Source organism: Pseudomonas sp. T1.Ur (assembly GCF_023516725.1).
GTDB classification, from domain to species: Bacteria; Pseudomonadota; Gammaproteobacteria; order Pseudomonadales; family Pseudomonadaceae; genus Aquipseudomonas; species Aquipseudomonas alvandae.
In genome coordinates this window covers 2,738,233-2,795,903 of record NZ_JAMGSN010000001.1, presented here as the reverse complement: position 1 = coordinate 2,795,903, position 57,671 = coordinate 2,738,233, and the positions used below count along the sequence as shown (strand labels likewise).

39 protein-coding genes (2 of these 39 only partly in view) are annotated in these 57,671 nt (G+C 61.3%); 29 read left to right on the top strand and 10 right to left on the bottom strand.

Going from position 1 to position 57,671, the window contains the following annotated elements; all coding sequences use genetic code 11:
* From M8Q45_RS12415 to M8Q45_RS12390, 6 genes are all read right to left on the bottom strand, one after another.
* Positions 1–1,361: the 5' portion of an ATPase domain-containing protein gene (locus tag M8Q45_RS12415; RefSeq protein ID WP_030138660.1), read on the bottom strand. It extends 142 nt beyond the left edge of the window; 1,361 of the gene's 1,503 nt are visible here — the first part of the coding sequence; its start codon is at positions 1,359–1,361; its stop codon lies off the left edge, out of view.
* A 153-nt stretch (positions 1,362–1,514) separates the two neighbouring features.
* The gene (locus M8Q45_RS12410; protein ID WP_249874996.1) at positions 1,515–2,570 is read right to left on the bottom strand and encodes a tetratricopeptide repeat protein; all 1,056 of its coding nucleotides are present in this window, start codon (positions 2,568–2,570) and stop codon (positions 1,515–1,517) included.
* 794 nt (positions 2,571–3,364) lie between these two features.
* Positions 3,365–4,789, bottom strand: coding sequence for an efflux transporter outer membrane subunit (locus tag M8Q45_RS12405; RefSeq protein WP_249874995.1), 1,425 nt, complete (start codon positions 4,787–4,789; stop codon positions 3,365–3,367).
* Entirely contained in the window at positions 4,786–7,965 is a 3,180-nt protein-coding gene (locus tag M8Q45_RS12400) for an efflux RND transporter permease subunit (RefSeq protein WP_030138663.1), read from the bottom strand. Before M8Q45_RS12400 ends, M8Q45_RS12405 begins: the two co-directional genes overlap by 4 nt.
* Before the next feature lie 15 nt (positions 7,966–7,980).
* Complete coding sequence (mexE, locus tag M8Q45_RS12395; protein ID WP_249874994.1) at positions 7,981–9,234, bottom strand: multidrug efflux RND transporter periplasmic adaptor subunit MexE; 1,254 nt, start codon at positions 9,232–9,234, stop codon at positions 7,981–7,983.
* A 189-nt stretch (positions 9,235–9,423) separates the two neighbouring features.
* On the bottom strand, positions 9,424–10,185 hold the full coding sequence (locus M8Q45_RS12390) for a substrate-binding periplasmic protein (RefSeq protein ID WP_249874993.1): 762 nt from the start codon (positions 10,183–10,185) through the stop codon (positions 9,424–9,426).
* Between the two features lie 529 nt (positions 10,186–10,714).
* Here M8Q45_RS12390 and tssB point away from each other — a divergent pair.
* The 26 genes from tssB to M8Q45_RS12260 all read left to right on the top strand — a co-directional run bounded on the left by tssB (position 10,715) and on the right by M8Q45_RS12260 (position 49,310).
* The gene (gene tssB, locus M8Q45_RS12385) at positions 10,715–11,218 is read left to right on the top strand and encodes a type VI secretion system contractile sheath small subunit (RefSeq protein WP_249874992.1); all 504 of its coding nucleotides are present in this window, start codon (positions 10,715–10,717) and stop codon (positions 11,216–11,218) included.
* A 35-nt stretch (positions 11,219–11,253) separates the two neighbouring features.
* Positions 11,254–12,789, top strand: a complete 1,536-nt coding sequence (gene tssC, locus M8Q45_RS12380; RefSeq protein WP_030138667.1) for a type VI secretion system contractile sheath large subunit — start codon at positions 11,254–11,256, stop codon at positions 12,787–12,789.
* A 23-nt stretch (positions 12,790–12,812) separates the two neighbouring features.
* Positions 12,813–14,165, top strand: a complete 1,353-nt coding sequence (gene tssK, locus M8Q45_RS12375; RefSeq protein ID WP_249874991.1) for a type VI secretion system baseplate subunit TssK — start codon at positions 12,813–12,815, stop codon at positions 14,163–14,165.
* Positions 14,162–14,830 (top strand): type VI secretion system protein TssL, short form, encoded by a 669-nt coding sequence (gene tssL / locus M8Q45_RS12370; protein WP_249874990.1) that lies wholly within the window; start codon positions 14,162–14,164, stop codon positions 14,828–14,830. Before tssK ends, tssL begins: the two co-directional genes overlap by 4 nt.
* 74 nt (positions 14,831–14,904) lie before the next feature.
* The gene (locus M8Q45_RS12365; RefSeq protein ID WP_349654622.1) at positions 14,905–16,563 is read left to right on the top strand and encodes an OmpA family protein; all 1,659 of its coding nucleotides are present in this window, start codon (positions 14,905–14,907) and stop codon (positions 16,561–16,563) included.
* Between the two features lie 13 nt (positions 16,564–16,576).
* On the top strand, positions 16,577–17,068 hold the full coding sequence (locus M8Q45_RS12360; protein WP_217861888.1) for an Hcp family type VI secretion system effector: 492 nt from the start codon (positions 16,577–16,579) through the stop codon (positions 17,066–17,068).
* A 144-nt stretch (positions 17,069–17,212) separates the two neighbouring features.
* Positions 17,213–19,873: a type VI secretion system ATPase TssH gene (tssH, locus tag M8Q45_RS12355; RefSeq protein WP_249874988.1), complete on the top strand. Its 2,661-nt coding sequence runs from the start codon at positions 17,213–17,215 to the stop codon at positions 19,871–19,873.
* On the top strand, positions 19,870–23,220 hold the full coding sequence (locus M8Q45_RS12350) for a type VI secretion system Vgr family protein (RefSeq protein ID WP_249874987.1): 3,351 nt from the start codon (positions 19,870–19,872) through the stop codon (positions 23,218–23,220). The genes tssH and M8Q45_RS12350 overlap by 4 nt, the downstream gene beginning before the upstream one ends.
* Before the next feature lie 5 nt (positions 23,221–23,225).
* Positions 23,226–23,744, top strand: coding sequence for a hypothetical protein (locus M8Q45_RS12345; RefSeq protein WP_249874986.1), 519 nt, complete (start codon positions 23,226–23,228; stop codon positions 23,742–23,744).
* Between the two features lie 240 nt (positions 23,745–23,984).
* The gene (locus tag M8Q45_RS12340) at positions 23,985–26,030 is read left to right on the top strand and encodes a lipase family protein (protein ID WP_249874985.1); all 2,046 of its coding nucleotides are present in this window, start codon (positions 23,985–23,987) and stop codon (positions 26,028–26,030) included.
* Between the two features lie 28 nt (positions 26,031–26,058).
* Positions 26,059–26,832, top strand: coding sequence for a hypothetical protein (locus tag M8Q45_RS12335; RefSeq protein ID WP_249874984.1), 774 nt, complete (start codon positions 26,059–26,061; stop codon positions 26,830–26,832).
* Positions 26,829–27,602 (top strand): hypothetical protein, encoded by a 774-nt coding sequence (locus M8Q45_RS12330; protein WP_249874983.1) that lies wholly within the window; start codon positions 26,829–26,831, stop codon positions 27,600–27,602. The genes M8Q45_RS12335 and M8Q45_RS12330 overlap by 4 nt, the downstream gene beginning before the upstream one ends.
* Before the next feature lie 73 nt (positions 27,603–27,675).
* Positions 27,676–27,942 (top strand): PAAR domain-containing protein, encoded by a 267-nt coding sequence (locus tag M8Q45_RS12325; protein WP_249874982.1) that lies wholly within the window; start codon positions 27,676–27,678, stop codon positions 27,940–27,942.
* A gap of 3 nt (positions 27,943–27,945) precedes the next feature.
* Positions 27,946–29,106 carry a KPHS_23130 family T6SS system protein gene (locus M8Q45_RS12320; protein ID WP_249874981.1) on the top strand — a complete coding sequence of 387 codons (1,161 nt, stop codon included), beginning with the start codon at positions 27,946–27,948 and terminating at the stop codon, positions 29,104–29,106.
* Complete coding sequence (locus M8Q45_RS12315; protein WP_249874980.1) at positions 29,103–32,447, top strand: ImcF-related family protein; 3,345 nt, start codon at positions 29,103–29,105, stop codon at positions 32,445–32,447. The genes M8Q45_RS12320 and M8Q45_RS12315 overlap by 4 nt, the downstream gene beginning before the upstream one ends.
* Positions 32,448–32,570: 123 nt before the next feature.
* Positions 32,571–33,716 carry a sterol desaturase family protein gene (locus tag M8Q45_RS12310; RefSeq protein ID WP_249874979.1) on the top strand — a complete coding sequence of 382 codons (1,146 nt, stop codon included), beginning with the start codon at positions 32,571–32,573 and terminating at the stop codon, positions 33,714–33,716.
* A complete protein-coding gene (gene tssA, locus M8Q45_RS12305; protein ID WP_249874978.1) occupies positions 33,713–35,299 on the top strand; it encodes a type VI secretion system protein TssA in 1,587 nt (528 codons plus the stop codon). Before M8Q45_RS12310 ends, tssA begins: the two co-directional genes overlap by 4 nt.
* Before the next feature lie 22 nt (positions 35,300–35,321).
* A complete protein-coding gene (gene tssF / locus M8Q45_RS12300) occupies positions 35,322–37,094 on the top strand; it encodes a type VI secretion system baseplate subunit TssF (RefSeq protein WP_249874977.1) in 1,773 nt (590 codons plus the stop codon).
* A complete protein-coding gene (gene tssG, locus M8Q45_RS12295; RefSeq protein ID WP_249874976.1) occupies positions 37,058–38,155 on the top strand; it encodes a type VI secretion system baseplate subunit TssG in 1,098 nt (365 codons plus the stop codon). Before tssF ends, tssG begins: the two co-directional genes overlap by 37 nt.
* A complete protein-coding gene (tssJ, locus tag M8Q45_RS12290) occupies positions 38,136–38,672 on the top strand; it encodes a type VI secretion system lipoprotein TssJ (protein ID WP_249874975.1) in 537 nt (178 codons plus the stop codon). Before tssG ends, tssJ begins: the two co-directional genes overlap by 20 nt.
* 3 nt (positions 38,673–38,675) lie before the next feature.
* Entirely contained in the window at positions 38,676–39,143 is a 468-nt protein-coding gene (tssE, locus tag M8Q45_RS12285; RefSeq protein ID WP_249874974.1) for a type VI secretion system baseplate subunit TssE, read from the top strand.
* Positions 39,140–40,258 (top strand): OmpA family protein, encoded by a 1,119-nt coding sequence (locus M8Q45_RS12280; protein WP_249874973.1) that lies wholly within the window; start codon positions 39,140–39,142, stop codon positions 40,256–40,258. The genes tssE and M8Q45_RS12280 overlap by 4 nt, the downstream gene beginning before the upstream one ends.
* A 163-nt stretch (positions 40,259–40,421) precedes the next feature.
* A complete protein-coding gene (locus M8Q45_RS12275) occupies positions 40,422–42,137 on the top strand; it encodes a type I secretion system permease/ATPase (protein ID WP_249874972.1) in 1,716 nt (571 codons plus the stop codon).
* A gap of 19 nt (positions 42,138–42,156) precedes the next feature.
* Entirely contained in the window at positions 42,157–43,476 is a 1,320-nt protein-coding gene (locus M8Q45_RS12270; RefSeq protein ID WP_249874971.1) for an HlyD family type I secretion periplasmic adaptor subunit, read from the top strand.
* 1 nt (position 43,477) lies between these two features.
* Positions 43,478–44,815: a TolC family protein gene (locus M8Q45_RS12265; protein ID WP_249874970.1), complete on the top strand. Its 1,338-nt coding sequence runs from the start codon at positions 43,478–43,480 to the stop codon at positions 44,813–44,815.
* 244 nt (positions 44,816–45,059) lie between these two features.
* Positions 45,060–49,310 (top strand): M10 family metallopeptidase C-terminal domain-containing protein, encoded by a 4,251-nt coding sequence (locus tag M8Q45_RS12260; RefSeq protein WP_283939036.1) that lies wholly within the window; start codon positions 45,060–45,062, stop codon positions 49,308–49,310.
* A gap of 61 nt (positions 49,311–49,371) precedes the next feature.
* Here the strand turns inward: M8Q45_RS12260 and M8Q45_RS12255 are convergent, their stop codons facing one another.
* On the bottom strand, positions 49,372–50,991 hold the full coding sequence (locus M8Q45_RS12255; RefSeq protein ID WP_249874969.1) for an inorganic phosphate transporter: 1,620 nt from the start codon (positions 50,989–50,991) through the stop codon (positions 49,372–49,374).
* Positions 50,992–51,299: 308 nt separating this feature from the next.
* On the opposite strand from M8Q45_RS12255, the gene M8Q45_RS12250 reads away from it, so the two are divergent.
* A complete protein-coding gene (locus tag M8Q45_RS12250; protein WP_249874968.1) occupies positions 51,300–52,112 on the top strand; it encodes an oxidoreductase in 813 nt (270 codons plus the stop codon).
* Between the two features lie 55 nt (positions 52,113–52,167).
* Positions 52,168–53,154, top strand: coding sequence for an acrylyl-CoA reductase (NADPH) (gene acuI / locus M8Q45_RS12245; RefSeq protein ID WP_249874967.1), 987 nt, complete (start codon positions 52,168–52,170; stop codon positions 53,152–53,154).
* Between the two features lie 47 nt (positions 53,155–53,201).
* On the opposite strand, the gene M8Q45_RS12240 is transcribed toward acuI, so the two are convergent.
* The 3 genes from M8Q45_RS12240 to M8Q45_RS12230 all read right to left on the bottom strand — a co-directional run bounded on the left by M8Q45_RS12240 (position 53,202) and on the right by M8Q45_RS12230 (position 56,724).
* Entirely contained in the window at positions 53,202–53,765 is a 564-nt protein-coding gene (locus M8Q45_RS12240; RefSeq protein WP_249874966.1) for a cytochrome b, read from the bottom strand.
* A 98-nt stretch (positions 53,766–53,863) separates the two neighbouring features.
* A complete protein-coding gene (locus tag M8Q45_RS12235; protein ID WP_249874965.1) occupies positions 53,864–55,318 on the bottom strand; it encodes an aldehyde dehydrogenase family protein in 1,455 nt (484 codons plus the stop codon).
* A 32-nt stretch (positions 55,319–55,350) separates the two neighbouring features.
* Entirely contained in the window at positions 55,351–56,724 is a 1,374-nt protein-coding gene (locus tag M8Q45_RS12230; RefSeq protein WP_249874964.1) for an aspartate aminotransferase family protein, read from the bottom strand.
* A gap of 451 nt (positions 56,725–57,175) precedes the next feature.
* On the opposite strand from M8Q45_RS12230, the gene M8Q45_RS12225 reads away from it, so the two are divergent.
* Positions 57,176–57,671, top strand: the 5' portion of a protein-coding gene (locus tag M8Q45_RS12225; protein WP_249874963.1) for a helix-turn-helix domain-containing protein. It continues 482 nt past the right edge of the window; 496 of the gene's 978 nt are visible here — the first part of the coding sequence; it begins with the start codon at positions 57,176–57,178; its stop codon lies off the right edge, out of view.

Below are 57,671 nucleotides of genomic sequence, written 5' to 3'. Positions count from 1 at the left end.
TGGCTGCCGGTCCGTTTCTTGATGATGGAAACCGCCCGGCGAACCTTGCCCAGCGCCTCGAAGTAGCGCAACAGGATGACGGTGTCGGCCAGGTAGGTGATGTCCACCGGTGCCTGCATGTCACCCACCAACCCGTGCTGCGCAACCGTCATGAACGTCGCCGCGCCCTTGCGGTTCAGGTAAAGCAGCAGCTCATGCATGTGCAGGACCAGGGCGTTTTCTTCCGGCATGGCGGCCTGGTAGCCGTTGATGCTGTCGATGACGACGGTCTTGATGTTCGCGTCATTGACGCAACGCCGTACCCGATGGGAGAACTCACCGGGAGACAGCTCGGCGGCGTCGACTTGCTCGATCAGAAGGTTGCCGGTCTTTTGCAGCTCCAGCAGGTCGATGCCGATATTCTTCATCCGCTCGAACAGCAAACCCAGCTCTTCATCGAAAATGAACAGCGCGGCTTTTTCGCCGCGATGGACAGCCGCCGCCGCGAAGATAAGGGAAATCAACGACTTGCCGGTACCGGCCGGGCCCAGGATCAGCGTGCTTGAGCCGGTCTCGATGCCGCCACCCAACAGCGCGTCCATTTCCGCGATGCCGCTGGAGAGTTGCTGGCGAACGTATTGGCCGCGATGTTCGGCGGCCACCAGGCGAGGGAAGACATGCACGCCGTCGCCCATGATCGTGAAGTCATGGTAGCCACCCCGGTATTTCTGCCCGCGGTATTTCACCACCCGGAGTCGGCGTCGTTCGGCACCGTAGTTCGGGGTCAGTTCTTCGAGGCGGATGACACCGTGAGCCACGCTGTGCACGGTCTTGTCGAGGGACTCGGTGGTCAGGTCATCGAGCAGGAGCACGGTGGCGTCGTAGCGCACGAAGTAATGCTTGATCGCGAGGATCTGTCGGCGATAGCGCAGGGAGCTTTGCGCCAGGAGACGGATCTCCGAGAGGCTGTCCAGCACGACTCGAGTCGGCTTGAATCGCTCGACCACTTCGAAGATCTGCCGGGTCGCTTCTCCCAGCTCCAGGTCCGAGGAGTACAGCAGGCTTTGCTGGTGCTCGGCGTTGAGCAGGCTCTCGGGTGGGGTCAGCTCGAAAATGTGGATGTTTTCATCCAGCGTCCAACCGTGGGAGGCTGCGCCCTGGCGCAATTCACGCTCGGTTTCCGACAGCGTGATGTACAACGAGCGCTCGCCGGCTTCGGCGCCGGCCAGCAGGAAGTGCAACGCGACCGTGGTTTTGCCAGTGCCCGGTTCTCCCTCCAGGAGGAACACGTGGCCTCGGGACAAACCACCGGAAAGAACATCGTCCAGTCCTTCGATACCGGTGGCGGCTTTTGCGCTGATCAACTCGTTAGATGTAGTCAAAAATAGCCCTCTCATGACTAGGGGAGTGGGCAGCAGGCGGGGGAGCGCCTGAAATGAAACTGCCTGAACACTTGACCTTTGACAGTGATGGCGGTTCCGCTTTCTTTGACAGAACGTGTACTGCTGCACAACTTTCCGAGTGCGCTTCCTTGGCTACAAACCCTGCTGTATCGCCGGGTCGTCGGGGTTCAATTGTTCCAATTGGGCCAACAGGACCTGGACGTGCTGCAACTGACCGGTTTCCTTCCAATAATTGATCAGCAACACCCGCGCGTTGCGGTCGGCGGGGTTGCGCTGGACGATTTCCTGCAGTTGTTTCTGTGCGGCTTCCACCTCCTGCTCGGCATGCAGGGTGGTCGCCAGGTCGTAGCGGTATTGCCTGTTGTCAGGCTCCAGCTCCACGGCTTTCGCCAAGCCTAGCACTGCATATTCACTCTGGCCGTGCTGCAACAACCACATGCCCAGTGCATGTTGCAGGTAAGCCGATGCGGGTTGGGTTTGCAACTCCCGGGCGAGCAATTGGCGGGCGGCTTCTCCCTGGCCTTGTTTGTCCAGCACGTCGACCTGCATGACCAGCGCCGGCAGGTTGCCGGGTTGTAACTTCAACACCTGTTCCAGCGCCTGTTGGGCTTTTTTCAGCTCGGCGTTATGCGCGTACAGCCGGGCGAGCTGATAGAGGGATTCAGGAGTGGGTGGACCGTCGTTCAATACCTGCTTCCAAGTATCGACGGCGATCTGCATCGCCCCGAAATACAGGCCCAGTTCGTCGGGCGACAGGCCCAGCAATGCATTCACCGCGGCGAATCGGACGTCCGGCTCGTTGTCATCCAGGAGCGGACCGAGCAACAGGCTGCGCTGGGCGTTCGGCACCAGCCCGACGATGCTGCCGATGGCCGCGCGACGCACGTCCGGCGATTCGCTTTGCAGATCCGCCTGGGCCAGCTTCAAGGCTTGGGGGCTTGGATAGTTGGGCAGTTCCCCGTGCAGCCGGACACGGCGCTTGGGCGACAAGTCCGGCCGTCCCAATTGCTGATACAACATCCGCGCCGCGCCGGGCTGGCCATTGCGTGCGTGTTCCAGGGCTTCGCTGTAGCCACGCTTGATGGCCTCGGGGATCTGCGGTGTGGTGCTGCGCAGCCATATCGCGACGAGACCGATCGCCAATACAACGGCAAGACTGAAAAGCACATAGCGGCGAGACGAAGACATGCAGGTAATCCATAACCAGGAGCGCGAAATGTCGCAAGCTTCGGTCAGGTCCGCGTTTGAGTCAAACCCTGTGAGCTATGGATTGAACCCTGTGTGGGCGGGCTTGCTCGCGAAAGCGTCTATCGTTTCGAAATCTATCCAGAATGACCCACCGCCTTCGCGAGCAAGCTCGCTCCCACAGGGCTTCGTGGTGTATGCGCATCTTGTGACCGCCGCAAATCCATGTGGGAGCGAGCTTGCTCGCGAAAGCGGTGTCACAGTCGATGGAGATGCTGAAGGTACCGGCCTCTTCGCGAGCAAGCTCGCTCCCACAGGGCTTCGTGGTGTATGCGCATCTTGTGACCGCCGCAAATCCATGTGGGAGCGAGCTTGCTCGCGAAAGCGGTGTCACAGTCGATGGAGATGCTGAAAGTACCGGCCTCTTCGCGAGCAGGCTCGCTCCCACAGGGTTTTGCGGCGTATGTGCATTTTGTGACCGCCGCAAATCCATGTGGGAGCGAGCTTGCTCGCGATAGCGGTGTGTCATTCACCAAACATGTTGAATGTATGGGCCTCATCGCGAGCAAGCTCGCTCCCACAGGGTTTTGCGGTGTATGCGCATCTTGTGACCGCCGAAAATCCATGTGGGAGCGAGCCTGCTCCCACAATAGGACAGCGACGGATATCCAACTCGATATCCTCCCAAGTGCCGCGGCTGGCGACAGGCGAAAAAAAGCCCCGCGTCCGAATGAGACGCGGGGCAAACAATTGGTTGGTTGCGGCCAACCAAAGGAGCTCGGTTGGGAAGGGGGTTATCAGTTGCTGGCGACGGTTTCCGGTTGCCAGCCACCGCCCAGGGCCTTGTAGATCGCGACGATGCCGCGATACAGGTCCACCTCGGCCTGGGCCTGGCTGTCTTCGGCGGCCAGGCGTTCACGTTGGGCGTCGAGCAGCACGAGGAAGTCCTCGGTGCCTTCGCGGTAGCGAATCTCGGCCAGGTCGGCGGCGGCGCGGCTCGATTCGCTCTGGCGGATCAGCGAGATCAGGCGCTGTTGGCGTTTGCCGTAGTCGCTGAAGGCGTTTTCCGATTCTTCCAGGGCCAGCAACACTTGCTGTTCGTAGTTCGCCAGGGCGCCATCCGCCTCGGCGTTGGCTCCACGCAAGCGAGCACGCACGCTGCCCAGGTCAAAAGCGGCCCAGGTAATGCTCGGGCCCAGCGCCCAGGCGTTGGCCGCCGAGGAGCCGATCTGCGAGCCGCGTCCGGCGGTAAAGCCGAGGAAACCACTCAGGCTGACCCGCGGGAACAGGTCGGCCTTGGCCACGCCGATGCGCGCTGTCGCCGCGGCCAGTTGACGCTCGGCGCTGAGGATGTCGGGACGGCGTTGCAGCAATTGCCCTGGATCGCCTATCGGCAAGGCCTTGGCAATGGCCGGCAGCTGTCTAGGGCTCAAATCCACCGTCAACTTGTCCGGACGCTCGCCCAGCAAGGTCGCGATGCGGTTGCGTTGGCGGGCCTGTTCGGCCTGCAATTGCGGCACGCTGGCTTCCACCGCGGCCAGGCGGGCATCGGCGCGCACCACATCGAGTTGATCGCCGACGCCGGCTTCGCGCAGGCTTTCGGTGATCTTGCGCGATTCCTGCTGGTTCTGCAGGTTCGCCAGGGCGATCTTCTCCCGCAGTTGCGCGCCACGCAGTTGGCCGTAGGCATCCACCAGCTCGGCGATCATGGTCACCTGCAACTGATAGAGGTCGGCCTCGGCGGCTTGCTGGTCGGCATCGGTCGCTTCCAGGTTACGCCGGATGCGTCCGAACAAGTCCAGTTCCCAGGCCATGTCCAGGCCCAGGTCGTAACGCTCGGAGTTGACCCGCTCGTCGGTTTGCCCCATCGGATTCTGGCCTTTGCCCAGTTCGCTGCTGGCGCGACTGGTAATGGTCGGCATGACGTCATTGCTGGCGTCGTCGCGAATCGCCCGGGCGGCCCGCAAACGGGCGAAGGCCACGCGCAACTCACGGTTGCCTTCCAGCGAACGGGTCACCAGCGCATTGAGGGTCGGGTCGTCGAATTGCTGCCACCAGACGCCTTCGAAGCGGGCGCGGTCGAAGTTCTTCTGGCCGGCAGCGCCGTCGGTGGCGGTGGTGACGTTCGCCGCCTCCGTTTGTGGCGCCTTGTAGTCCGGGCCCACGGCACAGGCGCTCAACGCCAACACCAGCAAGCTCGGCAGGAACGCTTTGACACTCATTGTTGCGCCTCCAGTTTCAAGGCACGGGCCGCCTTGCGGGCCTCGCTGCGCTCGACGAAGTTACGGATCAATACGTAGAACACTGGGGTGAGCAGCAGGCCGAAGAAGGTTACGCCGAGCATCCCCGAGAACACCGCGACACCCATGGCGTGGCGCATTTCGGCACCGGCGCCGCTGGAGAACACCAGGGGCACCACGCCCATGATGAAGGCGAACGACGTCATCAGGATCGGCCGCAGACGCAGGCGGCAAGCTTCCAATACGGCTGCCAGCGGGTTCAGGCCTTCGAGCTGCTTGTCCTTGGCGAACTCGACGATCAGGATCGCGTTCTTACAGGCAAGTCCCACCAGTACGATCAAGCCAATCTGGGTAAAGATGTTGTTGTCGCCACCGGAGAGAATCACCCCGGTAATCGCCGACAGCAGGGTCATCGGTACGATCAGGATCACCGCCAACGGCAGGCTCCAGCTTTCGTATTGCGCCGCGAGCACCAGGAACGCCAGCAATACGCAAAGTGGGAACACGAACAGCGCGGTATTGCCCGAGAGAATCTGCTGGTAGGTCAGGTCGGTCCACTCGTAGGTCATGCCGTTGGGCAGTTCGTCCTTGAGCAGTTTCTCGATGGCTTTCTCGGCCTGGCCGGAGCTGTAGCCCGGGGCGGCGGCGCCGTTGATTTCAGCGGTGATGAAACCGTTGTAGTGCATCACGCGGTCCGGGCCCGAGGTGTCGCTGACCTTGATGAAGGTCGCCAGCGGGATCATCTCGCCACGGTTGTTGCGTACCTTGAGCTGGCCGATCTGGTCCGATTCGAGGCGGAACTGTTGCTCGGCCTGGACGTTCACCTGATAGGTGCGGCCAAAGCGGTTGAAGTCGTTGGCATACAGCGAACCCAGGTAGATCTGCAGGGTGTCGAAGATGTCGCTGACGGCCACGCCGTGGGTCTTGGCTTTTTCACGGTCGATGGCGGCATCGACCTGCGGCACGTTCACGGTGTAGCTGGTGAACAACCCGGCCAGTTCCGGCACGCTGCGGCTCTTGGTGATGATGTTCATGGTTTCTTTGTACAGCTCGTCGTAGCCCAGGTTGCCCCGGTCTTCGATTTGCAGGCGGAAACCACCGATCGTGCCCAGCCCCTGTACCGGCGGCGGCGGGAAGATCGCCATGTAGGCTTCCTGGATTTCCGAGTATTTGCCGTTCAATGCACCGGCGATGGCGCCGGCCGACATGCTCGGGTCCTTGCGCTCGTCAAAGGGCTTGAGGGTGACGAACACGATGCCGGCGTTCGGGCTGTTGGTGAAACCGTTGATCGACAGGCCCGGGAAGGCCACCGCGCTTTCAACACCCGGTTGCTTGAGGGCCAGGTCCGACATGCGCTTGATCACGTCTTCGGTGCGGTCCAGGCTCGCGGCGTCCGGCAGTTGGGCGAAGGCCACCAGGTACTGCTTGTCCTGGCCAGGCACGAAGCCGGTCGGCGTGGTGGAGAAACCGAAGAAGGTCAGCACCATCAAGCCTGCATAGAGCACCAGGGCGATGCCGCTGCTGCGGATCACCCGAGCGACGGTGCCCACGTAGCCATGGCTGGCACGTTCGAAGAACCGGTTGAACGGACGGAACAGCCAGCCGCCGAAGATCTTGTCCAGGAACTTGGAGAAACGGTCCTTGGGCGCGTCATGGCCTTTGAGCAACACCGCGGCCAGGGCCGGCGACAGGGTCAGGGAGTTGACTGCCGAGATCACCGTGGAGATGGCGATGGTCAGGGCGAACTGCTTATAGAACTGCCCCGTCAGGCCACTGATGAACGCCGCCGGAACGAAGACCGCGCACAGCACCAGGGCGGTGGCGATGATCGGGCCGGTCACTTCGCCCATGGCGCGCTTGGTTGCCTCCACGGGGGTGAGTCCCAATTCGATGTTTCGCTCGACGTTCTCCACCACCACGATGGCGTCGTCCACCACGATACCGATCGCCAGTACCAGGCCGAACAGCGACAAGGCGTTCAATGAGAAGCCGAACAAGTGCATGACCGCGAATGTACCGATCAGCGACACCGGTACGGCGACCAGCGGGATGATCGAGGCGCGCCAGGTCTGCAGGAACAGGATGACCACCAGCACCACGAGGATCAGTGCTTCGAACAGGGTGTGGACCACCGCTTCGATGGAGCCACGAACGAAGATCGTCGGGTCATAGACGATGCTGTAGTCCATGCCGGCCGGGAAGCCCTTCTTCAGCTCGTCCATTTTCGCGCGCACATCGTTGGAAATCTGGATGGCGTTGGAGCCTGGACGCTGGAAGATCGGGATTGCCACTGCCGGTTGATTATCGAGCAGCGAGCGCAGGGCGTACTGGCTGGAACCCAGCTCTACCCGTGCGATGTCCTTCAGGCGGGTGATTTCACCGTTGGCGCCGGAACGAATGATGATGTTCTCGAACTCTTCTTCGTTTACCAGGCGACCCTGGGTGTTGACCGACAGCTGGAACGCCGTGGCGTTGGGCGCTGGCGGCGCACCCAGGGCACCGGCGGCAACCTGGCGGTTCTGCTCACGGATCGCCGTGACCACGTCGGTGGCGGTCAGGTTGCGCGAAGCGGTCTTGTTCGGATCCAGCCAGACCCGCAAGGAGTAATCGCCCATGCCGAACAGTTGCACGTCACCCACGCCACCCAGGCGCGCCAGCTCATCCTTGATATTGAGCAAGGCGTAGTTGGAGAGGTAGAGCATGTCGTAGCGTTTGTCCGGCGAGGTCAAGTGCACGACCATGGTCAGGTCGGGCGATGCCTTGTCCACCGTGATACCGATGCGGGTCACTTCTTCCGGCAACTTGGGCTCGGTGCGGGTGACACGGTTCTGCACCTGCACCTGGGCGTTGTCCAAGTCGGTGCCGAGGGCGAAGGTGATGGTCAGGGTGATCTTGCCGTCGGCAGTGGACTGCGAGGACATGTACAGCATGTTCTCGACACCGGTGATGGCTTGTTCCAGGGGCGCGGCCACGGTTTCGCCGATGACCTTGGGGTTGGCGCCCGGGAAGTTGGCGCGCACGACCACGGTCGGCGGCACGACTTCCGGGTATTCGCTAATCGGCAACTGGAACAGCGAGATGGCGCCGGCGATCAGGATCAGCAGCGAGAGCACCGCTGCGAAGATCGGCCGCGAAATGAAGAACTGGGAAAATTTCATCTTGGATTCAGTCCCTTAACCGCGTGGGGACGCAGAGGCCAGTTTGCCTGCCGAGCTGGACGCTGCCTTGGACGGCGCGACTTGTGGCAGGTTGCTGGCTTCGAGCGCTTTACGTTGTTGTGCCAGGGCGGCGAGGGTTTGCTCGCTGGCCATCGGCACGGTTTCAGGCGTAACCGGCGAACCCGGACGGGCCCGTTGCAGCCCCTTGACGATGATGGTGTCGTCCTTGTTCAAGCCGTTGCGAACGATGCGCAGGCCTTCGATCTTCGGACCCAGCTCGACGGCGCGGTACGCCGGCTTGTTCTGCGCGTCCATCACCAGGACGAATTTCTTGCCCAGGTCGGTGCCCACGGCTTCGTCGTTGATCAGCACGGCGGAATAGGTGCCGCTGCCCACCAGTTTCAACCGAGCGTAGAGGCCGGGGGTGTACGCGCCGTCCTTGTTGTCGAACACCGCGCGACCGCGGATGGTGCCGGTTTGCGGGTTGACCTGGTTGTCGACGAAGTTCATCTGGCCCAGGTGCGGGTTGCCCTCTTCGTTGGACAGGCCCATGTAGACCGGCGTGGCCTGGCCGCGCTGGCCCTGGCGGGCGAGTTGGGTGTACTTGAGGAAGACACGTTCGTCGGCGTCGAAATAGGCGTAGACCTTGTCGGTGGACACCACGCTGGTCAGCGGCGTGACATCGGCGGTCACCAGGTTGCCAGCGGTGATTTCCGCCCGGCTGACACGACCGTTGATGGGCGAGGTGACCCGGGTAAAGCTCAGGTTCAGCTTGGCCAGGTCCAACTGCGCCTGGATGCCCGCCACGGCGGCGCGGGCTTCCTGGGCGGCGGTGGTGCGCGAATCGGCCAATTCAGCGGAAATCGCATTGCTCAAACGCAGGCGTTCGCCACGCTGGGCCTCGTTCTCGCTGCGGGTCGCGGTGGCGCGGGCCTGGGCCAGTTGGGCTTCGAGACGACGCACTTCAGCCTGGAAGGGGCGAGGGTCGATCTGGAACAGCAGGTCGCCTTTCTTGACCAGCGCGCCTTCGGTGAAGGCGACTTCATCGATCTGCCCCGAGACACGTGGGCGAATCTCGACGGTTTCCGGTGCTTCGAGGCGCCCGGTGAACTCATCCCATTCGTTGACGGGCTGCTCCAGTACCTTGGCCACACTGACTTTGGCCGCCGGCATGGAAGCTGCCGTTTCGGGGGGCTTGCCGCAAGCGCTGATCACCAGCACCGCCAACAGTGCGAGGGGAAAGCGCAATTTAGAAAGTGAATGTTCCATGGATAGCATCCGCCAAGTGTATTGAGATGGGCGGATGATGCGTGTCGAGGCGCAGAGGAACGAATCGAATGAAACAAAGGTAACTATCATTCGGAATGATATAAGCCATCGATGAGCCCTCTAGTCCGGGGCTTTCGTTAGTAGGCTATCAATCCGGCTGATGTCTCGTCAGGTTGGCCTTGTCATTTGTCACGGCAAGTAGAGGTCATGGATTCGCTTGATTTCGCCTTCTTTGCGAAGGGCCTCCACGGCCCCCCGCAAGTCTTCGACGATTTTGGGCGAACACTGCCGTGAACAGGCGAGGTAAAGCTCGGCGCTGCTGCCAACCGAACTCATCAGCAATTTGCGCTTGGACACTTTCGGCCAGATATAACGGCTCTCAGGGACACCGTTGAACCAGGCATCGATACGCCCCATCAGCAGCAGTTGGGCGGGGTTGTCGCCAATGGCCAGGGGGTAGATCTGCTCGTCGCTGAAGCCCTCGGCACGCAGGATATCCTCTTGCGCGCTGCCGAGGCCGACCCCGATCTTGCGGTAGGTTTCTCTCGCTTGGGCGAAGCTGTTCACTCGCCGGTCAAGGCTGAAGAAGGCACGCTCCATGGGCATGATCGAAGCGATCCAGGTGAAACGATCCTCACGGGTGGGAATGCGCGAGAGAGGGGTGATCAGGTAGTCATGTTCCTCGCTGACGTGCTTTTGCGCCCGGGCCCAGGGCAATACATGGATTTTGACCGCGTAGCCTGCCTTGGCCATGGCCGCCACGGCAACATCGCCAGCAATCCCGTGGCCCCTGGGGTCGTCGACGAATGTCAGCGGAGGCGCATCGGGGATATGCAGCTCCAGCTCCAACGGCTCACCGCCCGCATGAGTCATGACCAACAGCGGCATCAATAGACAAAGCCCGCATAGCGCTTTGATGGGCAGATTCGAAACGCGCTTGCTCGGGGTCATGATGGGGACTTCAGGCATTGAAAAATAATGTGCCCATTCTACGGGGCGACGCCGTAAACAGGTGCTTCAGGCCTATGTTATGTGATGCAGCACACCCAAAAGTGGTTCGCCGCGTTCGTTTCGTCCGGACACGTCATCTGTTGCGTCGGCCTGACTGCGTGTCTATGAAAGGTATAGATCATTTGGTCGACAAAAGCCTGGGACTTTGTGATCGGTCTTTCAAAACGGAGACTTCGAAGAATGTTTAAAGTCGCCCTGTTCCTAATCTCGCGTCTGTAATTCTTTTCCTACATAAGTTGTTTGTTCGAGCAATTACGCGTCCATGTCGCGTTTTTTGTAAGTATTTTCTGTAGGGCCTCGTCCCCATTTTTGTGAGCCTATTCCTTTTTGTTCAAAGGGGTGGATTTAGGCTATCCGGCGTTGTGTTTCGTCGCTACATTAATAAAGCGAAAAGCGTGAATGCAGGATGCAGATGAAGAGCAACGAAGATGTTCAATCATTGTCTTGACAATATTTCAAAGGAGCAAGTATGGCGTCGTACAGTTTTCAAAATGAAGTGCCCAAAAGCAGGGTCAATATCAAGCTCGATCTACACACTGGGGGCGCACAGAAAAAAGTTGAATTGCCGCTGAAGCTGATGGTGATGGGGGACTACAGTCATGGCAGGGAGCAGCGCCCGTTATCGGAGAGGGGCAAGGTCAATATCGATAAACACAACGTCGACAACGTCCTTGAGGAATTCTCCCCCCGCCTGGCATTCGCTGCGTGCAATACGCTGACGGGTGATGGGGCGGATATGTCCGTTGAACTGAGTTTTCAACGGATGAAGGATTTTGAGCCGGAGCAAGTGGCCCGCCAGATTCCGCAGTTACGGGCGTTGTTGGCCATGCGCAACCTGTTGCGCGACCTGAAGTCGAACCTGCTGGACAACATGACCTTCCGTCACGAATTGGAGCGCATCCTCCAGGATGATGCCCTCAGTGATGAACTCCGAACCGAATTGGCGGCATTGGCGCCAAAAGAAGTCCGCTAATTCATTTCGCCGGCAGGCCATAAGAGTAACTATATATGTCTACTGAAAGTTCTAACGTGCAATCGCGCGGCGCTACAGTGTTGGCTGAAGACAAGGGCGTTTATGCGGCGCTGTTCAGCAAGATAAACTTGAACCCTGTCGCTGAGCTGGGAAGTATCGAAACTTTCCAGCACGCCGAGGCGTTGTCCGAGGCATCGGTTGATGAGCGAGTCACCGCCGCGGTCAGCGTGTTCCTGAAGTTGCTCAAGGAATCACCGCAGAAAGTGGAGCGATTGGACAAAGTGCTCCTCGACGAGCATATCGCTTCGCTGGACACGCAGATCAGTCGTCAACTCGATGCGGTCATGCATCACCCGGACTTCCAACGCGTCGAATCAACCTGGCGCGGCGTCAAGTCCTTGATCGACCAGACGGATTTTCGCCAGAACGTGCGCATCGAATTGCTGGATATCAGCAAGACTGACCTGGTGCGGGATTTTGAAGACGCCCCCGAAATCGCCCAGAGCGGCCTGTACCTGCATACCTACACCCGCGAATACGACACGCCAGGCGGGGAGCCAATCGCGGCCGCCATTTCCAATTACGAATTCGATCGCAGCCCGCAGGACATCGCCTTGCTGCGCAATATCTCGAAAGTGGCCGCGGCGGCGCACATGCCCTTTATCGGTTCGGTGGGGCCGGCATTCTTTGGCAAGCAATCCATGGAGGAGGTGGCCGCCATCAAGGACATCGGCAATTACTTCGATCGAGCCGAGTACATCAAGTGGAAGGCCTTCCGTGACAGTGACGATGCGCGTTACGTCGGCCTGACCATGCCGCGGGTCCTGGGGCGCTTGCCCTATGGGCCGGATACGATTCCCGTGCGCAGCTTCAACTACGTCGAAAGCGTCAAGGGCCCTGATCACGACAAATATTTGTGGACCAACGCGTCCTTCGCGTTTGCCGCCAACATGGTCAAGAGCTTTATCGCCAACGGTTGGTGCGTGCAGATTCGTGGGCCTCAGTCGGGTGGCGCGGTCACCGACCTGCCGATCCACTTGTATGACCTGGGTACCGGCAACCAGGTCAAGATTCCTTCGGAGGTGATGATCCCGGAAACCCGCGAGTTCGAATTCGCCAATCTCGGCTTCATTCCCCTGTCGTATTACAAGAACCGCGACTACGCCTGTTTCTTCTCCGCCAGTTCAGCCCAGAAACCTGCGTTGTACGACACGCCGGATGCCACCGCCAACAGCCGCATCAATGCGCGCCTGCCTTATATCTTCCTGCTCTCGCGCATTGCCCATTACCTGAAATTGATCCAGCGCGAAAACATCGGGACCACCAAGGACCGTCGCTTGCTGGAGTTGGAGCTCAATAAATGGATCGGCGGGCTGGTGACTGAAATGACCGATCCCGGCGATGCCCTGCAGGCCTCGCACCCCCTGCGTGATGCCAAGGTGACGGTGGAAGACATCGAGGACAACCCTGGTTTCTTCCGGGTCAAGTTGTACGCCGTGCCGCACTTTCAGGTCGAGGGCATGGACGTCAACCTGTCGCTGGTTTCGCAAATGCCCAAGGCGAAAGCCTGACCTAACCCCGAGGAAACGACGCCATGAAAATCGATCGTCCCTTGTGGACGTCCGGCACCCTATTGTCTGCGCAACAGTTTCAGCAACAAGCGCGCTGGGAAGCGTGGGTCAACGAGCAGCTCGCCAGCCTGGCCTTGGCCCACCCTTGGGGCGTGAAGGCTGTTGAGTTCGACGCCGACGCATTGCGCCTGGGCAAGCTCAAGGCTACCCGCCTGGGCGTGCGCATGCCCGACGGCAGCCTGCTCGACAGTGAACGGGTGGATCGCCTGCCGCCGGGGCTGGAGTTGTCGCGGTTGATGAGCGACGACGCCGGGCAGGCACTCGTGCTGCTGGCCTTGCCCTTGGAGCAGGCCAACGGCAACAACTGCCTGATGCAGGAGGGGCGGGCTGACCGGCCAACCCGCTATCGCCAGGACTGGCGACCGGTTCAGGATTTGTATGCAGACGAAGTCCAGTCGATCGCGGTGCTGGAACACGCGCTGACGCTGCGTCTGGACAAGGACGACAACGGCGACTACCTGACCTGTCCCATCGCGCGCCTGGTGCGTGAAGGGCAGGACAGGTGGAGTCTTGATCCGGCCTATGTGCCGCCGCTGCTCAGTTTTGCCGCGCATCCGGGGCTGCTGGTCCAGCTGGACAACCTGTTGACGCAGTTGTCCGCCAAGCGACAGCGCCTCATGGGCATGCGTCGGGAAAGCAACCAGCGCATGGCCGATTTCGCCGTCGCCGATGTGTCGTTGTTCTGGTTGCTCAATGCCTTGAACACCTACCAGCCGGTGCTGGCCGATCTCAAGGCGTATCCCCAACGCCACCCCGAGCAGGTCTACCTGGAACTGGCCAAGCTGGCCGGCAGCCTGCTGACGTTTTCGCTGGAACACGACATCGACAAGATTCCAGCCTATCGCCATGAACACCTGGAAACGGTGTTCCCGCCGCTGATGCGTTGTATCGCGACGTTGCTGGAAGCCAGCCTGCCGTCGCGTGTCATCGCCCTGGCGCTGGAGCACAGCGCCAATCGCTGGCAAGTGACGCTCAACGATGCTCGGCTTCGTGAGCCCGGCGGGGCTGACTTCTACCTGTCGGTGCGGTGCCAGTTACCGGCGGCACAGCTTCAGGACCAGTTTCCTCGCCTATGCAAAATCGGCGCGCCGGCGGATGTCGACGAGCTGATCAATGCGGCGCTCGATGGTGTCCCGCTGAAACCCCTCAGCCATGTGCCGGCGGCCATCCCGCTGCGCCTGGAAAACCAATACTTCGCCCTCGACCTTGGCCATCCCAAGGGGCAAGCCATGCTGACTTCGGGGACTTTCGCTTGCTACGTGCCCAGCACCTTGTCGCAAGTCCAACTTGAACTGTTTGCGGTGCTACGCACATGACTCTGAATTTCTCGAAAAAACCAGGCGCACTGACGACGGATATCGACGCCTTGCTCCAGGACAGCTATTTGCTGGTGGTCCAGCTACGCCAGGGCCTGTCGGTGCCGGACACCAAGGCTCTGCAACAACTTTGCCTGAACCAGGTCGAACAGGTCCGGGAGCAGCTTGAACAGATCGCCATGGACCCGCGCGACATCGAGCACATCAACCACGCCCAATGCGCACTGCTGGATGAGGCGGTGCTCCTCTGTACCAAGGGGGAGGTACGGACTGAGTGGACCTGTGAACCGCTGCAGGCCAAGTTGTTCAACCGGCATCAGGCCGGTGAGTCGCTCTACGAGGAGATTCGCCTGGTGTTGCGCGAATCGTCACCGGATCCGCGGGTGCTGACCGTGTTTCATCGAGTCCTGATGCTGGGTTTCAAAGGTCGTTACGTGGACCTTGCCAACCCTGAGCGCGAGCAAATATTGGAGGCCCTCGAGGCACGGGTGACCTCCCTGAAAGTCAGCGCAAACCTGGTGACCCGAAAGGGCGGTCGCCTGGCCCGGTACCGATCCCCCTGGATGCACGGCATGGCGGTGGCGCTACTGCTCGCCGGCGTCTGGTGGACGATGGACCGCTGGCTGACCGGCGTGGTTGCTTCCCTCATGCCCGGCCAGGCGTGAGGGGCCTTATGACAATCCAGTTGCAACGAGTCCTTTGGCTTTGGGCCGGGAGCCTTGTCCTGGCGTTGCTGCTCATGCTCCCGCTTGCCACATGGATACGCGTGGTTGTCATGCTGGGCATGGTGAGTGTCACGGCGGTGGGGTGGGTCGTGGCCGACCGGCGTGTCGCGCGTTTGCGTGAATCGGTGAAACTCGCCGCCAACGTGTCCGTGCCCCCAGCCTCGTTTCGTCGGCCTGTGGTGCTGGTCTGCGGCGATGGCTTGGACGGTTTGTTCGGCAGTATCCCCGAACTGGAGTTGGCCGTACGGGTGACCCATCAAGGTTGCTACGTACGTGTACCGGCGCCCGATCAGCTCCCCAACGTGACCGAGAGCATCCTGGCCTTGCGTCCGGGATGGGGCGCCCAGCTCAGCGTCATGTTCATCATCAACCCCGCGGCACACAGCGATGAAGCTGAACTGGCGGGGTGGATACGGACGTTTCGTCATCAAGCCACGCTGGCGGGGCAGGGTGCGTCAATGCCGCTGACGATGGTGAGTTATTTCCATGCATCGCGGGGCGAGGCTCCGTGGTTCTGTTGGACGGGTGGCCAGCCGAGTCCTCGCGTTCTTGATGCGGGAGCCAGTGTCGACTTGGCCGATTGGCTCCGGCAGCCCACCGACTCAGCCTTACGGGCGATGCGGATGCAGGTCGGCGTGCAGTTGAACAACGCAGTGCAATGGCTGCACGAGAGCGTGCTGCCGCACTTCAATGCACGTGCCGTCGGTGCTGGTCGAGGCTCGGCGGTGTGCTGGGTCATCAGGCCGGTACCCGCATTGACTGGGGGGGTGGAAGGGAGTCTCTGGGAGCAGCGGCTACGCGACAAGGTGGCACTGGTCGACCCCAGGCGAGCCATCACGAAGGCGATGTTGCCGTTTCCGGATCCTGTGCTGAGCCTGATTCCATTGCGTGCCCAGCGTACGTCTCGACAGCACGCCAGCATCCTTGCGATGTGGATGTTCGGAATCGCTGGTGCGGTCGCCCTGGTCAATTCGGCATGGCAGAACACCTTGCTGGTGCGCCAAGTGACTGACGACCTGCGTCGTTATGCGCCGCTCCTGGCGGTGGAGTCGCAACTGCAACGAACCTCCCCTCGGCGACAGGAAGCCGAGGCCATCCTCAGTGAAGCCGCGCATCGCCTGGACACTTATCACCGACATGGCGAGCCCCTGTCGTTGGGCCTGGGGCTGTATCGCGGTGCCCCTCTGCGTGAGCCGTTGCTGGCGGTTCTTTCCCATCGCCGGACGTCGTCCGGGTCCATGACTTTGCCGGCTTCCCAGCCGGTGAGACTGGACAGCTTGTCGCTGTTCAGTCCGGGCAGCGCGCGGCTCAAGCCGGACTCCACCAAGGTGCTGATCAATGCGCTGGTCGGGATCAAGGCCCAACCCGGCTGGTTGATCGTCATCGCCGGGCACACCGATGCCACGGGCGATGCCGCGCAGAACCTGCGGTTGTCCCGCGAGCGTGCTGCCGCCGTGCATGAATGGATGCTGCAGGTGGGCGGCATTCCCGACAGCTGTTTTGCCGTGCAGGGGTTCGGCGCCAGCCAACCGATTGCCGGCAATGATACCGAGGCGGGGCGCGCAGCCAACCGTCGCGTCGATATCCGTCTGGTACCTGAGGTGGGTGCTTGCGCATTCCCCACGACAGGGCCGGACAGTCACCCCCCCGTCGCATCCCGCGACGATCTATGAAAAGGAGCTTCACATGGCAATTCCCGTTTACCTCTGGCTGCAAGATGACGGCGGCGCAGAGATCAAGGGTTCGGTGGACGTGCAAAAGCGCGAGGGCAGCATTGAAGTCATCGCCCAGGACCACAGCCTGTACATCCCGACCGACAACAGCACTGGCAAGCTGACGGGCGCTCGGGTTCACACGCCGTTCCTGTTTTCCAAGGAAATCGACGCTTCCAGTCCCTACCTCTATAAGGCCGTGACCACCGGCCAGACCCTCAAGAGCGCCGAGTTCAAGTGGTACCGCATCGATGATGCCGGGCAGGAAGTCGAGTACTTCATCACCAAGCTGGAGAACGTCAAGGTGGTGAAGGTCGCGCCAAAAATGCACGACATCAAGGACCCGACCAAGGAGAAGCACAACCACCTGGAACAGATTGAGTTGCGCTACGAGAAGGTCACCTGGACCTACAAGGACGGCAACATCATCCACTCCGATTCCTGGAGCGAGCGCCAAAGCGCCTGATGCGCGGGCATCGACAGGCCGCCTGCGCCTGTCGATTGCCGGTGTGCTGGGTTGAGCGTCCGTTCGCGGGCGCTCAGCCAAGCACATCCGTTTTTCGCCCATCGCTGCCCGATCACTACCGAAACCCGCACAAGGATGCCACCCATGGTACAGAGCCCCACGCGTCTGCTTCGCCGTCTGAATCCCTATTGCGCCCAAGCCCTGAGCGACGCGGCGTCGCTGTGCCAGAGCCGGGCCCATGCGCACATCACCATCGAGCACTGGCTGCTCAAGTTGCTGGGGCAGGGCGAAGGCGACCTGACCGTCATCGCGCGCCGTCACGAATTGGACCTGGAGGCGCTTTGGTGTGGCTTGCTCAGCCACCTCGATAACCTACCGCGCAGCGTCCAGGCCAAGCCACAGCTGTCGGAGCCGTTGCAGCAGTTGATCAAGAGTGCCTGGTTGCGCGCCTCGCTGGATGATGACAACGAACGGCTGCGCTCCGCCCATCTGCTGGGGGCGTTGATGGACGCGCCCGGCCTGCTGGCCTGCGAAGCGGCCTGGCCATTGCTCAGCCTTGGCGAGCCGCAGTTGCAGCGGTTGTCCGGGTTGCTGGATCACATCTCCGAAGAGCGTCCCGATGCGCAAGCGCTCGTCGTCGGCGGGACGGAGGGGATGCTGAGCGAGTCTGCCGCCGGCGCTACCGCGATGCCCGATGCACGGCGGGCGCTGTTGGACAGATTCACCCAGGACCTCACTGCCCGGGCCGGGGAAGGGCAGATCGATCCGGTGTTCGGTCGCGACGATGAAATACGCCAGGTCATCGACATCTTGAGTCGCCGACGCAAGAACAATCCGATCCTGGTCGGCGAGCCCGGCGTGGGCAAGACCGCGCTGGTCGAAGGACTGGCGCTGCGCATCGCCCAGGGCGACGTGCCCGACAGCCTCAAGTCGGTCAGTGTGCGGGCGCTGGACTTGGGGTTGTTGCAGGCCGGCGCCGGGGTAAAGGGCGAATTCGAGCAGCGCCTCAAGAGCGTGATCGATGCGGTGCAGCACTCTGAAACCCCGATCCTGCTGTTTATCGATGAAGCCCATACGCTGATCGGCGCCGGCAACCAGGCGGGGGGCGCGGATGCGGCAAACCTGCTCAAGCCCGCCTTGGCCCGTGGCGAGTTGCGCACCATCGCCGCCACCACCTGGAGCGAATACAAACAATATTTCGAACGTGATGCCGCATTGGAGCGACGCTTCCAGCAGGTCAAGGTCGACGAGCCGGATGACGCCAATGCCTGCCTGATGTTGCGTGGGCTCAAGGCCCGGTACGCCAGCCACCACGGTGTGCACATCCAGGATGCGGCGGTGCAGGCTGCCGTCAGCCTGTCGCGGCGCTACCTCACGGGGCGCCAGTTGCCGGACAAAGCCGTCGACCTGCTGGACACTGCCTGCGCACGGGTGCGCATGAGTGTCGATTGCGAACCCCAGGCGCTGGTCCGGATCAAGGCGCGACAAGTCGCCCTCGAACTGGAGCGCCAGGCCCTGGACGCGGACCAAGGCCTGGGCGGTAGCGTCGACACCGAACGGCTGATGCAAATCGCTGCGCAACACGCCGAGCTGGAACACGCTCGGGTCGAGCTGGAGTGTCAATACAGCCAAGTGCTTAAGTTGTCCCAACAGCTGCTCGACGCTCGCGAGGCCGAGCCCATGCAACGGGCCGAGTGCGCGCGGTTGCAGCGGCAACTGGACGCAATCCAGGGCAAGCAACCCTTGTTGTTCCTCGACGTCGATGCCCGCAGCGTGGCTGAAGTGATCGCCGATTGGACCGGTGTGCCCCTGGGCAGCCTGCTCAAGGATGAACAAACCAACCTGCTGGAGCTGGAACAACAATTGGCCGAGCGCGTCATCGGCCAGGCCCCGGCACTCAATGCGCTGGCCCAGCGCCTGCGGGCGGCGAAGACAGGGCTCACCGATGACAAGGGGCCCCTGGGCGTCTTCCTGTTGGTGGGCACCAGCGGCGTCGGCAAGACCGAAACCGCCCTGGCCCTGGCCGACAGCCTGTTTGGCGGGGAAAAAGCGCTCATCACGCTCAACCTTTCCGAATATCAGGAAGCCCACACCGTCAGTCAGCTCAAAGGCTCGCCGCCCGGTTACGTGGGGTATGGGCAGGGCGGTGTGCTGACCGAAGCCGTGCGCCAACAGCCCTACAGCGTCGTGCTGCTCGACGAGGTGGAAAAAGCCCACCACGACGTGCTCAACCTGTTCTACCAGGTTTTCGATCGCGGTTTCATGCGTGACGGAGAAGGGCGCGAGATCGACTTTCGCAACACCGTCATCCTCATGACCTCCAACCTGGGCAGCGACGCACTGCAAGCCTGTCTGCAGGGGCAACCCGACGCACCGGACAGCACGCTGCATGAGCTCATGCGGCCGATCCTGCGCGAACACTTCCAGCCGGCCCTGCTGGCACGCTTCCAGACGCTCATCTATCGCCCGCTGCACGTCGACGCCCTGCAATGCATCGTCGCCCTCAAGCTCGATCAGGTGGCCAAGCGTTTGCAGCGCCACTACGGCTTGGACTGTGACATCGATGACGCCCTGAGCGAGGCCTTGGTTGCGGCTTGCCTGCTGCCCGACACCGGGGCGCGCAACATCGACAGCCTGCTCAACGAACAGATCCTGCCGGTGCTGAGCCAACAATTGCTGCAACGTCGGGCCGCGCAGTTGCGCACACGCGGGGTGCGCCTGGGTTATTGCCAGGAGGAGGGGATTACCCTGCACTTCGTCGATGGCGCGGACACCGCCGAGACTGTCGAGGAGCCTGCGCAATGAACATGCCCATGCCGACCTTCTTCGACCACAGCCGCCACACCCTGCGAATCTCCGGCCTCGACGCCCACCTCGACGTCCTCGCCTTCACCGGCGAGGAGCACCTGAGTCGTCCCTACCTCTACCGCATCGAATTCACCTGCACCGAGCGCGACCTGGCGGCCACCGACGTGCTCAACCGGTGGGGTTATTTCAACCTGTACGCCGTGCCGCCACCGCCGACGCCCAAGGGCTTCACGCCGCCGGTGATCAAGCCATTGCGCGCCTTTCATGGGGTGATCTCAGGCTTCAAGCGCCTGTCCGGCTCCAACGACGAAGCCCGCTATGAAATCACCTTGCAACCGCGTTTCGCGCGGCTTGGGCGCGGCAAGCAGTTTCGGATCTACCAGCAGCAGTCGGTGCCCGAGATCGTCGAGCACATCCTGCGCACGCGCCACGATTTTCGTGGCGAGGAGTTCTATTTCAACCTGGTGCGCCAGTACCCCCGGCGCGAACAGGTCATGCAATACGACGAGAGCGACCTGGCCTTCGTCGAGCGCCTGCTGGCCGAGGTCGGCATCTGGTACCGCGTCACCAGCGACGATCGCCTGAACATCGACGTGGTGGAATTTCACGACGACCAGCGGCACTACCAGCGCGGCGTCACGTTGCCGTGCCGCCCGCCGTCCGGCTTGTCCGCCGATGGCCAGGACGCCGTCTGGAACCTGCAGACCGCCCACCGGATGGTCGAGCAAACCATCAATTTTCGCGCCTACCATCACCGCGAGGCCCATGCCTTCCTGGACGGCGAAGTCGACCACACCCGAGGCGCCAAGGGCACCTACGGCGAGGCCTATCACTACGGCGAACCCTACACGGTGCTGGGCGAGCGCTACGCCCTGGACGAAGACCTGCAAAGCGAAAGCGGTTTCTTCTACGCCCGCCTGCGCCATGAACTCTACCTCAACGACCAGACCCGCCTCAGCGGCACCACCAGCAGCGCCATCCTGGCCCCGGCGCAGCGCCTCGACATCACCGGCGGCCCGCCGAAGGCCTTCGAGCCCGGCGCGGTGATCGTCAGCCTGCGCACCGAAGCGGCCCGCGACCGCAGCTTCGTCGCTCACTTCCAAGCCATTCCCTACTCGGAAACCGTGTGCTTTCGCCCAGCGCTGCTGCCCAAGCCGCACATGAGCGGCACCATTCCCGCCCGCGTCAGCCACCCGGTGGTCAACCCGCCATACGCCGACCTCGACTTCGAAGGCCGCTACAAAGTGCGCTTCCTGTTCGACCGCGACACCTGGCAACCCGGCCGCGAAAGCGCCTGGCTGCGCCTGGCCCGGCCCTACGGCGGCGACACCCACGGCCTGCACTTCCCGCTGCAGGCCGGCACCGAAGTGGCGATCGCCTTCGAACACGGCGACCCCGACCGCCCCTACATCGCCCACGCCCTGCACGATGACCGCCACCCCGACCCGGTCACCGCCCGCAACGAGCGCCGCAACGTCCTGCGCACCCCGACCAACAACAAACTGCGCCTGGACGACACCCGCGGGGAGGAACACATCAAGCTCAGCACCGAACACAGCGGCAAGAGCCAGTTGAACCTGGGGCATCTGGTGGATGCCGAGCGGCAGAAGCGCGGGGAAGGGTTTGAGTTGCGCACCGATGGCTGGGGCGCGATTCGGGGTGGCAGGGGGGTGTTTATCAGTGCGGATGAGCAGGTCAAGGCCAAGGGTGAACAGCTGGATATGACGGCCGCCATTGAACAGTTGGAAAGCGCGCTTTCCCTGGCGCGCTCCTTGGCCGAAGCGGCCCGTAGCGCTCAAGCAACGCCAAGCGACATCGACAGCCAGCAACGTCTGAACCAGGCACTCAACGGATTGAAGCAACCTGGCGTACTGCTGCACGCCCCAAGCGGGATCGGCATGGTCAGCCCCGAAGCCGTATGCCTGGCCTCCGGCGCCGAAAGCGTTGGCATCATCGCTGCGCACAACGCTGATATCGGCGCAGGCCACAATATCACCGCCACCGCGCAGGGCGGCATCAGCGTAGTGGCCAAAGAAGCCGGCCTACAACTCAAGGCTGCCGAAGGGAAGGTCGAGCTACATGCTCAAGGCAACGATCTTCATGCCTTGGCGAAGACCGACGTGAAGATCGAAAGCGTTCAAGGGCGCGTGGAAATCAATGCTCCACAGGAGTTGGTACTCAATTGTGGCGGCGCCTACATCCGCCTGAAAAACGGCGATATCGAATTGGGTGCGCCGGGCAATATTTATCTGAAGGCCACCCATGTGGAAAAAACCCAAGGGGCCAGCCTGAACACACCCGCATCCCCTTTACCAGCCGGTTATGCCGCCGGCTATACGCTCAAAGACGACGCCCAGGCAGCGATGCCGTTTGCCCGCTATCGCGTTACGACCCAACAGGGGGATGTGTTCAATGGGGTAACGGACAGGGATGGGCGGACCATGAGTGTCAATACCTTGGTGCCGGGGGATTTGCGGGTTGAATTGCCTGAGGCAGTTTATGACGAACAACTTCGCTTGATCGGTCCTAACGGTGATTTGGCAAGCAATCTCAGATATTCGGTCACCTTGGTGGATGGCAGCACCGTGGAAGGCGTGACGGATGAACAGGGTTACACGGGGCGCCTCGTAACCGAAAAACCCTTACAGGTCACTCAGCTGAAGCTCTTTCCTCCTGAAAAAATGGAATCTTTCTGCTGCGCGGCACTTAACGCTCAGACGTCACTGGACATTGATTTGAGGTCCTTGGACGTTTCTACCAACGACACGAATGTCGGCACCTCCACCCGAAACATCCCGCTGCCTGAAGGCAAAAAACGAGCGCTGACTGCGGGCGAGATCGCCATGGCTAGAACCGTATTCAAGGATGCAATCAACTATACGAAAGTCAAAGTACATCACGGTGGGTGGTGGTTGTTTCTGGGATTCCAGAATACGGCTGTTACACCCAATGGGGAGATGTACTACCCAGCAAGTACCGAGTACTACAGGGACGATTTCTCCAACACGATAGACGGCGAGTACAAGGCTTTGTTTATGCATGAGATGACTCATGTTTGGCAGCATCAACTTGGCTATCCTGTGAAACATAAAGGTATGTCAGTGAGTAGTCGCGGGGCAGAGGCGTACAAGTATATTTTGAGTGCCGGCGGGGTTTTTTCTGATTACAACATGGAGCAGCAGGGGGAGATTGTTTCCGACTATTACATGATTTGCATTATGAGGGATGCCCGTGCTGTGTGGAATAAGCGGAACTCTACACAGAGTCCTAGTCTTCTCGCCTCAACAGTAGCGGGGCTTCTAGCAGCCCCTGCCAACAAGGCTAATCTTCCCAATAAGGCGTAGAACATATGAAGTACGCAGTATTTTATCTGTTTGGTGTTTCTCTGGCGCTTGGTGCTTCGGCTAACGCGACATCATTTGGGCGCAAGGCTAATGCCGATATTGCTACGATTGACAACAAGCCGGCCATCTGTTTGCCAAACAAGGAAAGTCCAGTATTCAGGTTGGGATGGGTATCCCTATCCGAGGGGGGCGTCAGAAACCCCGCATCCTGGGGGATCGCACTAAGAGAGGGTGCTCAGCCGACAGTACTGCATCCCGGCGACTGCGTTGTTTTTGGTACGGTTCCAGATGGCTATGAGAATGACGATCTAAAAGTAAAAGCTCGACCTTTGAAACTTGATATCAATAGGGTCTATATCTTTCGGTTGAGTGACGCTTACCGTCCAAGAGATACGTATGCAGTTATTTTTTCCATCGGTAGGGCCGCGGATGGAACCCTGAAATATCTTCAGTACGATCGAACCATTGAGTATGGCGAGCTGGTTCCACCCCGCCACGCTAGTCAGGGCGCTAATGATAAATAGCCTTTGCCAATTTGCGGAGTGTCGATGATTCAGTGGCCTTCAATAAGATTTATCAGTATCCAGCGCTCGCTGGAGGTATGGAAAATTGGCTCCGTTCATTTTTACAGGGATGACTTTATTTCTGTGAGCAAATGAACTGCTTTGGCTGGCTTGTTTGCGAATGGCGGCATGGTTTTATCTGCGTTGGGCGGAGACCCATTCGCTACGTAAGGACACATTAATTATTAAGGATCGATCGATATGAATGACACCCGGCACCGTACGGATACGCTTAATCCATTCAAAGTCATTACCGTGGGCAAACAGAAACAGCACTGGATCGAATTCCAACTACTGGACGAACAAGGTGAACCCTTGGCGAACATGCCATTCCGCGCGCAGAACGAGGCCACGCGCACGGCCTATGTGCCCGAATACGCCGGCGTCAGCGGTGCCGATGGGGTGATCCGTATCGAGGGTTTGCACCCATTGGCCATCACCTTGCTGCTGGAGGCCAACTCACTGGCCGGGCAATTGCAAACCCGTCGTTTGCGCGCCGAACGGCCTGAGCCGCCCAGGCCTGTAATTGGCGACCGTACTCCGCTGTACAGCCCGCAGCGTTCGGGTTTTTCTCCAATCGAACGACAGGCCATTGAAGCCGGGCATGGCTACCACTACCTGCGTATCGGCCAGTTGTGCGATCAGTTGCCCAATCTGTCCCCGCCATTGACCGACGCCAGTCAACCGCCAGCCTTTCATTTCCCGGACCGGACGTTCAGTGGTTTTACGGTCGACGATGAACAACTGGACCGCCGCCATGTGCTGGAGGTTTGTCCGCTCCGGGCCTGGTCGCTGGTGCTGCATCACCAGCCCCATTACAGCCTTGCCAACGCCTACAACCTGGGGCTGATGAGCATCTTGTCGTACAGCACATGGCCGGAGCAGGACCGGGGTTCCGTCAAGGAATTTTTCGACCAGCAATGCCTGGACCTGTCACGTACGCCGAGGATATGGGACGGGGGTCAGAATTGGCCTTGTCTGGTCAGTGATGTGCCTTTTGATGAGCGCTATACGATAGCCAAACCGTTGGACACCCGTCAGGCGCTTCCCCCGGAAGGAGATACGCAACTGTTCTACGCCATCAATGCAACCCAGGTGCTGGTGGCCTGGCGCGGCACAGAGATGGCCTACCCCTTTACCGACCTGGCGACAGACGTGACCTTTCGACCGGTCCAGCCAGAAATTGTTGCCAACTGCGAACCCAAGGTGCCCTGTGCGGACCTGACGCAGGAAGGCAGCGTGCATTTGGGCTTTCGGGATGCTTATGAGGTTGCAAGAAGGATTTATGCCAAGGATTTAGGCGAGACGATTTATGTTGAAGCTCGTGATAAAGAATTGTTTATTTGCGGCCATAGTCTTGGTGGTGCCTTAGGGCTGATTCACGCCGCCTCACTGCAAACGCGCAACCCATTGCTATACACCTACGGCATGCCGCGCACCTTCACCCTCAAGGCTGTGCAGGGCCTAGGCGAGTTGCACCACTTCCGGCACGTCAACGACACCGACACCATTCCCAGCGCACCGCCCGAAGCGGCGCTGGATAATTACCTGTACGACTTGTACGGCCCGTTGGGCACCACCCTGGGATTTACCTGGTCATTACTCCAGCTAACGGCCAGCACGGTGTTCAAGCATGGCGATCCTTTTTGTCACCACGGCGAAATCGCCATGTTCTTCAGGGCCGAGCAACACGTGCAGGAACGTGGCTCGCAATACCCGGCCTATCGCAACAAGGATGGGCTCGGCGCGCCTTACTACACCACCATCGCTCGTCCCCTGCATGAAAAGGCCAAGTTCTACCTCGTACCCAGCCTGAGTCCTGAGGAGGACCAACAGGCCAAGCAAGCGCAAGAAGGCCTGATCGGCACGCTGCGACCGGGTGATCGGGCCCGATATTTCCCACCCCAGGGCAACCCCAAGAAGGGCCGACTGAGTGGCCTCGGCAACCATTTCATGTCCGAATATCAACCCTACCTGCACAACCATCTGCTGGAGTCGATCAACCCCGAGCGGGAGCCCTTGATGAAGGAGCAGCTTGAGCGACAACGCTTTGAGCAGCAGATGCACGAGCATTTCAGCCACATCCATGAACACGAGCGGGACCGTAACCGGGTCTTCCTGGGTTTGCAGGGTTTGCTGCCCCAGGCTTTGGGTACCACACGGCAGGTCGAGGGCGGTATCGAGTCGCTACAACGCTTCGATACCGTGGCCAACCCGAATACCTACTTTACGAAAACCTGGAGCTGAGTCCGTCGACACGACCAAGGAGTGGATCATGATCAAGAAAATACCCATCGCCATAGTGGCAATGCTCTTCAGTCTAAGCGGTTGCGCCAAGGACTACAGCCTGGCGCCACCTGCGGACAGCGAAAAAGTGACGGTGACGGTAAAACTGCCCAAGGAGCTGACAAATGAAGTCATGCAGGTCGTTTACCGCTCCACCATCTGTACCTTCACCGACCACACGGCAATGGGTAAGCCTTATCAACGTGACGAGTATCAGCGAACTGATATATGGCCTGTGCGTCAAGGACAGGGTGACCTCTATCGAGCCGAGCTGCCTATGGACGGTGGCGGCGCGTGCCAATGGCGCTTGAGCAATGTGACCTTCGGCGTCGCTTATGCCACGCCGACTCCCTTTGGCGAAAACGTAACTTATCGTGCCGGAGGGGGTGTTGTAGTGATTTTTGACCGCAACAACTCGCCACGCGGTGGGGCTGACTTCAACGTCGAAGGAGATTTGATTATTAAAAAAGACTACTACCCATGGATTGATGAAGAATTTTTAGGACCATATAAGAAAACCGTTAGCTTAGCTGGCGAAGGAAATATCTATCTAAGCTATCGAGCGGTACAAGCACAGGCAGTGCACTTTGAGCCCATCCTGCACTCCAGTTATGTAGTCTATTCAGCCGGGCCCAACATTAAGAGGAAAGGTAATCACACCACCTTTACTTATCCTGATGGCAGTACAGTGGCTGATGGAAGTGCCAAGCCTGATTTCACAAAACTCCAAGCCATTCGCCTGGCTGCGGAGAACAATAAATGAAATCCATTCTCCCGGTTATATTTATCACTTCGTTCGCGAGCCTCAATGGCTGCGCCAAGGACTACAGCCTGGCGCCGCTGGCGGACAGCGAAAAAGTGACGGTGACGGTAAAATTGCCCAAGGAGCTGAAAACCGAAACCATGTGGGTGATGTATCGCTCGGCCACTTGTAAGCGCATCAGCTATGGCGCTAGCGGCCAACGTACCGAACGGGATGGCCATAACTCCGTTTATAAAGAGTTCGAACGCCAGGGGCAGAGTGATATTTATCAAGTCGAGCTACCCAAGGATGGGGGCGGTGCATGCCAATGGCACCTGGCCAATGTCACCTTCGGTGTTGCTTATGCCGATCCCGCTCGCTTTGGTGAAAACGTAATTCCTGGAGGAGGCGGTGGAGTTGTGGTGATCTTCGATCACAACAACTCTCCACGAGGAGGAGCTGACTTCAAAGTAGATGGAGACTTAACGATACAAAAAGATTATTACCCATGGGTGAGCGAGGCATTTTTGGGGGGATATAAAAAACACATCAGCCTATTAGGTGAAGGGCGTTTATATCTTAAATATCAGGCACTGCAAGCTCAGAAAATATACTTCGAACCCATCCTGCACAACGACTTCATGCTGCATTCGATTGAGCCCAAGGAGAAAAAAGAGGGCAACTACATTGCATTCGCGTTCCCCGACGGGAGCGTTTGGGCCGATGGTCGTCTGGACTCGAAGTTCCAGAAGCTCCAAGCCATCCGCCTGGCTGCGGAGAACAAAGAATGAAGCCACTTGTTCCCGTTCTGCTTGAAGCAAACCTAACAGTCATTAACCAACCTCAAGAACAGGAGTTCTGAACATGTCACAGGGATTTGTTTTGCTGGGTGATAAAACCACTCACAACGGAGAAGTCATCTCGGCCTCTTCCACGATGATTATCAGAGGCAGACCTGTAGCGCTGGTCGGCGATAAGGTCCGCTGTCCGATACCGGGGCATGGGGTCAATCCCATCGTCGAAGGCTGCGAGGGATGGTCCGAGAATGGTCGCGAAATGGTGGTCAACGGTTGCCGCAGCGAGTGTGGTTGCCAGTTGATTTCCAGCGCTTCCGATTGCGCGGTGGGCTGAGCCATGAGTTGGGATCGTCAGGCACCCGAAGTGGTGGAGGCCCCGGCGCCTATCGTGCTGGGTCGCTGGGTATTGGCGGCAGGCGCGGCAGTGCTGGCGTCTGTTTTGTTGTTCTTGTTGCATACCGCCGGACACATGCCGGTATTACAGGAACTGAATATCTGGGCATTTTCCGGTTCGCCGTTGCTGGCTTGGGCATTGGCGTTCAGCGCTCGCGCCTATGCCTATGGTGGCGCGCTGAGTTATCACCAGTTCCTGCAAGCGGAGGCGCAAGATGCTCAACACGCTTGGCAGGACTGGGCGCATCGCTATCTGGCGGTGCAGGCCAGCTGTGTGCTGTTGCCAGATCGCGTCTCCGCCAGCGTGGTCGTTCAAGACGGAATCAACCTGCCGCCTCGAACGGGACAGGCTCGGCGCGTTACCGAGCTCCCGCAGCAGCCAAAACGCGCGCCCGCCGGACTGTCATTGCTGTTGTCGGCCCTGGCGCCGGTCGTACGCGTTTTGCCGGCAAGACAACCGCTGCGGGTCACTCTGCTAAGCGATGTCGAGCCCGAGGAATACGCCGTGTTGCGCGATACGTGGCATCAAATCTGGGCCACCGACATGGGGTTGCCGCCGCCAGAGTCGGTCACCGTATCAGCTGAATTGTCATACCGGTGGATCGACGAGACGCTGAGGACAGGCAGTACCGCCGTTGAGTTGATCCTGGTGCTGCAACTACAAGGCGAGTCGGCGTACTCGGACGGCTTGGCTGCCTTGCTGTTGTGCCCGGATAAGTCGGCGCTCGCGTGGGAGCTGCCGGTAATCGGTGGTTTGTTGCGCCCCATGCCGCTGGATATCAAGCGCTTGTCCCACGAATTACCGATATTCCTACAAACCCAAACCAACGCTCGCCAAGCGACCGGCTTGTTGGCCGATAGCGCCGACTGGCAACCATTGATGGGCCAAGCCTTCGCCGCCGGCGGTGCTCTGGACGCTTCGCTCGAAGTAGAGCAGCAGTGGGTTCAGGAGCGCCTGTGTGGGGTGACAGGACCGTTCAGTCATTGGCTGACGGCAGCGCTGGGCGTGGAGATGTCTAGGCATCAACAATGCCCTTTGTTGCTCTTGGCCGAAGATGAATCAGGGCATTGGATCAGCAGCGTGACGACCGGAGAGATCGCATGAGAACCTTCACTAACTTATGGCTCCGCACGGGTGCGGCGGTATGGCTCGTCACCCTGACGGCACTCTTGGGATGGGCTATCTGGTCGTACGGCGATCGGGTGGGCTTGGTGGAAGATGTCCAGAAGCTGTTGGCTTTGTTGTTAATCATGACCATGGCCGTAATGGGGTATCAGGCACCTCTTTTGTTGATCTATCTCAAGCGGCAGTTCCACCGTGAGCACGAACTGGCGGGAAAAGCACGCCCTGACGCGGATGCGAGTTTGGTGCTGCCACGCCGATCAGGTTCTGAACACTTGGAGCTGCGCGAAACCCTCCACTACCAATACGGCCCCCTCTGGCGCCACAAAGTCCGATTTCTCCTCATCGTCGGCGAACCCACCGAGATCACCGCCATCGCCCCGCAGCTGGCGAAGAAGAAATGGCTCGAAGGCCAGCGCACTGTGCTGTTGTGGGGCGGCAGCCTCCAAGAGAACCTGGAAAATCCATTGCTGGATCATTGGCTTGGCTTACGCCGTTGGCGCCCCTTGGACGGCGTGGTCTGGGCACTGACCCCAGAACAGATCGCCGATGCAGTGCCGCTGGCCAAGGGCATGCGCCATTTGCAGGGGCTGGCCCGTCGGATGCGGCGGCAGGTGCCGTTGCACCTGTGGCAGGTGTGCGAGGCGACGTGGTCGCAGGAGGGGCGCGAGCGTCAGCCGGTGGGGTGTCTGCTGCCGGCGAAGGTCACCCCAGCGATGCTGGAAGAATGCCTGGAGGAGTTGATCGAGCCTTTGCGTCACCAGGGCATCGTGCAGATGAAGCTCAAGAAGCAGCTGCACCACGATTTCCTGCTGCGCTTGTCCCGGGATTTGCACGCCGATGGCATCGCCCGTTGGCGTCAGGCGCTGGCGCCGTCGTTGAGTGGGTTCAATCCGGGAGTGAGGCTGCGTGGGCTGTGGTTCAGCCAGCCGCTGCGCGAGATCCGGAGCGCTGACGGCGAGCATTTCTGGTGGCCGGATCCGGTGTGGCAGGGCGTGCAGCACGACAAGGCGGTTGGCGCGCGGCTGGGCTGGGGGGCGCCGCGGGTCGTTTATGCGTTGTGCCTGGGGTTGGCCGTGGTGTGGGGCGTGGGAATGGCGCTGTCCTTTGTCGGCAATCGGGCGCAGATCGTTCAGGTGCAAGCGGTGTTGGCGGGGCTGGACGCGTCGTCGCGGGCCGATGAGCAATTGCTCGCCTTCAACGAGCTGGTTCACGTGCTGGCGCGCCTGGATCACCGTGCCGTGGCCGGTGCGCCATGGCATCAGCGCTTTGGCTTGAACCGCAATCCCGTCCTGCTTGAAAGGCTCTGGCCGCGTTATGTCGAGGCCAATAATCGCCTGGTGCGCGACCCGGCGGCGGCGCGGTTGCGCGAGCAACTGGAGGCGTTGGTCAAGTTGGCGCCGGGCAGTGCCGAGCGCGTCGAGCGCTCGGCGGTTGCCTATGATCAGCTCAAGGCGTACCTGATGATGGCGCGGCCGGAAAAAGCCGAGGCGGACCTCCTGGTCAAGACGCTCGCCCATGCCGAACCCACCCGGGAAGAGGTTGCCCCCGCGCTCTGGCGAACGCTGGCGCCCGGCTTCTGGCAGTTCTACGCCGAGCAGTTGGCCGCGCACCCCGACTGGCGCATCGAGGCCGATCCTCGGTTGGTGGCGCAGGTGCGCCAGGCCTTGCTCGATCAGTTGGGCCAGCGCAACGCCGAAGCCAGCCTGTATCAACAGGTCCTGGACGACGTGGGCCAGCATTACCCGGCCCTGGGCCTGGCGCAGATGGTCGGCGACACCGAGGCCGCCGGGCTGTTTTCCAGCAAGGCCAGCGTGCCGGGGGTGTTCACGCGCCAGGCCTGGGAGGGCCAGGTGCGCCAGGCCATCGATGACATCGCCCAGGCGCGGCGTGAGGAAATCGATTGGGTGCTCAGCGACAGACCCGGCGAGGTCGATCCCCGGTTGACGCCGGACGAGCTGAAGGCGCGCCTGACCGAACGCTATTTCCAGGATTACGCCAGCGCCTGGCTCGGGTTTCTCAACAGCCTGCGCGCCCGCCAACCGAAAAACCTGGACGGGGTGATCGAGCAACTGACGCTGATGAGCGACGTGCGTCAGTCGCCGCTGATCGCGTTGATCAATACGCTGGCTTACCAGGGGCAGGCCGGCACCCGCGGTCAGGCCTTGAGTGATTCGCTGATGAAGTCCGCGCACAAGCTGATCGGGCCGGACAAGGCGCCGGTGATCGATCAATTCGTGGATCTGCCCGGTGGACCGCTGGACGCCACCTTCGGACCGTTGTTGACGCTGCTGGGCAAGGGCGCCGAAGACCGGAACGCCAGCGACCATTTGAGCCTGCAGGCCTACCTCACCCAAGTGACCCGCGTGCGCCTGAAGCTGCAACAGATCAGCACCGCCACCGACCCCATGGAAATGACCCAGGCGCTGGCGCAGACGGTGTTCCAGGGCCGCGGCATCGACCTGACCGACACTCAGTCCTACGGCCGATTGATGGCTGCCAGCCTTGGCGCGCAATGGGCCGGCGTTGGCGAGACGCTGTTCGTGCAGCCGCTGGAACAGGCCTGGCAGCGGGTGCTGCAACCGTCGACGGCGGGCCTCAACAGCCAGTGGCAGCGCTCGATCGTCGAGCACTGGAACGCGGCGTTCGCCGGGCGCTATCCGTTCGCCGCGACGGCCAGCGATGCTTCGCTGCCGATGCTGGGGCAGATGATCCGCGCCGACACGGGGCGCATCGAGCGCTTCCTGCACAGCCAGTTGAGCGGTGTGCTGCGCAAGGAAGGCAACCGCTGGGTGGCCGATCCGCGTCATGGCCGTGGCTTGCGGGTCAATCCGCAGTTCCTGACGGCAATCAACCAACTCGGCGACCTGGCCGACGTGCTCTTCACCGACGGCGGCCTGGGCCTGAGTTTCGAGCTGAGCGGCAAAGGCGTGCGCGATGTGGTGCAGACCACCTTCATCCTCAACGGCGAAAAACACGCGTACTTCAACCAGAAGGAACGCTGGCAGCGCTTCGGCTGGCCGGGGCGCAGCGACTATCCCGGGGTCAGCCTGACGTGGACCAGCGTCCACACCGGCGAGCGGTTGTTCGCCGACTACGCCGGCACCTGGGGGCTGATCCGCTTGCTGGAACAGGCCAAGTTCACGCCGCTGGACGATGGCGACAGCCGCTACCGCATGGTGCTCAAGGCTCCCGATGGCCTGGGCCTGACCTGGCACCTGCGCACCGAACTCGATGCCGGGCCGATGACGCTGCTGAAGTTGCGGGGGTTCAAGTTGCCGGGGCGGATATTCCTGGAGGGACGCGAGGCGGCGGACGGGTAGGCGCGCGAGAGGAAAATGAGTCTGCTTGGATTGATCGTTGGAGGGATCCATTGGCGCCTGGCTCTCCGTCGCGCTGAAGCGACAGGAGAAATACCGCTCGGCTTCAAACAAAAAGGATAGGTAATGCACAAGATCAAAACTTATTTACAGAAACATGGGCACGCTCCTTTCATATTTGGCGAAGGGCGCATCAGTGGCTACATCGGTGCCGCCTTGGGATTGTTGAGCTTGCTCGCAGTGTTTTGCTTCCTGCTGCCGGAGTGGCTGACGACCAGTGAATTGCGCGAGGTTTACGACGAGCAATTCGCCCGGTCGCTGTTGCTGCTCGGGTTGATCCTGTCGTTCAGCTTGGGCACGTTGAATATAATGCTCAACGGCCATAAGCGCTTGGGTGTTACGGCTATTGTCGCTTCCGGTCTGGCCATGGTCCTCGGTGGGACTGACATACAGGTCGATGCCATCGGTAAGACACCTTACTCCTTGGGGCTGGATTGGTTCGTACTGGCGCTCCTGATATCTGCGGCGGTATTTATCCCGCTGGAAAAATTGTATGCCAAGGATCCGGAGCAGAACATCCTGCGTCCCCATTGGCGCACGGACCTGGGCTATTTTTTCGTCAGCCATATGCTGGTGCAATTCATCCTGATTTTCATCACGGCTTCCTCAAACTTCATGGCGGGATGGGCGGTTTCCCCGAACCTTCAGGAGAGCGTCCAGAGCCTGCCTATGGTCGTGCAGTTTTTTCTCGCGGTATTGGTGGCTGATCTGGGGCAGTACTGGCTGCATCGCCTCTACCACGTGGTGCCTTGGTTATGGCGAGTCCATGCTGTCCATCATTCAAGTACCGCGATGGATTGGCTGGCCGGTTCGCGGGTCCACTTCGTTGAAATTTTACTAACGCGCACAGGTGTACTGGTGCCGTTGATGTTGCTGGGTTTCGCTGCGCCTGCATTGAATGCCTATGTGGTCCTGGTTGGCATTCAAGCCGTACTGGCCCACGCGAATATGCGAGTCAACGCGGGCTGGCTGGAATTCATTCTTGTACTTCCCCGATATCATCACTGGCACCACGCCCGTCATGCGGACTACATCTATAAAAACTACGCGATTCACCTGCCGCTGATCGATATGGTGTTTGGAACGTTCAAGTTACCTGTGAAGGATTGGCCGGCCCGCTACGGTGTATTCGGCAAGCCGTTGCCAGACGGCATCGTGCGGCAGCATGGATACCCGTTCCGGAAACCCGTGTCCGAGAGCTCCAAGCCATGAGCCTGCAAAGCTTGATCACCCGTTGCCTTGGAAAGCGCGACGCGGTGGCCGTTGCCCGTGAACAGGCCGCACGTTGGCAGCCCTGGTTGCAACCGATCAGCGAGGCGTCACCCGTCGGTGACGACCCTGGCTATGACGATGACTTCCAGCGCATGCGCGAAGAGGTCGACAAGTTGTCCGGTGCCGATGCCGAGCGAGTAGCCCAGTTGGCTGAGAAGCTGCTGACCCGGACCTGCAAGGATCTGCGCGTGGTCACCTATTACGTGTGGGCGCGCTTGCATCGGGACGGTGAGGCGGGGCTGGCCGACGGCCTGTGCCTGCTGGCGGCTTTGGTGGAGCGGTTCGCCGACCGCGTACTGCCGGCGCGCGCCACCAGTCGCAAGGTGGCGCTGCAATGGCTGGCCGGCGCCAAGGTGCTGGACACCCTGTCGCTGTACCCGGAGGTGGTCAAGGCCGAGGCCGAGCGCACGGCCGCCGCGTTGGCCTGGCTTGAGCAGGGGCTGGAGGCTTGGCCGGAAGATCAACGTCCTTGCCTTGGCGCGCTGCATGCCGCGCTGTCTGCCCGCCTGGCTCAATCCGGCGGCGTGGAGGCGGTGGTTCCGCAGAATGCGGCCAGCCAGGAATCGAATGCCCAGGCAGGCGCGCCGACCGTTCCCGCGATCAAGTCCGGTCGGGATCTGTTGGACCACGGCCGGGCCTTGGCCGGTTATTTGCGCGATCAACCCCACGGCTGGCTGGCAGGCCATCGACTGATGAAAAGCCTGCGCTGGGACACGGTGCATCAGGCGCCGCCCGAGGACGCCGACGGCAATACCCGGTTGACGCCGCCGAGGGCGGATTATCGGGCACAGCTCAAGCGCTTGTACCTGCAGCAGGCTTGGCGGCAGATGCTCGATCAGGTGGAGCGGATCTATGCCGAGGGCGTGAACCATTTCTGGTTGGACTTGCAGTGGTACGCGTACCAGGCCTTGAGTAAACAACCCGCGCCACAGGATGGCTGGGCGGACGTCGTTCAGCGTGACTTGGGCATGTTCCTCGAGCGCTTGCCGGGGATCGAGCTGCTGCGCTGGAGCGATGGCACGCCCTTCGCCGATGAGACCACCCGTGAATGGATCGTCCAGCACGTCAGCAGCAATGCCCCTGGGCAATGGCTGCCGGCTCCATCGTCGACGCATGGCACCGGCGATGCCGACATTTTGTCGTGGGAGGGCGAAGCCTTGGCGCAAGCCGACAGGGAAGGGGTCGAGCCCGCATTGGCCTGGTTGGCGGCGCGCCCGGACATTCATGGTGGGCGGCAACGTTGGCTGTTGCGTCTGCTGATGGCGCGGGTCGCCGAACAATTCGGCAAGACGGATCTGGCGATCCACTTGCTGGGGGAGCTGGACGCCGCCGTCCAACACCACGACCTGCGCGTGTGGGAGCCCGAGCTGTATTTCGAGGTCAAGGCTCGCCTGCTCAAGTTGCTGCGCCTCAAAGCCCAACGCAACGACACCGACAAACCTGCCCTGGCTCGACGCATGGAAACCTTGCTGGCGGCGCTCGTAGCCATCGATCCGGTACGTGCCGCCGTGCTGTGCGGCTGACGATCATTAATCAGGATTCTTTATGGACATGGACAATCTGACACTGCGCTATTTCGACGCCGAAATGCGCTACCTGCGCGAGGCCGGCAAGGAATTCGCCGAGGCGTTCCCGGACCGTGCGGCGCTTCTCAACCTGGACAAGCCGGGGGCTCAGGACCCTTATGTGGAGCGGCTGTTCGAGGGCTTTGCGTTCTTGATGGGGCGTTTGCGGGAAAAACTCGATGATGACCTGCCGGAGCTGACCGAAGGCTTGGTGAGCCTGTTGTGGCCACATTATTTGCGGACCATTCCGTCGCTATCGATCATCGAGCTGGTGCCCGATCTCGCCCAGATAAAACGCAGCGAACGGATCGGCCGGGGGTTCGAGATCCTCTCGCAACCCATCGGGCCGCAGCGCACCTGCTGCCGCTATACCACCACGCAAGACGTGACGTTGCAGCCGCTGGCGTTGGCGTCGGTGGCGCGTGACCACGAACCGGATGGTCGCTCGCTGCTGCGCTTGCGCTTTGCCCGCAGCAAATCCGTCCCTTGGACGGAGATCGACCTGCGTCGCCTGCCGTTGTACTTGAATGCCGATGCACCGCTGGCCAGCGCGCTGCACCAAGCCCTGACCTTGAACCGGCAGGCGATGTACGTGCGCGTCGCGGGGCAGCCCGGCCGCACGCCTATGGATGGTTACTTCGCGGCCAAGGGCTTTGCCGACGAGGATCGGCTGTGGCCCAAGGGCGACAGCGCCTTCAGTGGTTATCAGTTGCTGCTGGAATATTTCACGTTCCGGGAAAAATTCATGTTCGTCACCCTCTGCGGCTTGGATCAACTGGTGATTGAACCCAATGCGCCCTGGTTCGACCTCGAAGTGGTACTGCGTGAACCCTGGCCCCACGCCTTTGACCTGAGCGCCGAACACATCCGCCTGCACGCGGTGCCGGTGATCAATCTGTTTGTGCTGGAGGCCGATCCGCTGGAGCTGGACCCCTTGCAAACCGATTACCTGCTGCGTCCGATGCGCTTGCAGGACGGCCATCTGGAAATCTATTCGGTGGACGAGGTCACCGCCTCAAAGGAGGAACAGCGCCTGGACTACGTGCCGTTCAGCAGCTTTCGCCACAAGGGCGGTATGCTGCGTGACGAAGCGCCGGAACGCTATTTCCATACTCGCTTGAAGCGCGCCGCCAATGGCTTGCACGACACCTGGTTGATCCTCGGTGGCGACGGCTTCGACGAGGATCGGCTGCTGCGGCCCGATAAACGCCTGTCGCTGCGCCTGACCGGCACCCACGGCCAACTGCCGCGCAAAGCGTTGCAGAGCACGGTGCTCGATACGGCGGTGCAGCTCACCCAGTTCGGCCTGCGGGTGCGCAACCTGTGTGCCCCGACCTTGCCCTGCTATCCGCCAAATCGCGACCGCTTTCATTGGCGCATCCTCAGCCACCTGGGCTCGAATTTCCTGCCGATGCTCGACAGTGCCGAGGTCTTGCGCGGGACGTTGGCGTTGTACGACTGGACGGGCAGCGAGCTGAACCGGCGTCGGCTGGCGGCGATCGTCGAGGTGAGTCACCACTTGGTCCAGCGCTTCGAAAAGGGCTTCCTGCTGCGTGGGGTGGATATCGAAATCACCTTGGACGCCAACGGATTCGCGGGGGAGGGCGATATCAGTCTGTTCGGCGAAATGCTCAACCGCTTCTTTGCGCTCTACGCGGACGTCCATTTGTACACCCAGCTCACGCTGGTCCTTCAACCTACTGGAGCGTGCCTGCGATGGAGCGAGAATCACAGCCAGCGTATTCCCGGTTGAACACCGGCGGTTTGCTGAGCACCGTGCAGGAGCGGGTGGCCGAGGCCAGCCTGTACCGTTTCTGCCAGTTGCTGGAACAAGCGCTGCCCGGAAATCCCCTGCTGGGCAGCTCCGCGCGTCCGACGGACGACCCGGTGCGTTTTCGGCCCGATCCCGGCATGGGGTTCCCGGCCGGAGAGCTGAAAGCGATCGAACTCGATCCGGAGAATCCGGGGCGTCCGGCGACGGTACGCACTCGTGTGCTGGGGTTGTACGGTGTCGACTCGCCAATGCCGACGGCGTTCCTCGATGACATCGCCCAACGTCGGGAAGGGCATGAGGCGCTGGAAGCATTCCTCGACATTTTCAATCACCGGATCTTTACCCAGTTCTACCGGATCTGGCGCAAGTATTCCTACCCGGCCACTTTCGCAGCAGGCGGCACCGATGCGACGTCGCAATGCCTGCTGGGCCTGATCGGGCTAGGCATTCCCGGAAGCACGCGACGGGTCGCGACGCCGATTTCGCGTTTCCTTGCGTTGCTCAGCGTCATGCGCCTGCCGACCCGCAACGCCGAAGGCATCGAGGCGTTGGTCAAGCTGCTGGCGAGCAAGACCCAGGCGCGAGTCAGCCCGCACTGGCCGCAGAAAATTACTTTGGCGCATCCGGCCAGCCTTTGCCCGTCCCGTCTGGTGACACTGTCCGAAGGCACGCCGCTGGGCAGTGTCGGGCGGGACGTCAACAGCCAGTTGCACCTGATGCTTTGCACCGATGACGCGAAGGAGGCCAACGGCTGGTTGCCTGGCGGAACGCTGCACAGCGACCTGCTGGTACTGCTGCGGGTGTACCTGGGATGGCGTTGCAGCGCGACGCTGCAATTGACGGTCGCGCTGAGCAGCCTGCCGGCCCCGGTCCTGGGCAATCCCCAGATTCGATTGGGCATGACCGGTGTGCTGGGCTTGGGGGCAGACACCTGGCGGGCGAAAGAACACGAAACCCTCACGATCAATCTGGGCCGTTATCAAGGCCTCTCGATCCATTCTCGGAACAGGGAAACACAGCATGTCTCGTACCCTTTTTAATCTATCGATACTGGCAGTGATCGCCACCGCACTGGGCGGGTGTGGATTGACCCAGACCGTCACGCAAGGCACTGCATCCGCCGCCGAGACGATTTTCCATAAGCAAGTGAAGACCCTGCATCTGGACTTCAACGCGCGCCCGGCGCTCAACACCGACGTTGCGGACATGAATGCGCTGTCGTTGCCAACCCTGGTCCGCGTGTACCAATTGCGCGATGGCAACGCGCTGGACCGGGCGACTTACGAGGGGCTGGTGAGGGGTGACGAGGGGCTGCTCGACGGCGCGTTGCTGGACAAGCGAGCCGTGGTGGTGAAACCCGGAGCAGGGGCGCAGTTGAGCGTGCCGATGAATCCGCAGGCGCGGGTAGTCGCGCTGGTGGGCTTGTTCCGCAATCCCGATGCGCAACCCGACACCTGGCGCCTGCTGTTGACACGCGATGACTTGGACCCGGATCGGGCACGGCTCATCGAGATGGGAGGCAACCAACTGACCTTGCGTCCCTTGGCGAAGGAATAAGCCATGACCGAGCCCAACCCCTCGCTCTACGAAATGTTGCTGCAGAACTTCGACGGAGAACTGGATGTGTATCGCGTCAGCGAGCAGGACCAGCACACGCTGTCGGTCCTGGACAACCTCCAACGCATCCTCAATTGCCGGGCGGGCACACTCAGTCACTTGCCGGACTACGGACTGCCGGATATGGGCACGGTTCTACAGGGATTGCCGGCAACGGCCCATACCCTGATGAGGACCCTGACCGATACCTTGCTCAAATACGAACCACGGTTGGCGGAGCTCGCCATCGAACTGTTGCCCCAGGTGCTGCCGGGGCATTTGGAATGTGCGCTGAACGTGCAGTTGAAAGGCGGGCGGCGGGTGAGTTTCGGGACCACCGTGGGGCCGGAGGGCAAAGTCCTTGTGCGTCACCTGACGCGGCAGAACTACTTTTCGACGCCTGGAATGGATCACCCAAGGGGCGGGCGATGAGCGCGTTGTTCGAAGTGCATGTTCGACTCGGCGGCGATCCGCGCGGTTATGCTGAGTTCGTCGCCCTGCGCGGTGAAATGGCGAAGCTGGGCCATAGCGCCTGTCCCGACGTGGATTGGCAGAAAGTGGAGCAGTTGTGCCTCGTGCTCCTGCAATTGAACGGGGCAGAGCTGCAGACCGTGAGCTTTTATGCGCTGGCGCGGGGGCAGCGTCACGGTTTGGATGGCATGGTCGAAGGCATGAGATTGCTCAAGACGCTCTGTGGCCAGTGGTCCAGTCTTTGGCCGGCGTCGGTCCCCGTTCGCCTGGAGATGCTCGGGTGGTTGTTTGCCCAACTGCAAACGCTGCTGCGCAGCTGGGCGCTGGCGACCCACAACCTGCGGGCATTGCTTGAGTTGGATAATGCGCTTACCGACCTCAGTGAACGGTTGCCCTGCCAGGCACCCGTACCGTTGGCCACGCTGCAGGCCCTGCGGCTGCAGGTCAGGCACCTCATCCAGCGCTTGGAACGGAGCGACTTCGGCACCGAAACGGCATTGCTCCCCCTCAGGGTGGCGGAACCGGCGCTGATGATGCCGATCGTGCTCGTGCCGCCGCCCGATGCGATAAGCGGCAAACGACGGTTATTGCCGTGGCTGTGCACAGCGGCGCTTCTGCTTGCCGTCGCCGCTGGGGTTGCCGGGGGGTGGAAGGGCGCGCAGACGGACGTCGCCTGGCCCGATCCGGTGCGCCTGGACAGCCTGTCGCTGTTCGACGCCGGCAGCGCGGAGCTCAAGCCCAGCTCGACCTCTGTCCTGGTCAAGGCCCTGGTCGACATCAAGGCCCAGCCAGGCTGGTTGATCATCATTGCCGGGCATACCGATGCCACAGGTTCATCGGAGCAGAATCTCCGGCTCTCCCATGCCCGGGCGTCCGCGGTACGCGACTGGATGCAGAGCGTGGGCAGCATTCCCGCCGATTGTTTTGCCGTGCAGGGCTTTGCCGCCCATCAACCCATCGCAGGAAACGATACCGAGGCCGGGCGAATCGCCAATCGACGTGTCGACATCAGCCTGGTGCCGCAAGCAGGCGCTTGTGAGCCTCCAGCAAATCGCAGGCCAGAGAGGCTCCTTTGAAATTCCTCCTTAAGAACCGCAAGGATGTGCCGATACAGCGCGGTAGATCCGATTGTATGGGCACTGCAGTAGTGTCCAAGAAAAGATATTCCAGGCGTTTGCGCGCCTGTGCCCTTTTGATTTTTTCCAGGTTTGACCCTAATCGGACCTCAGGGAATGAACCATGCCAGCCCACTCCAGGACCGAGTTGGAGGATGCCCTTGCCGCGTGCAAAAGCAGCTTTCTTTCCGTTGCCTTCTTCAGTTTTTTCGTCAACCTGCTGATGCTGGTTCCCTCGTTCTACATGCTGCAGGTCTATGACCGGGCGGTCGCCAGCGCCAGCCTGTCGACCTTGTTGATGTTGACGCTGATCATGTTGCTCCTGTTGACCACGATGGGCGGACTGGAGTGGGTTCGGTCGCGGATCATGGTGCGGATCAGCACGCGCCTGGATACGTTGCTGGGCCAGCGCCTGTTCGACGCGAGTTTCAAGCAGGCGCTGACAAGCTGCGGCATGAACGCCACGGCCCAGCCCCTGAGCGATTTGAACGCGTTGCGCCAGTTCCTGACCGGCAACGGCCTCTTTGCGTTTTTCGACACGCCCTGGATTCCGATCTACCTGGCCGTCATGTTCATGTTCCATCCCTGGTACGGCTGGATGGGGCTGTTGAGCGCGGTGCTGTTGGGTACGCTGGCCTACGTCAATGAAAAACTCACCCAGGCACCGCTGCATGCGGCCAACCGCGAGCAGATGGCGGCTACCGCGTTCACCAACAAGAGCTTGCGCAACGCCGAGGTGGTGGAATCCATGGGCATGCTTGCCAGCTTGCGTCAGCGCTGGAGCGAGCAGACCCACACCATTCTTTCCCTGCAGAGCCTCGCCAGTGACCGCGCCACGACCGTCGCGACCGTCTCCAAGACGTTCCGCCAGGTCGTCCAGTCGCTGGTGCTGGGCTTGGGTGCGTACCTGACGATCAATCACGAGATTTCGTCTGGGCTGATGATCGCCGGCTCCATTCTGCTGGGGCGAGCCTTGGCGCCCATCGATCAATTGATCGGCGTCTGGAAAGGCTTCCTGGGCGCACGATCGCAATATGCGAGGCTGCACCAATTGCTGGCAACGATCGCCGCCGAACCTGAGCGCATGTCCTTGCCGGCGCCCGAGGGCGCGATCCGAGTGGAAGGCCTTAGCGTTGGCTCGCCCAACCAGCGCAAACCGATTATCCGTGGCCTGACATTCGAGGTGCCGGCGGGTTCGGTGGTGGGCATCATTGGTCCCAGCGGCGCGGGCAAGTCGACGCTGGCCAGGGCATTGCTCGGCATCTGGCCAAGCCTGGCGGGTACCGTACGCCTGGACGGTGCGGACATCAGCCAATGGCGGCGGGACGAGCTTGGCCCCTACGTCGGTTACCTGCCGCAGGACATCGAGTTGTTCGAAGGCACCATCAGCCAGAACATTTCACGCTTCGGTCCGGTGGACGCACCCGCCGTGGTGGCTGCCGCGCGCATGGCCGGGGTACATGAGCTGGTTCTGCAATTGCCTGATGGCTACGACACGTTGATCGGGGCCAATGGCGGTGGACTGTCCGGCGGCCAGCGCCAACGCATCGGCCTGGCTCGTGCGCTGTACGGCGAACCGCGGCTCGTATTGCTCGATGAGCCGAACTCCAACCTGGACGATGCGGGCGAGAAGATGCTCGCCGAGGCACTGCAAAAACTCAGGCAGAGCCGCGCCACGGTGTTTGTCATCACTCATCGATCCGGGGTGCTGGCGCAGGTCGACAAGCTGCTGGTCCTCAATCAGGGCGAACTGAGCCTGTTCGGGCCGCGCGACAAGGTCCTGGCGCGACTGCAGGCTGCCACGCCCGCGGCGCACCCGGCCGCCGCCATTGAATCGTAGGAAGCGGATGAGCCATTCGATGCAACAAATCAAGCCATCATCGGCCCCTGTCACCGGGTTTTCCATTGACGACAAACCGATACGGCGCATCGGCTATCTCATGCTGCTGGTGACATTCGGCCTGTTTGGCGGCTGGGCCACCCTGGCGCCGCTTGACAGCGCGGCACTGGCGCCGGGCGTGGTCACCGTCAAGAGCTATCGCAAGACCGTGCAGCACCTGGAAGGCGGCATCGTGCGGGAGCTGCGCGTGCATGACGGCGACCTGGTGAAGGCCGGTGATGTGCTGCTGGTGCTCGACAACACCCAGGCGCGCTCCGAAATGGAAGCGATGCGCAGCCAGTTGATCGCAGCGCTCGAACTCGAAGCCCGACTGGTGGCCGAGCGCGACGGCTTGCCCGAGCCGCTGGCCGTCCCCGCCCTGGACCTCGCTGATGCTCGCGTACGCGAGGCGCGCGACAGCGAAGCGCGGATTCTCCAGACCCGGCGGACCTCCTTGCTCGGGGAAATCGCCTTGCAGGAGAAGTCCATCGGGCAAATCGAGGAACAGATTCGTGGCTACAGAGCGGTCGTCGCCAGCAAGCAAACGCTCGCGGCTTCCTATCAAGAAGAGATTGTCGATTTACGCGCGTTGTTGTCCGAAGGCTACGTGGACAAGCAGCGTTTGCGCGAGCAGGAGCGCAGCCTGGCCCGGCTGCAGGCCGAAATAGCGGAAAGCCAGTCTGCCAGCGCGCGGGCCAGGGTCCAGGCTGACGAAGCGCAGTTGAAGATCCTCCAGCTGAAAAAGACCTTTGCCAGTGAAGTCGCGGGCTTGCTGGGCGATGCCCGGAGCAAGGTCTACGAGCTCCGCGAACGGTTGGCCACCCTGCAGGATCGCGACCAGCGCACTGATATCGTCGCGCCCGAATCCGGAAAGGTCATGGGCTTGACCGTACATACCCTGGGCGCGGTGGTCAGCCCAGGGACTGCGCTGCTCGACATTGTCCCGGCCAACGAGGAGCTGATCGTCGAGGCCCAGGTTTCACCGATGGACATTGACCGCATCGCGCCGGGCAAGCTGGCTGGCATCCGCTTCAGTGCGTTCAAAAGCAGTACCACGCCGGTCATCGAGGGCCAATTGGTACAGGTGTCTGCCGATCGGCTGGTCAACAAGGACACCGCAACCCCGTATTACCTGGCACGCGTGGCCTTGACCGACAAGGGAAGGCAAGCATTGGGCGGTCTTACCCTGGTGCCCGGGATGCCCGTCGAGGTGTTGATCAATACGGGTTCGCGAACGTTGTTGGAATACCTGATGCAGCCTGCCAGCAATGCGTTTGCCCGTTCGTTGATCGAGGATTGATATGAAATCTCTGGTCGCACTGGGGCTGGCCGTCCTGTCGTTTGGCGCCCTGGCGGACAATGGGCAGGCGTCTGCCTATGTCGATCTCTGGCAGTTGCATCAGGAGGCGCAGGGCGCCGATCCGCGTGTCCTGCGGGCGCAGGCCCTGACTCGCAGTGGTGAAGGCAACGAGCGTGCGGCCTTCGGTCAATTGTTGCCGCAGCTCAATGCCAGCGGCAGCGTCAACCGCAGCCGGCGCGACGACGAGCTGAGCCGTATCCAGTACAACGGCAAGCGCATGGCGGTGATGCTCAACCAGGTCATCTACGACCCGCAGGTCTGGCGCAGTTATCAGCGATACGTGGAACTGGCGCGCCAGAGCGAGTATGAGTCCGACGACACGCGGGTGCAGGCCAGCATTGACCTGTCCGAGCGCTATTTCGCCGTGCTTGCCGCCGAGGACGAATTGGCTCTGGTGCGCAGCGAGCTGGGCGCGACCGAGCGCAATCTCAAGCGCGTCAACGCCCTGTATGCGCGGCAGATGGCAATGGTGACCGACACGCTGGACCTGGAGGCGCGCGTGGATGCGCTCAAGGCTGACGAGATTGAAGCCGTCAACAAGGTCGAGGTCAGCCGTGAAGCCATTTCCGAACTGGTGGGGCGCGAGGTTCGGGAGCCGTTCAAGCGCATCGCCGAGAGTCCGGCGTTCAGTCTGCCGGCACAAGCGCAGGATTACTGGGTGCAGACGGCGCTGGACAGCAACCCGGCGTTGCATGCTCGCGAACACAGCATTCGCGCCGCCGAAGCCGCCATCGGAGAAGCCAAGGCCGGCCATCTGCCCAAGCTGGGCCTGAACCTGATGGCGCAACGCAGCGACATCGGCTACGAAGGTGCGCTGGCGCCTCGCTCGGATAATCTCGTCGCCTCCCTGGACTTGCAGATGCCGCTCTACAGTGGCGGTTCCACGCGCGCCCGGGTGTCCAGTTCCGAAAGCGACAAGGAGGCCGCGCAACAAGAACTTGAGGCGTTGCGGCGCCAAGTCATCAAGGAGACTCGCACGGCCTATCTGGGCATGACCGCCGAGCTGAGCCGTATCAAGGCGACGCATCGCGCGCTCGAATCGGCCGAGAAGTCGCGACTCGCCACGGAGAAGGCCTTTTCCTATGGCGTCAAGAATGCCGTCGACGTCCTGGACAGCATCAAGGAAGAGTTTCGTGCGCGACGTGATTTCTATCAATCGCAGTACCGCTTCGTGACCAGCCTGCTTGTCCTGCATCGCTGGAGCGGCAGGTTGGGGGACGGCGATATACGCAAGGCCAACGACTGGCTGGCTACTCCCGTTTCATCGGATGTGCGGTAGAAAAAATGATGGCCAAGTAATATTATTGGCGCCATTTTTCAGGCAATATTAACGACTTGTAGCGGCCGCCCCGGGAAGGGCCGCAGATTGCCCATAGGAAGCTTGTATGCCCAGTCCCCTTGGTTACTCCTCCGTTTCGTCTGCAAAATTGACCACTAACGTGCAGGTCAATAGCTTGTTGGTTGGCACTTACTGGACCGGAAGTGCCACGACGGGCACGTCGTTGACGTACAGCTTCTTAACGATGAATTCATATTTCGCCAGGGATTACAGCGACTACGACGAATATCTGGCCAGTTACACCCTCACTTCTGCCCAGCAAAGCAGCATTACCAGCGCGCTCGGCAGCTGGAGCGCCGTCTCTAATATCAAGTTCACCAAGGTCAACGACACAATCTCCAACGTCGGGGACTTGCGATTTGGCGGCTACGGGGACATGCCCGATAGCTTCGCCGCCTGGGGTTACTATCCTGCCAACGCCCCAAGCGGTGGCGATGTGTGGATCGGTCCGGTCACCAACGACCCGGCTCCCGTCAAGGGCACGTACGACTACATGACGTTCATGCATGAGATCGGCCATGCGCTGGGCCTCAAGCATCCATTTTCGCCAAGCGATACCAACAAAACGGTGTTGTCCGCTCAGTTCGATGACGTTCGTTACACGATCATGAGCTACAACAACAATTATTCGTATGAGCCCACCACACCGATGTTGCTGGACATCGCTGCCATCCAAAGCCTGTATGGCGCGAACAAGCAGTGGCAGGTCGGCAACACCAGCTATAGCTGGGCGGCCGATCAATCGGTTTTCGAGACGATCTGGGACGCCGGTGGTGTTGACACCATCGATGCGAGCAACCAGGCGCAAGCTGTGCGTATCAACCTCAATGAAGGCCAGTTCAGCAAGATCGGCGCGACGTTCCAGAATCTCACTACCCAGACTGACTTCAACGAAGGGCTGGCGATTGCCTACGGTACCAAGATCGAAAACGCGATTGGCTCGGCCAACGACGATACGCTTATCGGCAACGCGTTGGACAACGTACTGAATGGTCGCGCTGGCGCAGACGTCATGATCGGTGGGTCAGGCAACGACACTTATGTCGTCGACAATATCAATGACGTCATCCAAGAAACCAGTGCGCTGAATAGCGGAGTCGACACTGTCCAGGCTTCCAGCAGTTACGTCCTGAGTGCCAATATCGAGACGTTGATCCTGACTGGCTTCGGCAACATCAACGGCACCGGCAACGCACTGAACAACCGCATCACCGGAACGCTTGGCGCCAACGTCCTGGACGGCGGCGCTGGCATTGACACGCTGGTCGGCGGCACCGGTAACGACACCTATGTGGTCGACAACCTCAAGGATGTGATCAGCGAAACCAGCGCCCTCGCCAGCGAGATCGATACCGTGCGCGCCTCCTTGACCTGGAGCCTGGGCACCAACCTGGAAAACCTCACGCTCACCGGCAGCGCCAACCTCAACGGCACTGGCAACGCCTTGAACAACGTGCTGACTGGCAACGCTGGCAATAACTTGCTGGATGGCCTCGCCGGGCGCGATACCTTGGTCGGTGGCGCGGGTAACGACACGTATACCCTCGACAACGCGGGTGACAGTGTCGTAGAGCTTGCGGATGAAGGCATCGACCTGGTCCGGACAGCGGTCAGCCATACCTTGTCCGCCAACGTCGAGAATGCAGTGTTGCTCGGCGTCGCCGCGCTCAACCTCACCGGCAACGCATCAAATAACAGCCTGATCGGCAACGCCGCAGCGAACGTGCTCAACGGCATGGACGGTGCGGATACCCTCGACGGCGGCGCCGGCATCGACACCCTCATTGGTGGCACGGGCAACGACACCTACGTGGTCGACAACCTCAAGGATGTGATCAGCGAAACCAGCACCTCGGCCTCCGAAATCGACAGCGTGCGTTCCTCGGTGAGCTGGACCCTGGGCAGCAACCTGGAAAACCTCACGTTGACCGGCGTTGCCGCGATCAACGGCAGCGGCAACTCGCTGGACAACGTGCTGATCGGCAACGCCGCCGCCAACGTGCTTAACGGCCTGGGCGGCGCGGATACCCTGGACGGCGGCGCCGGCAACGACACTTATTACGTCGACAACCTCGGCGACACGGTGATCGAGCGCGGCGCGGCGCTGACTGAGATTGACAGCGTTGTTTCGTCCATCAGCTACGCCCTGGGCGCCAATCTGGAAAACCTGACATTGGGCGGCGCCGGCAGCATCAACGCTACCGGTAACGCGCTGAACAACCGCATCACCGGCAACGCTGGCGCCAACGTCCTCGACGGCGGCCTCGGCATTGACACGCTGGTCGGCGGCACGGGCAACGACACCTACGTGGTCGACAACCTCAAGGACGTCGTCAGCGAAACCAGCACCTTGGCCGCTGAAGTCGACAGCGTACGTGCCTCGGTCAACTGGGTGCTGGGCGCCAACCTGGAAAACCTCACGCTCACCGGCAGCGCCAACCTCAACGGCACCGGCAACGCCTTGAACAACGTGCTGACCGGCAACGCTGGCAATAACCTGCTCGATGGCCTCGCCGGGCGCGACACTTTGGTCGGTGGCGCCGGTAACGACACGTATACCCTCGACAACGCAGGAGACAGCGTTGTAGAGCTTGCGGATGAAGGCATCGACCTGGTCCGGACAGCGGTCAGCCATACCTTGTCCGCCAATGTCGAGAATGCAGTGTTGCTTGGCGTCGCCGCGCTCAATCTCACCGGCAACGCGTCAAATAACAGCCTGATCGGCAACGCCGCAGCGAACGTGCTCAACGGCATGGACGGTGCGGATACCCTCGACGGCGGCGCCGGCATCGACACCCTCATCGGTGGCACCGGCAACGACACCTACGTGGTCGACAACCTCAAGGATGTGATCAGCGAAACCAGCACCTCGGCCAGCGAAATCGACAGCGTGCGTTCCTCGGTGAGCTGGACTCTGGGCAGCAACCTGGAAAACCTTACGTTGACCGGTATTGCCGCGATCAACGGCAGCGGCAACGCGCTGGACAACGTGCTGATCGGCAACGCCGCCGCCAACGTGCTCAACGGCCTGGGCGGCGCGGATACCCTGGACGGCGGCGCCGGCAACGACACTTATTACGTCGACAACCTCGGCGACACGGTGATCGAGCGCGGCGCGGCGCTGACTGAGATTGACAGTGTCATTTCGTCCATCAGCTACGCCCTGGGCGCCAATCTGGAAAACCTGACATTGGGCGGCGCCGGCAGCATCAACGCTACCGGTAACGCGCTGAACAACCGCATCACCGGCAACGCTGGCGCCAACGTCCTCGACGGTGGCCTCGGCATCGACACGCTGGTCGGCGGCACGGGCAACGACACCTACGTGGTCGACAACCTCAAGGACGTCGTCAGCGAAACCAGCACCTTGGCTGGCGAGATCGACAGCGTACGTGCCTCGGTCAACTGGGTGCTGGGCGCCAACCTGGAAAACCTCACGCTCACCGGCAGCGCCAACCTCAACGGCACCGGCAACGCCTTGAACAACGTGCTGACCGGCAACGCTGGCAATAACCTGCTCGATGGCCTCGCCGGGCGCGACACTTTGGTCGGTGGCGCCGGTAACGACACGTATACCCTCGACAACGCAGGAGACAGCGTTGTAGAGCTTGCGGATGAAGGCATCGACCTGGTCCGGACAGCGGTCAGCCATACCTTGTCCGCCAATGTCGAGAATGCAGTGTTGCTTGGCGTCGCCGCGCTCAACCTCACCGGCAACGCGTCAAATAACAGCCTGATCGGCAACGCCGCAGCGAACGTGCTCAACGGCATGGACGGTGCGGATACCCTCGACGGCGGCGCCGGCATCGACACCCTCATCGGTGGCACTGGCAACGACACCTACGTGGTCGACAACCTCAAGGATGTGATCAGCGAAACCAGCACCTCGGCTTCCGAAATCGACAGCGTGCGTTCCTCGGTGAGCTGGACCCTGGGCAGCAACCTGGAAAACCTTACGTTGACCGGCGTTGCCGCGATCAACGGCAGCGGCAACGCGCTGGACAACGTGCTGATCGGCAACGCCGCCGCCAACGTGCTCAACGGTGGCGCGGGCAGCGACCGTCTCGACGGCGGCGCCGGCAACGACACCCTGGTGGGCGGGGCGGGGACTGACATCCTGACGGGCGGCGTCGGAGCAGATCGTTTCGTTTTCAGTTCATTGAGTGAGTTGGACAAGGACGGGGCGGGCGACGTCATCCTCGATTTCAGCCGCTTGCAAGGCGACAAGATCGATCTGTCGAAACTGGATGCCAATGCCCTGACGCCGCTGTTCAACAAGTTCAGCTTCGTTGATGCAGGGGATTTCACTGGCGCGGGGCAGTTGCGCTTCGTTGATCATGTGCTCTACGGCAACGTCAACGATGACCTGGGCGCGGACTTCGAAATCCAGTTGGTCGGCGTCAATACCTTCAACGCCAACGATCTGGTCGCCTGAAAACACGTTCGGGGCTCGGTGAATACACACCGGGCCCCGAACATTTGCTGCGGAATCTGGATCAGAACAGCTGGGTGAACAACCAATAAAGGCTGCCAGACAACAGGATGGCAGCAGGCAGCGTGAGCACCCAGGCCATCAGCAGGTTGCGGATCGTGCGCATCTGCAGGCCACCGCCGTTGGCGACCATCGTGCCGGCCACGCCCGAGGACAGTACATGGGTGGTGGACACCGGCAGGCCGAACACGTCGGCAGCGCCAATGGTCAGCATCGCGACCGTTTCAGCCGAGGCGCCTTGGGCGTAGGTGAGGTGCGACTTGCCGATTTTCTCTCCCACCGTCACCACGATGCGTTTCCAGCCGACCATGGTGCCCAGGCCAAGGGCGATGGCCACGGCGATCTTCACCCATAACGGAATGAATCGCGTCGAATTGTCGATCTGCTGCTTGAACAGTTGCAGCTTGTCGCGGGTGTCGGCGTCGAAGTTGCCGACCTGATTCTTGTCCATCAGGCGAATGGTTTCGCTGGTCAGGTACATGTCGTTGCGCACGTTGCCCACGGCTTCGACGGGCACCTTCGCCAGCGAGCCGTAGCCTTTGACCTCGGCTCCGATGCTGCCGGTCATCGCGGCAAGGGCCGGCACCAGTTGTGGCGTGGCCTGCTTGCTGCTGACGTAGGCGGACAGGATAGGGCGCGGGTCGGCCGGTGCCGGTGAGGGCGAATGCTTGACCAAGGCTTGTTGGGTGACTTCGGCCACCGCGGCGAATTGAAGTGCCTGGTCGGCAGGCATCGTGCGGTTGAGTGCATACGCCATCGGCAGGGTGCCCACCAGGATCAGCATGATCAGGCCCATGCCTTTCTGGCCGTCGTTGGAACCGTGGGCGAACGAAACACCGGTGCAGGTCAGGATCAGCAGGCCGCGAATCCACCAAGGTGGCGGTGTGTTGCCTTCAGGTGCCTTGTACAGCGCGCGATTCTTGACGAAAGCCCGCAGCGCCAGCAACAGCAACGCGGCGCAGCCGAAACCTACCAGCGGTGACAAAAGCAGCGCGTAGCCGATCTTGGTCGCCTGGGCCCAGTCCACGCCGCTGGTGCCATCGCGACCGTGCATCAGCGCATTGGCGACGCCGACGCCGATGATCGAACCAATCAGCGTGTGGGAAGACGAGGCCGGCAGGCCCAGCCACCAAGTGCCGAGGTTCCAAAGAATGGCGGCGATCAGCAACGCGAAGATCATGGCGAAACCGGCGGAGGAGCCGACCTGCAGGATCAGCTCCACCGGCAGCAAGGCGATGATGCCGAAAGCCACCGCGCCACTGGACAGCAACACCCCAAGGAAATTGAAGAAACCCGACCAGGCCACCGCGAAATTGGGGGCCATGGAATTGGTATAGATAACCGTGGCCACGGCGTTGGCGGTGTCGTGGAAACCGTTGACGAACTCAAAGCCCAGCGCGATCAGCAGCGCGACACCCAGCAGCAGGAACGGTGTCCACGTGGTCACTACGGTGCCGAGCTCGTTCATATCGTGCATCAGGCTGTAGGCAGTGAACAAAAGGCCGATGCCCAGCACCGCAAAAAAAATGGCCAGGGTCATCATGCTCGGCTTGCGATCCAGCTGCGGTCTCGAAGGGGAGGCGACCGAGCCCGACAGGTTGGAAGCCAGGGTAGGCGTTGTCATGGTGGGAAACTCGCGAAATAGGAGGCATTCCCGATCCTAGTCGCACTTTGTTACAAAGCGGTGATGGTGGTAATTCCAGGATTGTTTCATCGGTGAAACGTTTTTTTGCTGATGATCGCCGCAAATTTCAGCAACGGTGCTAGTGAAGCCTGTCGGACAGACTGCGGTCCTGGCGAACAAAGCATGGCGCGTTCAATTAGATGTCGATCAAAATCAAAACTGTTGACGTTTATGATTATGCTCATCATCATAGATCTGCCCGACACGCTTCGATGCCGGCCCCGACCCTGCTGCCCGAGGAAAACTTCATGACAATCAACAAACCCGTAGCATTGGTAACAGGCGCTTCGTCCGGTATCGGAGAGGCCATCGCCGGCAAGCTCGTTGCGGCAGGCTACAAGGTCTACGGCACCAGCCGCAGAGGCGTCCAGTCGGATCAACGGGCGTTTGCCATGCTGGCGCTGGACGTGACCGACGATGCCTCTGTCGAGCGCGCTGTCCAGGAACTGTTGCAGTTGGAGGGCCGTATCGACCTGCTGGTCAACAATGCCGGTTTCGGGCTCGCACCCGCGGCGGCGGAGGAGAGCTCCATCGACCAGGCGAAGGCGGTTTTCGATACCAATTTCATGGGCGTTGTCCGGATGACTCGCGCCGTTGTGCCCCACATGCGGCGCCAGGGCAGCGGCCGCATCATCAACATAGGTTCGATCCTCGGCGTCGTGGCCGTGCCTTATGTGGCGCTCTACGTCGCGAGCAAACATGCGGTGGATGGCTATTCTCAAGCCCTGGACCACGAACTGCGCACCCACGGCATCCGGGTCACGGTGATCGAACCCGGCTATACCCGGACCTCGTTCGAAAGCAACAGCCTGGAGGCTGACGCCAAGCTGGACCTGTACGAAGATATTCGGGTAAAGGTCACCAAAGTCGTCAACCAGGCGATGGCGACCGCCGAAAGCGCGGATGTGGTGGCTGACGTGGTGCTCAAGGCGGCGCGGGCCGAGCGTCCCAAGCTGCGCTATACCGCTGGCAAGGCGGCGGCGCAGCTGCAATGGATGCGCCGCTTCGCGCCGGCTGGCCTCCTGGATACGGGCATCCGCAAAGCCATGCAGCTCGCGTGAGCCTGCCTTATCCAGCCCGTCGTCCCCATCCTTCAATCGAACAGGAAACATGACAATGACTTTCAAGGCGCTGCTCACCACTAAAGCCGACGATGTGATTTCCACCCGCCTGGTCGATTTCAAGGATGAGGACTTGATGGCCGGCGACGTTACCGTGGCGATCGAGTACTCAACGGTGAATTACAAGGACGCCATGGCCCTCAGCGGGCGTTCACCGGTGATTCGCCAGTTCCCGTTGATTCCGGGCATCGACTTCGCCGGTATCGTCGAAACGTCGAGCCACGCAGGTTTCCAAGCCGGTGACCGCGTGCTGGTCAATGGCTGGGGGCTGAGCCAGACCCACCACGGTGGCTTTGCCCAGAAAGCGCGGGTGAGTGGCGACTGGCTGGTGAAAGTCCCGGAGGCGTTTTCAACCCGACAAGCGATGGCGATCGGCACCGCCGGCTACACGGCGATGCTGAGTGTCCTGGCGCTGGAGCATGGCGGCCTGACGCCCGAGCGTGGCGATATCCTGGTGACCGGTGCCAATGGCGGTGCAGGCTCGGTGGCGATCGCGTTGTTGTCCGGGCTGGGTTATCGGGTGATCGCCTCGACCGGACGGCAGGAAGAGGCCGACTACCTGCGCGACCTCGGTGCGGCCGAAATCATCGATCGCCGTTTGTTGTCGGAGCCGGGCGCGCCGATTGCGAAGGAGCGATGGGCGGGCGTCATCGACTCGGTCGGCAGCCATACCTTGGCCAATGCCTTGGCCCAGACCCAATACCGGGGGGTTGTCGCTGCCTTTGGCCTGGCCCAGGGCGCGGACCTGCCCGGCTCGGTGCTGCCGTTTATCCTGCGCAACGTGACCCTGGCGGGTATCGACTCGGTGAACGCTCCGCAAGCTGCGCGTCTGCAGGCCTGGTCGCGACTGGCCCGGGATCTGGACGTGAACAAGCTTGCCCGTATTACCCAGGTGATTGGTTTGGCCGAGGTTCCGGCGGTGGCTGCCCGGGTGTTGCAAGGGCAGGTTCGCGGGCGCACGGTCGTCGACGTGAACGCATGAATGTTCAATAAGCAGGCATCTCATGACGCTGCCAAGGCCTCTGGTCGTTACAACATCCGGCGCAAGACGTCGCTGCGAGGGTCGCGGTCGAAGAACCGGTGCTTGAGGGCACCGGCGATGTGCACCAGGACCAGGCCGAGCAGGGTATAGGCGAGCACTTTGTGCAGCCATTGGAAGACGACGAACCAATCGTCATTCTTGCCAAGAAGCTCTGGAAGGTTTACCCCGAAAAAGAACACGCCGTCGCTCATCGTGTAGGTGCTCGACATCGAATAGCCCATCAATGGCACGATCACCAGCAGCGCATACAGGGTGCGGTGCGCAAGCCTTGATGAAACTCTTTCATACCGCGCCAAGGACTCGGGCGGTTGCGGCAGCCTGGTGGCCTTTACGCGCAGGGCGATTTGGACCAGGACGACCAGGAACATCAACACCCCGAAGGATTTGTGCCACGGGTAGTACAGCTCATATTTGCTCGCCACTTCATCATTCAGCCCGGTCATGTGCCAGCCGGCCCAGAGGAGGCCTGCGACGAGCAAGGCGCGCACCCAATGCAAAATACGCAGGGACGTCGGGTACCGATCAATTATTGTTTGATTTGCCGGATTCATCGCGGTCTCTCCAAGGATCATCAACGCATCGAAATGCACGTCGAACGGCCCCTGCCACCTCGCATTGCAGGGCCGTTCGGTCAGTGCGGGTCTTGTTCTCAGCTGGGCAGCAGCACGGTGATGACCTTCTCTTCGGTGTAGGCCTGTGCGCCGCTGAACCCGCCTTCACGCCCGATGCCGCTGGCCTTGACGCCGCCCCAGGGCAGGTTGGCGTCAAGCGGGCTCCAGCAATTGACGCCGACGGCACCGGCCTTCACCGCGGCGGCCACGCGATGGGCTCGCACCAAGTCGGCCGTCCAGACCGTGGCCGCCAGGCCGTAGGTGGAGTCGTTGGCCAGCGCGATCGCCTCTTCTTCGCGGTCGAACGTGATCACCGTGCCGACAGGGCCGAAGATCTCGTCCCGGGCGATTGCCATGTCGTTGCGGGCATTGGCGAAAATCGTCGGCTGGACGAACCAGCCCTGGCCAGGGTTCGATACGCCGCCCGCCAAGAGCGAGGCGCCTTGTTCGATGCCCACTTGGATGTAGCGGTTGACGCGGTCGAATTGCGCCTTCTTGGCCACCGGCCCCATCTGCACGCCAGGCTGGCGCGGGTCACCGACCTTGACGGCGCGCGCGGCGTCGGCGAGCGCGGCGGCGAAACGTTCGGCGATGCCGCGTTGGACCAGGATGCGCGAGCCGGCCGCGCAGATTTGTCCCTGGTTGGCGAACAGGCCGAGGGAGCAGCCGAAGAGCGCGTCGTCGAAGGAGGCATCGTCGAAGACAATCTGGGGACTCTTGCCGCCCAGCTCCAATGCCACGCGCTTGAACAACACGCCGGCGGTGCGCTGGATCTCGCGTCCGGCCTCGGGGCTGCCGGTGAAGCTGATCTTGGCCACGTGCGGGTGTTGGCACAGGGCGCGGCCCACCTCGTCGCCGTAGCCCGTGACCACGTTGATCACGCCATCCGGGAAGCCCGCTTCCTGTGCCAGCGCCGCCAGGTGCAGGGCCGATTGCGGCGTTTCTTCCGACGGCTTGACGACCACCGTGCAGCCCGCCGCCAACAACGCGGCGAGCTTCCAGACGGTGATCATCAGCGGCGAGTTCCAAGGAACGATGGCACCGACCACACCCACCGGTTCCCGCACCGTGTAGGACAGGGTCTTGGTGCCGAAGTAACCACCGGTAGGAATGGTGCGCCCTTCGAGCTGATTGGCCCAGCCGGCGGCAGCGCGCAGGTTGGCGATGGCGTTGGGGATGTCCAGCCGGCGTGGTTCGACCGGTGAACGGCCGATGGCGTTGGCGTCCAGGTCGGCCAGCAATTCGGTGTCGCGCTCGACCAGGTCAGCCAGTTTCGACAGCAGCCGACCGCGCTGGGCACCGTCGAGTTGGCGCCAGGCGCCATGCTCAAGTTGCTGGCGTGCCGCGCTCACGGCGCGGTCCACATCCTCGGCGGTGCCGCGGGCGGTGCTGCCGTAAGTCTGTTCCGTCACCGGATCGACGAGCGCGATGCGGCGACCGTCCGAAGCTTCGAAGGTCGCGCCTTCGATGAAGTGATTGAAATGCTGGGTCATTTTTGCGATCCGTAATGAGGTGAGATGGACGGTCAAGCCTTGAGGGAGGCCAAGGCATCGCCAAAAATGTCCAGGGCCTTGAAGAACAGCGAACGAGGGATCGTCAGCGAGGGCATGACCCGCATCACATTGCTGTAGCGACCGCAGGGAATCATCAACACGCCGTGGTTCAACAAGTAGCCCATGATCTGGCCGATCTTCGCCGGTGCCAGTGGCGCCTTGGTGATCGGGTCCTCCACCAGCTCGATTCCGATCATCAGGCCGCGACCGCGTACTTCGCCGATGAGGCGGCTGTCGAAGCCACGGATGCGTTCCTGGGCTTCGAGGCCGAGGGTGTGGGCGCGGTTGAGCAGATCGAGTTCTGGATCCTGGAGAATGCTGATGTTGGTCAGCGCCACGGCGGCGGACAGCGAGTTGGCGGCAAAGGTGTTGGGCACCGAGCCATCGGGAATCGCGGCCGCCAGGTCCGAGCGCATGATCAGGCCGGCCATGGGCAGGTCGCTGCCGATGCCCTTGCCGAACGTGAGCATGTCGGGCTTCACGCCGGAGTGCTCGACCGCCCACATCTTGCCGGTGCGCCCGGCGCCGGACTGCACTTCGTCGACGATCAGCAACGCACCGCTGCGGTCGCAGGCCTTGCGCAACAACTGCAGGAATTCCGGTGAGGGAGGCACGTAGCCGCCTTCGCCCTGTACCGGTTCCACGATCACCGCGGCCACGTCATCGGCGGCGGTGTAGGGCGTGTTGAGCAGATAGTCCACGTATTCGCCGGCAATCTGCTCGGCGCTTTTGTGCGTGGTGTCGAAGGGGAAACGGTAGGCATAAGGGTAGGGCGCATGAATGACGCCACCCATCTGGGCACCGTAACCCTTGCGGTAGGCCGTGCCCGTGGTCAGCGCGCCCGACGCGTTCCAGACGCCATGATAGCCGCCATGGAAAGCGATGATCTGATGGCGTCCGGTGATGCGCTTGGCGAACTTGATCGCGGCTTCCAGCGCATCGCTGCCGCTTTGCGTGAAGAAGGTAATGCAGTCGCCGCGCAGTCCGTCGGGCGCGATATCGGCGATCTTGGCGGCCAGTTCAGTGCGCCGGGTGCTGTTGACTTCCAGGGCGTGCATCAACACTTCGGACTGCTCGCGGATGGCCTGGACCACCTTCGGGTGGCAGCGGCCTACGCTGCTGACGCCCACGCCAGCGGACAGATCGATGTAGGTGTTGCCATCCGGGTCCTTGAAGGTTGCGCCAAAGGCACGGTCCATGGCCACGGGCATGCGTGCGCCGCCGCGCGCCATCGACTCGGTACGCGCCGACAAGGCCAGGGCCTCGGTGGTCTTGGGGCCGGGAATGGCGGACGTTATCCGCGGGGCGTCCGCGAAATGGAGGGATTCAAGTTTGGCTTCACTCATGACGGTCTCTCAGGATGTCGATTTTCAGTGTCTCGATCATCCCCGCCGCCTGATCGCGGCCGTTAGCCCGAATCGGCACATGCGGGCGTCGTTGGAGCATTAAAGTGAGCGGTGTACTTTTCAAGCCGCGTCGCCACGGGGCTGGCATCTACTCCCAATCAAGTAGGAGCTGGCGGAGCCTGCGATCTTTTGATCTTGATCTTTCGCTTGAGATTCAAGTGTTCCTGGAAAGATCGCAGCCTCGCTTCGCTCGGCAGCTCCTACAGGCCCAGCGGGAGCAAGCTCCCTCGCCACAGGGACGGGTTGCGGCAGGAACCTGTTGAGAGGAGTCTTGATGCCCTGACAGGGAAAATGCATTGATCAAACAAAATTTGCGGAATTCTCTCATTGTGAGAATATCGGCCAGGAAGGCGCTCAAACAACAAGAACATTGGCCGAGGCGTTCGTCACCATGAAGCAGCTCAACATCAGTCGGTTCCATGACATTCATGTCCATGCCGCGACCGTCCAGGAATGGAGCCAGGATTACAACCAGTTGACCGCCGGCTCGGCCGAGAGCTCGCTCATCCAGATGACAACGGCGCGTTGCCATGTCTTTCGTGAGCAGATCAACCAGCGTGTCGTGCAGCACGGCGTAGCCCCACGAGGCAAGATGTGTTTTGCCGTACCCATCACCGTCCCGGGTTCGGTCCGGATGCAGGGAAGGGAAGTGGACGACAGCAGCCTATTCTTTCTCCACGGTGGCGAGGAATTCATGTTCCATATGCCGATGGGCATGGAGCTGCTGGCCATTACGTTCGAGCGTGAGCTGTTCGAACAAGCGTTGGCGCAAACCGAATCGGCCAAGGACATCAGCCGATTGCTGCGGCAACCGGTGATCAGGGTGCCGACCCAGCGCTATGCAGGGGCCCGCCGTCGAATGCTGGCGGCATTTTCCCAGGCGCTGT

What these genes read in the sequence shown, in the direction of transcription:
- M8Q45_RS12410 (WP_249874996.1), bottom strand. Translation starts at nt 2,570, where the DNA reads ATGTCTTCGTCTCGCCGCTATGTGCTTTTCAGTCTTGCCGTTGTATTG.
- M8Q45_RS12405 (WP_249874995.1), bottom strand. Translation starts at nt 4,789, where the DNA reads ATGAGTGTCAAAGCGTTCCTGCCGAGCTTGCTGGTGTTGGCGTTGAGC.
- M8Q45_RS12400 (WP_030138663.1), bottom strand. Translation starts at nt 7,965, where the DNA reads ATGAAATTTTCCCAGTTCTTCATTTCGCGGCCGATCTTCGCAGCGGTG.
- mexE (WP_249874994.1), bottom strand. Translation starts at nt 9,234, where the DNA reads ATGGAACATTCACTTTCTAAATTGCGCTTTCCCCTCGCACTGTTGGCG.
- M8Q45_RS12390 (WP_249874993.1), bottom strand. Translation starts at nt 10,185, where the DNA reads ATGACCCCGAGCAAGCGCGTTTCGAATCTGCCCATCAAAGCGCTATGC.
- tssB (WP_249874992.1), top strand. Translation starts at nt 10,715, where the DNA reads ATGGCGTCGTACAGTTTTCAAAATGAAGTGCCCAAAAGCAGGGTCAAT.
- tssC (WP_030138667.1), top strand. Translation starts at nt 11,254, where the DNA reads ATGTCTACTGAAAGTTCTAACGTGCAATCGCGCGGCGCTACAGTGTTG.
- tssK (WP_249874991.1), top strand. Translation starts at nt 12,813, where the DNA reads ATGAAAATCGATCGTCCCTTGTGGACGTCCGGCACCCTATTGTCTGCG.
- tssL (WP_249874990.1), top strand. Translation starts at nt 14,162, where the DNA reads ATGACTCTGAATTTCTCGAAAAAACCAGGCGCACTGACGACGGATATC.
- M8Q45_RS12365 (WP_349654622.1), top strand. Translation starts at nt 14,905, where the DNA reads ATGCTCCCGCTTGCCACATGGATACGCGTGGTTGTCATGCTGGGCATG.
- M8Q45_RS12360 (WP_217861888.1), top strand. Translation starts at nt 16,577, where the DNA reads ATGGCAATTCCCGTTTACCTCTGGCTGCAAGATGACGGCGGCGCAGAG.
- tssH (WP_249874988.1), top strand. Translation starts at nt 17,213, where the DNA reads ATGGTACAGAGCCCCACGCGTCTGCTTCGCCGTCTGAATCCCTATTGC.
- M8Q45_RS12350 (WP_249874987.1), top strand. Translation starts at nt 19,870, where the DNA reads ATGAACATGCCCATGCCGACCTTCTTCGACCACAGCCGCCACACCCTG.
- M8Q45_RS12345 (WP_249874986.1), top strand. Translation starts at nt 23,226, where the DNA reads ATGAAGTACGCAGTATTTTATCTGTTTGGTGTTTCTCTGGCGCTTGGT.
- M8Q45_RS12340 (WP_249874985.1), top strand. Translation starts at nt 23,985, where the DNA reads ATGAATGACACCCGGCACCGTACGGATACGCTTAATCCATTCAAAGTC.
- M8Q45_RS12335 (WP_249874984.1), top strand. Translation starts at nt 26,059, where the DNA reads ATGATCAAGAAAATACCCATCGCCATAGTGGCAATGCTCTTCAGTCTA.
- M8Q45_RS12330 (WP_249874983.1), top strand. Translation starts at nt 26,829, where the DNA reads ATGAAATCCATTCTCCCGGTTATATTTATCACTTCGTTCGCGAGCCTC.
- M8Q45_RS12325 (WP_249874982.1), top strand. Translation starts at nt 27,676, where the DNA reads ATGTCACAGGGATTTGTTTTGCTGGGTGATAAAACCACTCACAACGGA.
- M8Q45_RS12320 (WP_249874981.1), top strand. Translation starts at nt 27,946, where the DNA reads ATGAGTTGGGATCGTCAGGCACCCGAAGTGGTGGAGGCCCCGGCGCCT.
- M8Q45_RS12315 (WP_249874980.1), top strand. Translation starts at nt 29,103, where the DNA reads ATGAGAACCTTCACTAACTTATGGCTCCGCACGGGTGCGGCGGTATGG.
- M8Q45_RS12310 (WP_249874979.1), top strand. Translation starts at nt 32,571, where the DNA reads ATGCACAAGATCAAAACTTATTTACAGAAACATGGGCACGCTCCTTTC.
- tssA (WP_249874978.1), top strand. Translation starts at nt 33,713, where the DNA reads ATGAGCCTGCAAAGCTTGATCACCCGTTGCCTTGGAAAGCGCGACGCG.
- tssF (WP_249874977.1), top strand. Translation starts at nt 35,322, where the DNA reads ATGGACATGGACAATCTGACACTGCGCTATTTCGACGCCGAAATGCGC.
- tssG (WP_249874976.1), top strand. Translation starts at nt 37,058, where the DNA reads ATGGAGCGAGAATCACAGCCAGCGTATTCCCGGTTGAACACCGGCGGT.
- tssJ (WP_249874975.1), top strand. Translation starts at nt 38,136, where the DNA reads ATGTCTCGTACCCTTTTTAATCTATCGATACTGGCAGTGATCGCCACC.
- tssE (WP_249874974.1), top strand. Translation starts at nt 38,676, where the DNA reads ATGACCGAGCCCAACCCCTCGCTCTACGAAATGTTGCTGCAGAACTTC.
- M8Q45_RS12280 (WP_249874973.1), top strand. Translation starts at nt 39,140, where the DNA reads ATGAGCGCGTTGTTCGAAGTGCATGTTCGACTCGGCGGCGATCCGCGC.
- M8Q45_RS12275 (WP_249874972.1), top strand. Translation starts at nt 40,422, where the DNA reads ATGCCAGCCCACTCCAGGACCGAGTTGGAGGATGCCCTTGCCGCGTGC.
- M8Q45_RS12270 (WP_249874971.1), top strand. Translation starts at nt 42,157, where the DNA reads ATGCAACAAATCAAGCCATCATCGGCCCCTGTCACCGGGTTTTCCATT.
- M8Q45_RS12265 (WP_249874970.1), top strand. Translation starts at nt 43,478, where the DNA reads ATGAAATCTCTGGTCGCACTGGGGCTGGCCGTCCTGTCGTTTGGCGCC.
- M8Q45_RS12260 (WP_283939036.1), top strand. Translation starts at nt 45,060, where the DNA reads ATGAATTCATATTTCGCCAGGGATTACAGCGACTACGACGAATATCTG.
- M8Q45_RS12255 (WP_249874969.1), bottom strand. Translation starts at nt 50,991, where the DNA reads ATGACAACGCCTACCCTGGCTTCCAACCTGTCGGGCTCGGTCGCCTCC.
- M8Q45_RS12250 (WP_249874968.1), top strand. Translation starts at nt 51,300, where the DNA reads ATGACAATCAACAAACCCGTAGCATTGGTAACAGGCGCTTCGTCCGGT.
- acuI (WP_249874967.1), top strand. Translation starts at nt 52,168, where the DNA reads ATGACTTTCAAGGCGCTGCTCACCACTAAAGCCGACGATGTGATTTCC.
- M8Q45_RS12240 (WP_249874966.1), bottom strand. Translation starts at nt 53,765, where the DNA reads ATGAATCCGGCAAATCAAACAATAATTGATCGGTACCCGACGTCCCTG.
- M8Q45_RS12235 (WP_249874965.1), bottom strand. Translation starts at nt 55,318, where the DNA reads ATGACCCAGCATTTCAATCACTTCATCGAAGGCGCGACCTTCGAAGCT.
- M8Q45_RS12230 (WP_249874964.1), bottom strand. Translation starts at nt 56,724, where the DNA reads ATGAGTGAAGCCAAACTTGAATCCCTCCATTTCGCGGACGCCCCGCGG.